Here is a 54,333-nt window from a genome sequence, read left to right as displayed (position 1 = left end):
ATGATCACGCTCAACCGGAAAGACGGTTCGAGCTATCTGCTCGAGCGCCTGCCCAACCATGAGATCCCGGCGCGCGCCAAGGTGGCGCGCACCTTCCAGAACATCCGCCTGTTCTCGGGCATGACGCTGCTCGAGAACCTTCTGGTCGCCCAGCACAACAAGCTGATGAAGGCATCCGGCTACACGTTCCTCGGCCTGTTCGGCTTCTCGAGCTACCGGCAGGCCTCGGCCGAATCGATCGAGCTTGCCAAGCACTGGCTGGAGAAGGCCAACCTGGTCGATCGCGCCGACGATCCGGCGGGCGACCTGCCCTATGGCGCGCAGCGGCGGCTGGAGATCGCGCGCGCCATGTGCACGGGCCCCGAGCTTCTGTGCCTCGACGAGCCGGCCGCCGGCCTCAATCCGAAGGAATCGGCGGCCCTCAACGAGCTGCTGAACGACATCAAGGACAACACCGGCACCTCGATCCTGCTCATCGAGCACGACATGTCGGTGGTGATGCAGATTTCCGACCATGTCGTCGTGCTCGAATACGGCCGCAAGATCTCCGACGGCAGTCCGCAGTCGGTCAGGACCGATCCACGCGTCATTGCCGCCTATCTCGGCGTCGACGACGAGGAGGTCGAGACGGTGCTGACCGAGGTCGGCGACGAGGCCGTGATCGAGCAGCTCGACACCGGCCCCGATTCCGCGCACGGGCCAGGAAGCTCGGCTTCGATGATGGCGGGCCCGGTTTCCGATTCTGTCGAACATGCGGACCAGGGCGAGCGGGTCACGGTGTCGAGGGGCGCCTCGAAGGCAGCTCAGGTCGATGCGCGCGCGCGCGCCGCCGTTGCGAGCAAACCTGTGAAGCCCGTTGCCGCCGCGAAGCCCGCTTCGCCGGCCCCGGCCAAGCCGACCGGAAAATCCCCGACACCCAAGCCGCGTGGAGGGCGCAAGTAATGGCCGGCACAACGCTGCTCGATATCAAGGGCGTCCAGACCTACTACGGCAACATCCGGGCGCTGAATGGCGTCGACGTCACCGTCAACCAGGGCGAGATCGTGGCGCTGATCGGCGCCAACGGCGCCGGCAAGTCGACGCTGATGATGACCATCTTCGGCGCGCCGCGCGCCCGCGCGGGCACCATCACCTTCGCCGGCACCGACATCACACAGTTGCCGACGCACGAAATCGCCCGAATGCGCATCGCCCAGTCGCCGGAAGGTCGCCGCATCTTCCCGCGCATGACGGTGATGGAAAACCTGCAGATGGGCGCCAGCCTCGACAACCTCAAATACTATGACGAGGACGTCGAGAAGGTGTTCACGCTGTTCCCGCGGCTCAAAGAGCGCATCGGCCAGCGCGGCGGCACGCTGTCGGGCGGCGAGCAGCAGATGCTGTCGATCGGACGCGCGCTGATGGCGCGGCCGAAGCTGCTCCTGCTCGACGAGCCGTCGCTGGGCCTGGCGCCGCTGATCGTCAAGCAGATCTTCGACGCCATCCGCGAGCTGAACCGCACGCAAGGGCTGACCGTGTTCCTGGTCGAGCAGAACGCCTTCGGCGCGCTGAAGCTCGCCAATCGCGGCTATGTCATGGTCAACGGCAATGTGACGATGAGCGGTTCCGGCAAGGAACTGCTCGCCAATCCGGAAGTGCGCGCCGCCTATCTCGAAGGCGGCCACCACTGAGATTGGAGCGGAATATGTGCATCCGGTATTCCGCTCCACCTTGTTTGTTTGTCGCATGATCGTTGTCCGAAAAGTCTGCACCTTTTCGGGATCGTGCTAGGGAGACTTCATCATGCAGGGCATTCTCTACGAGGAACCCTCGATCTTCCAGTTCCTGTTCGTCACCTGCCTGCTCGGCGGCTGGGCCGCCTGGATGACAGGCAAGGCCAGCGCGCAGACATGGCGCAGCTTCTTCCAGCTGTTCCTCTACATGCTCGGGCTCGGCATCGGCATCCGGTTCATCCATCATGCGCTGTTCGACGGCACGATGTTCTCGCTGCATTACTATATCGTCGACACCATCGTGCTGATCATACTGGGCTTCCTTGGCTATCAATACACGCGCACCAACCAGATGGTGACACAGTATAATTGGCTCTACGAAAGAGCCTCGCTTTTGAGCTGGAAGCCGAAAGGCTGACGTTCATGATTAACGCCGTCTCGGGGATGAAACGGCGTGACAAGTGCCTGAAAATCGGCAAACTATGCTTTCTGCGATAAGGGTGGGCATCGCATGAAAGTATCATCCACGCCCACTCCGTAAATGGGAGCGTTTATATGAAAAAGTCACTCTTGTCCGCCGTGGCTCTGACCGCGCTTGTCGCGTTCAGCGGCAGCGCGTGGGCTGACATCCTGATCGGCGTCGCCGGTCCGATCACCGGCCCGAACGCCGCCTTTGGCGCGCAGCTGCAGAAGGGCGCCGAGCAGGCCGCCGCCGACATCAATGCTGCAGGCGGCATCAACGGCCAGCAGATCAAGCTCGAGATCGGCGACGACGTGTCGGATCCGAAGCAGGGCATCTCGGTCGCCAACAAGTTCGTCGCCGACGGCGTCAAGTATGTTGTCGGTCACTTCAACTCGGGCGTCACCATCCCGGCCTCGGAAGTCTATGCCGAGAACGGCATCCTGGTGATCACGCCTTCGGCCACCAACCCGCAGCTGACCGAGCGCGGCCTGTGGAACACGTTCCGCACCTGCGGACGCGACGACCAGCAGGGCAAGGTCGCCGGCGACTATCTCGCCAAGAACTTCAAGGACGCCAAGATCGCCGTCATCCACGACAAGACGCCTTACGGCCAGGGCCTCGCAGACGAAACCAAGAAGGCGCTGAACGGCAATGGCGTCACCGAAGCCCTCTATGAAGGCATCAATGTCGGCGACAAGGACTTCTCGGCCCTCATCGCCAAGATGAAGGAAGCCGGCGTCTCCGTCGTGTACTATGGCGGCCTGCACACCGAAGCCGGCCTGATCATGCGCCAGCTGGCCGACCAGGGCCTCAAGGCCCAGTTCATGTCGGGCGATGGCATCGTCTCGAACGAACTGGCCTCGATCGCCGGCGACGCCGTCAACGGCACGCTGATGACGTTCGCTCCGGATCCGCGCAAGAACCCGAACGCCAAGGAACTCGTCGAGAAGTTCCGCGCCGCCGGTTTCGAGCCGGAAGCCTACACGCTCTACTCCTATGCCGCCCTGCAGATCGTCGCCGCTGCCGCCGCCAAGGTCGGTTCCGCTGACGACGCGCAGAAGGTTGCGGACGAGATCAAGAAGAGCGGCCCGTGGAAGACCGCCATCGGCGACATCGGCTATGACGCCAAGGGCGACATCACCCGCCCTGACTACGTGCTGTACACCTGGAAGAAGGGTGACGACGGCAAGTACACCTACTTCGAGCAATAAGCCGGCAAAACGGCCTCAATTGCGAATGCCCGGCGCTACGCGCCGGGCATTTTCTTTTTGTTCGAACAAGGTTGGCGCGAACGAACTATTTAAATCGGTTTAGGTGTCGCGCGAATCCGTTTGCACTGCAGCATTTTCACGCTAATCATTGCTCCAGCCCCCATCCTCCCAGCCTTTGGAGCCCTGTCCTTGGCCATCACGAAGATCCTCGTCGCCAACCGATCCGAAATCGCCATCCGCGTCTTTCGCGCGGCCAACGAGCTCGGCCTCAAAACCGTGGCGATCTGGGCCGAGGAGGACAAGTACTCGCTGCACCGCTTCAAGGCTGATGAAAGCTACCAGGTCGGGCGCGGACCGCATCTTGCCAAGGACATGGGGCCGATCGAAAGCTACCTGTCGATCGACGAGGTGATCCGCGTCGCCAGGCTGTCGGGAGCCGACGCCATCCACCCGGGCTATGGCCTGCTTTCGGAAAGCCCGGAATTCGCGGAGGCTTGCGCCGCCGCCGGCATCACCTTCATCGGCCCGAAGCCGGAGACGATGCGCCGGCTCGGCAACAAGGTCGCGGCGCGCAATCTGGCGATCGAGGTCGGCGTGCCCGTCGTGCCTGCCACCGATCCGCTACCGGACGACATGGAAGCGGTGAAGAAGCTTGCCGAGAAAATCGGCTATCCGGTGATGCTCAAGGCCTCGTGGGGCGGCGGCGGCCGCGGCATGCGCGCCATCCGCGCCGAAGCCGACCTTGCCCGCGAGGTGATGGAAGGCAAGCGCGAGGCCAAGGCCGCCTTCGGCAAGGACGAGGTCTATCTCGAGAAGCTGATCGAACGCGCCCGCCATGTCGAGGTGCAGGTTCTCGGCGACACCCATGGCAATGCCGTGCATCTGTTCGAGCGCGACTGCTCGATCCAGCGCCGCAACCAGAAGGTCGTCGAGCGGGCGCCGGCGCCTTATCTGAGCGAAGCGCTGCGCCAGGAGCTGTGCGGGTACGCGCTGAGGATCGCCAACGAGACCAGCTATATCGGCGCCGGCACGGTCGAGTTCCTGCAGGACGCCGATACCGGCAAATTCTACTTCATCGAAGTCAATCCGCGCATCCAGGTCGAGCACACCGTCACCGAGATGGTGACCGGCATCGATATCGTCAAAGCGCAGATCCACATCCTCGACGGCTTCGCCATCGGCACGCCGGACTCGGGCGTGCCGGCGCAGAAGGACATCAGGCTGAACGGCCACGCGCTGCAGTGCCGCATCACCACCGAGGATCCGGAGCACAATTTCATCCCGGACTATGGCCGCATCACCGCCTATCGCGGCGCCACCGGCTTCGGCATTCGGCTTGACGGCGGCACCGCCTATTCGGGCGCGGTCATCACCCGCTTCTACGATCCGCTGCTGGAGAAGGTGACGGCGTGGGCGCCGACGCCAGCCGAGACGATCGCCCGCATGAACCGCGCCCTGCGCGAGTTCCGCATTCGCGGCGTGGCGACCAACCTCACCTTCCTCGAGGCGATCATCAATCACCCGAGCTTCGCCGACAATTCCTATACGACGAAGTTCATCGACACGACGCCGGAGCTGTTCCAGCAGGTGAAGCGGCAGGACCGCGCCACCAAGCTGCTCAACTACCTTGCCGATGTCAGCGTCAACGGCCATCCGGAAACGCGCGGCCGGCCGATGCCCAAGGCCGATGCGGCGGCACCGGTGGTGCCCTATCTCAACGGCAAGGTGCCGGACGGCAGCAAGCAGCAGCTCGATGCGCTCGGCCCGGACAAATTCGCCGCCTGGATGCGCGCCCAGACCCAGGTGCTGGTCACCGACACGACGATGCGCGACGGCCACCAGTCGCTGCTCGCCACCCGCATGCGCACGCATGACATTGCCGGGATCGCCGGCACCTATGCGCAGGCGCTGCCGCAATTGCTGTCGCTGGAATGCTGGGGCGGCGCCACTTTCGACGTCGCCATGCGCTTCCTCACCGAGGATCCGTGGGAGCGGCTGGGCAAAGTGCGGGAAGCCGCGCCGAACCTGTTGCTGCAGATGCTTTTGCGCGGCGCCAACGGCGTCGGCTACACCAACTATCCGGACAATGTCGTGCAGCATTTCGTCAAGCAGGCAGCTGCCGGCGGCGTCGACCTGTTCCGCGTCTTCGACTGCCTGAACTGGGTCGAGAACATGCGCGTCGCGATGGACGCGGTCGGCGTCGAGGGCAAGCTGATCGAAGCGGCGATGTGCTACACCGGCGACATCCTCGATCCGGCAAGGGCCAAATACGACCTCAAATACTATGTCGGGCTGGCGAAGGAACTCGAGGCCGCCGGGGCCCACATCATCGCCGTCAAGGACATGGCCGGGCTCTTGAAGCCGTCGGCGGCGCGCGTGCTGTTCAAGGCCTTGCGCGAGGCGACCGACCTGCCGATCCATTTCCACACGCACGATACGTCGGGCCTGTCGGCGGCCACCGTGCTGGCGGCGGTCGAGACCGGCGTCGATGCCGTCGATGCGGCGATGGATTCCTTCTCGGGCAACACCTCGCAACCCTGCCTCGGCTCGATCGTCGAGGCGCTGAAGGGCACCGAGCGCGATCCCGGCCTCGATCCGCAATGGATCCGCAAGATCTCGTTCTACTGGGAAGCGGTGCGCAACCAGTACGCGGCCTTCGAAAGCGATCTGAAGGGGCCGGCCTCGGAAGTCTACCTGCACGAAATGCCCGGCGGGCAGTTCACCAACCTCAAGGAACAGGCGCGCTCGCTTGGCCTCGAAACGCGCTGGCACGAGGTGGCGCAGGCCTATCACGACGTCAACCTGATGTTCGGCGACATCGTCAAGGTGACGCCGTCGTCCAAGGTCGTCGGCGACATGGCGCTGATGATGGTGAGCCAGGACCTCACCGTCGCCGATGTCGAAAACCCGGCGCGTGACATCGCCTTCCCGGATTCGGTGGTCTCGATGCTGCGCGGCGATCTCGGCCAGTCGCCCGGCGGCTGGCCGCCGGCGCTGCAAAAGAAGGCGCTGAAGGGCGACAAGCCGATCACGGTGCGGCCAGGCTCGCTGCTTAAAGCGGCCGACCTCAAGGCCAGCCGCAAGGACATCGAGGGAAAGCTTGAGCGCAGGCTCAGCGAGTATGAATTCGCCTCCTGGCTGATGTACCCGAAGGTGTTCACCGACTTCGCCGCCGCGCAAGAAACCTATGGGCCGGTCAGCGTCTTGCCGACGCCGACCTATTTCTACGGCATGAAGTCGGAAGACGAGATCTTCGTCGACATCGAGAAGGGCAAGACGCTGGTGGTGCGCTGCCTTGCCATCGGCGACGTCGACGAGAAGGGCATGGTCACCGTGTTCTTCGAGCTCAACGGCCAGCCGCGGCGCGTCAAGGTGCCGGACCGCGCGCATGGCGCGTCAGCCGCCAAGGCGCGGCGCAAGGCGGAGCCCGGGAACGAGGCGCATGTCGGCGCGCCGATGCCGGGCGTGGTCTCGGCACTTGCCGTTGCCGCCGGCCAGGCGGTCAAGGCCGGCGACGTGCTGCTTTCGATCGAGGCGATGAAGATGGAGACGGCGCTGCATGCCGAGCGCGACGGGGTGGTCGCCGAAGTGCTGGTCAAGGCCGGCGACCAGATCGATGCCAAGGATTTGCTGATCGCATTCAGCTAAGGTGTGTTGCATTCAGGTGAAGCCGGCCTGCGAATGGCGGCTTCCTGCGCTTCCGGTGCTCACGTACTTTAAGTGCGCTCCGCGCCGGTTCTCGGAAGCCACCATTCTCGACTCGGCCTGACCTGAATCTCAACGCACCTTGGGGCGTGCCTAACCGTTCATGCCGCACCGATAATGTCTTGACCCGCCGCGCCTGCTCGGGCATCGAACCCGCTCCAATTTGCCGGCCGGCCTTCGCGAGTCGCCGGTAGCCAAACGACGCGGAGAGAAAAATGGCCGACGATATCACCGAGACCAGCCAGACTGTTGCCGCCGGCCAGCTGCGCGCCTTCATCGAGCGCATCGAGCGGCTCGAGGAAGAGAAGAAGACGATTTCCGACGACATCAAGGACGTGTTCGCCGAGGCCAAGGGCACCGGCTTCGACACCAAGGCGATGCGCAGCATCATCCGGCTGCGCAAGAAGGACCAGGCGGAGCGCCAGGAGGAGGAGTCCATTCTCGACCTCTACAAAGCCGCCCTCGGCATGGTCTGAGAACGCGGTCCGGTCCGCTTTCGCAATTCTTTCGGATTGACGCGGGCGAGGCATCTGGAGCCTCGCCCCGTAGCTTCCTCGCTTTAGCCTGGAGGCATTGCCGCGCGCGATAGCCGGCGGAGCGGCCTCGACTACATTCACCACGACATGATTGACCCGGCCGCCCTTGGCGACCGGGATGTATCAGTTGTGCTCCGGCCGGCTGCTGTGCTGTAAGACAGGCTCTATACCTTTGCATAGACGCAATTCCGGACGGAAACCGTTTCACACTTTTCCTGGAATTGCTCCTTGGGCAGGCTGCTGCGAGCATCAGACCATGAGCGAATTCGACTTTGGCGGCGGCCGCGCCTCGGAGTTCCGCCAGCGCGGCTTCTGGACCCTGTTCGCGGAGCGGCACCCTGACGAAAGGGCCTCGCTGGCGCGCCGCGGGCCCTGGTTCTGGCAGCGCGGGCTGCCGGATTTCGCACTGGTCCTTTCCATGTATGTCGCGCCGGCGCAGAACCACGTCGGCGTCTTCTTCGGCCGCAATGAAAAGTTCGGCGCCACCGAATCGTGGTCGCGGCTGAAGCCGTTTCAGCCGGCGATCGAGGGCAGGCTGAAACTCAGGCCCGAACAGAGTTGCGAGGGCCTCGGCATCAATTCGATGTGGCGGGTGAATTGCTACGCCGAGGACAACTGGCCGGCAATGGCCGACTGGCTGGTGACGGAATGCTCGCGCTTCGAGCAGGCCGTCGTCGTGGTTTTGGGGGAAGCCCGGCCCTAGGCCCGACGGTCGTTTGCTCTCCCAACCTGCCTGCTTCTCAGTTTGGCCCGGCCTCGTCGCGGCCGATTTCGTCCAGATGCTGCTGCAGCGCCAATTTGTCGAGCGAGCCCATCGGCAGGTTGGTGAACACCGCGACGCGGTTGCTCAGCATGCGATAAGCTTCGGCGAAGGCGAGATGCTGTTCGGCCTCCGTGCCGGATGCCTTGGCGGGGTCCGGGACCGCCCAAAGCGCGGTCATCGGATGGCCGGGCCAGATCGGACAGCTTTCATTCGCCGTGTTGTCGCAGACGGTGAAGACGAAGTTCATCTCCGGCGCGTCAGGTCCGGAAAACTCCTCCCAGCTTTTCGACCGGGCGAAAGACGTGTCGTATTTCAGGCTTTCCAGCAGCTGCAGCGCATAGGGGTTGACGGCTCCTTTCGGCTGCGAGCCGGCAGAATAGGCTTTGAAACGACCGGCGCCGACCCGGTTCAGGATGGCCTCCCCCATGATCGACCGGGCCGAGTTCGCATTGCAGAGAAAAAGTACATTGTAGACATGATCGCTCATTTTGAACTCCTCCATGCTGGCGCTGCAAAATGACTGGCTGGCAATGCGGAACACAGGTTTCCGGCCCGCTTGAGCATTGATGCCAGATTTCCGTGTCATATTCGCGTCACGTGTCGCGGGGGCTTGCTTTGACGGCAGGCTCCGGCATTTTCGAAGCGGCATGATCGCAAGCGGGGCCCAACCGATGGACGATTCGCATCCTGCCGGCAGGGTGTCCAGCAAGCTCGTTGGCCTGGCCGGCTTCTTCCGCTCGCGCTGGCGGGGCCGGGTGCCGCTCGACCGGCTGTTCTGGCGCGACATGGCCTTTGTCGGTACGGCCATCAACATCGCATCGTCGGTGCCGGCGCTGATCCTGCTCGGGCTGAAGCTGCCGCTCTGGCTGGTCCTGACCGTGCATTTCGCGCCGGTGCCCTACAATCTCTTCCTGACCTTCGCCGTCTGGCGAACCGCGGAAAAGTCAGGCGGTGGCAAGGCCTCGCTGATGATGCTGGGCTCGGCGCTGTGGCTGATCGCGACAGTCGTGGCTTGAAACGAAAAAGGGCGGCCGGAGCCGCCCTTTGCAGACGATGAGGTTGCGACGGCCGTTAGTGCGGTTCAGCGTTTCATGAGATCGCTGACCCGCCCTAACTATTTGTTTTAACGCAATTCCGGACGGAAAACCGCTGCGCACTTTTCCTGGAATTGCTCTAGGCGGCCGGCTCGAATTTCAGCGCCACGCCGTTGATGCAGTAGCGCAGGCCGGTCGGCGGCGGGCCGTCCTCGAAGACATGGCCGAGATGGCTGCCGCAGCGGGCGCAGTGGCATTCGGTCCGCACCATGCCGTAGCTGCGGTCGACCGTGGTCTCGACCGAGCCCGGCACCGGGTCGTTGAAGCTAGGCCAACCGGTGCCGCTCTCGAATTTCAGCTTGGATTCGAACAGCGGCTGGTCGCAGCCGACGCAGGAAAACGTGCCGGCGCGCTTCTCGTAAAGCAGGGCGCAACTGCCGGGCCGCTCGGTGCCATGATTGCGCATCACGGCATATTGCTCGGGCGTCAGCCGGGCGCGCCATTCGGCATCGGTACGGGTGACGGGATAGGCGTGGGTGTCCATGAAAATCTCCTCGGCCTTGGCGGCTCGTTGTTGGTTGGCGCCTCATATTCGCACCAAGATAGGTGTTTGTTACACCACTGACCAGCGCAGGGACTGACAAGGCAATCGCCGCTGGCTTCGAATTGGCCTCTCCTTATTGTCGTCGGCGCCGCCCCTCACCTGCCTGCCGGCATCCTCTCCCCGTATCGTGACGGGGAGAGGGGCGCTCTCATTGATGGTTTCGCCAATCGCCAACGTCGCAGGAAGAAGTGTTGAGCTTGCGGCCGGCCCCCTTCGCCCCGTCACTATACGGGGAGAAGGTGCCGGCAGGCGGATGAGGGGCGGCGCCGACTTTCGCGAATTACCGTCACACTCAATGCTTCCGTGAAAGCTGCCTGGTCGCGGCTTCCAGGCCGGCAAGCGTCAGCGGAAACATGCGGCCGCCGAAGATGTCGCGGATCATCCCGATAGAATGGGTGTAGCCCCAGTTCTTCTGGCTCTCCGGATTCAGCCATATCGCATTCGGCCATTGCTGCAGCAGGCGGCCGAGCCAGACGTTGCCGGCCTCCGGGTTCCAGTGCTCCACCGAGCCGCCGGGATGCGCCAGCTCGTACGGGCTCATCGAGGCATCGCCGACGACGATCACCTTGTAGTCAGTGCCGTATTTGTGGATGAGGTCGAAGGTCGGGATCGTCTCGGCCAGACGGCGGCGATTGTCCTTCCAGACGCGCTCGTAGGGGCAGTTGTGGAAGTAGAAATATTCGAGCTGTCGGAATTCGGCGCGGGCGGCGGAGAACAGCTCCTCGACGCCTCTGATATGATCGTCCATGGAACCGCCGACATCGAAGAACATCAAAAGCTTGACCGCGTTGCGCCGCTCCGGCCGCGTCTTGACGTCGAGATAGCCGTGCTCGGCGGTGGCGTGAATGGTGCCGGGCAGATCGAACTCCTCCTCGGCGCCTTCGCGTACCCACCGGCGCAGCCGCTTCAGCGCCACCTTGATGTTGCGCGTGCCGAGTTCGACGCCGTCGTCGAAATTCCTGAATTCGCGCTTGTCCCAGACTTTTACCGCGCGGCGGTGGCGGCTTTCGTACTGGCCGATGCGCACCCCTTCGGGATTGTAGCCATAGGCGCCGAAGGGCGAGGTGCCGCCGGTGCCGATCCATTTCGAGCCGCCCTGGTGGCGGCCCTTCTGCTCCTCCAGCCGCTGCTTCAGCGTCTCCATCAGCTTCTCGAAGCCGCCCAGAGCCTCGACCAGCCTTTTCTCCTCCTCGGTCAGGTGCTTCTCGGCGAGCCGGCGCAGCCATTCCTCGGGGATGTTGGCGGCCTCGACGGCGTCCGGCCCGCCAAGCGCCTCGACGCCCTTGAAGACATGCGCGAACACCTGGTCGAAGCGGTCGATATGGCGCTCGTCCTTCACCAGGGCCGCGCGGGCGAGGTAATAAAAACCCTCGACATCATAGTCGACCAGCCCGGCTTCCAGCCCCTCCAGCAGCGACAGATATTCCCTGAGCGAAACGGGAACCCGCGCGGCTTTCAATTCGAGAAAGAAGGGGAGGAACATGCGGCCATCTATAGCAGATCGTATTCGATGAAGCCCGTCCGCCGTGCAACATGGTCGTAGAGCCGGCGCGCGGTGGCGTTGGTCTCATGCGTCATCCAGTAGACATTCTTCACCCCGATCTTGCCGGCCTCGTCCTGCACCGCCTTGATCAACGCAGCGCCCACGCCCTTGCCGCGCACGCCCGGGTCAGCGAACAGGTCCTGCAGGTAGCAGTTGTTGACCAGCGACCAGCAGGAGCGGTGGTAGATATAGTGGGTGAGACCCACCGCCTTGCCGTCCAGCGTGGCGATAAAACCTTTCGGCTCGAACTCGCCTTCCGTGAACAGCCGCTTCCAGGTCAGGGCGTAGACCTCGTCCGGCAGCTCGGTCTCGTAGAAAGTGAGGTAGGCCGTCCACAGGCGCCGCCAGTCGGCATGATCTGACTGCGCGAGCGGGCGAATGGTGATCTCGGTCATTTCGTTTCCTCCGAACTTTTCCGATACGACGCTGCCTCGGAGGCCGGTTGACGGCAAAGGTCCACAGCCGGGGAAAGCGCTGTTGCTGGGCCTAGCCCTGCCGTCTCGCCATGAAGGCCAGGCGCTCGAACAGATGCACGTCCTGTTCGTTCTTCAACAGCGCGCCGTGCAGCTTCGGCAGCATGTTCTTGGGGTCGGCGCGCAGGTCTTCCGGCGCGATGTCGTCGGCGACCAGCAGGCGGATCCAGTCGAGCGCCTCGGAGGTCGACGGCTTCTTCTTCAGGCCCGGCACGTCGCGGATCTCGTAGAACTGCGTGAGTGCCGCCCGCACCAGGTTCTGCTTGATGCCGGGATAGTGGACGTCGACGATGCGGTGCAGCGTCTCGATGTCGGGGAAGCGGATATAGTGGAAGAAGCAGCGGCGCAGGAAGGCGTCCGGCAGTTCCTTCTCGTTGTTGGAGGTGATGATGACGATCGGCCTCAGCGCCGCGTGGATCGTCTCGCCGGTCTCGTAGACGAAGAATTCCATGCGGTCGAGTTCCTGCAGGAGGTCGTTGGGAAACTCGATGTCGGCCTTGTCGATCTCGTCGATCAGAAGCACCACCTTCTTCGGCGCGGCAAAGGCGTCCCATAGCTTGCCGCGCTTGATGTAGTTCCTGATATCGCTAAAGCGGTCGTCGCCGAGCTGGCTGTCGCGTAGCCGCGAAACGGCGTCATACTCGTAGAGACCCTGCTGCGCCTTGGTGGTCGACTTGACATTCCATTCGATGAAATCCAGCCCGAGCGCTGACGCCACCTGGCGGGCAAGCTCGGTCTTGCCGGTGCCGGGCTCGCCCTTGACCAGCAAGGGCCGCTCGAGCGCGATCGCCGCGTTGACAGCAACCATCAGATCCTTGTCGGCAACATAGGCCGCGGTGCCTTCGAAACGCATTTTTTCTCCTGGCCGTTTTGCGGCGACCGTAAGGAGGCGAACTCGGCGGCGCAAGAGCGGGGCAGGGGACGCTTCGTTCGGCGGTCCCCCGAAGCGGCGAATAACGTCGGTGCGGCCAGCCGTTTCTCTGGCGCTCGGGCAGCCATCGGCCTATATTGGTCTCGGCGGTCTGCGCTTCCCGGCAGGTGAAACTTATCCCCGGGGCCTTATCGATCCTTAGGGAGCTGTCCCTGGGAAGACCCGTGGGTTTTCTCACACGGCGCCCACCTACTTTGTAGGCACCCGGGATCGACCTCTCCACCGGTTGTGTGGATCGTCACCTGACGGCAAAGAATCCACTCCCCGTGGATGATGTGTCAGAAAACGTCGCTCCTAAAACTCCCTCCAGATCTGACCTTTTCTAGCGTCCGCGCATGACATCTGCCAAAGACCTGAAAAAACATCTGCGCAAGGAAGCGCTGGCGCGCCGCGATGCGCTCGACGAATTCTGGCGCGTGGAGATCGCGCTCGAGATGGCCGAGACGGCGCGCGACCAGATCGCCGTAGAGCCGGGGCAGATCATCTCCGGCTTCTGGCCGATGCGCTCCGAGGTCGACGTGCGGCCGCTGATGTTTGCGCTTCGCGAAAAGGGCGCCAGGCTCTGCCTGCCTGCCATCCTCGACAAGAGCACGATCGTCTTTCGCGAGTTGGTGCGCGGCGCGCCGATGGTCGAGATGGGCTTCGGCACGGTCGGACCGCATGAGGAGGCGGCGGTGCTCGATCCGTCCGTCATGCTGGTGCCGCTCGCCGCCTTCGACGCGCGCGGCCATCGCATCGGCTACGGCGCCGGCTACTACGACCGTGCCATCGGCAAGCTGGCTGACAAGGGGCTGACGCCGAGGCTGATCGGCATCGCCTTCGACTGCCAGGAGGTGGCACAGGTCCCCGATGAGAACCACGACGTCATCATTCCGGAAATACTGACAGAGAGCGGGTTGCGCCGGTTCACGCCGGAATTGTAGAAAAGCGTTTGAGAACGCATGATCTTTTGCGGAAAGTCATGCAGCTTTTGCTTGGCGGACTTTCGGCACGGGATCATATGAGACTTCTTTTCCTCGGCGACATGGTCGGAAAAACTGGACGCGCGGCGGTGTGGGAGCAACTGCCGGGCCTGATCTCCGACTTCAAGCTCGACTTCGTCATCGTCAATGGCGAGAACGCCGCCGGCGGCTTCGGCATCACCGAGGAGATTTTTCGCGAGACGCTCGCCGCCGGCGCCGACGTCGTCACCACCGGCAACCACGTCTGGGACCAGCGCGACGCGCTGGTCTTCGCGCCGCGCGAGGAGCGCTTCCTGCGTCCGTCCAATTTCCCCAAGGGCACGCCGGGGCGCGGCTCCGGCGTCTACATCGCCCGGAACGGCGCGCGCGTGCTGGTCGCCAACATCATGGGGCGGGTCTTCATGCATCCCGAGCTCGACGATCCGTTCCAGGCCGGCGAGCGCGAACTCGCCGCCTGCCCTCTCGGCGAGCAGGCTGATGCCGTCGTCATCGATTTCCACGCCGAGGCAACGTCGGAAAAGATGTGCTTCGCGCATTTCGTCGACGGCCGCGCCAGCCTGGTCGTCGGCACCCATACCCACCAGCCGACCGCCGACCACCAGATCCTCAACGGCGGCACCGCCTACCTGTCGGATGCCGGCATGTGCGGCGACTACGATTCCTCGCTCGGCATGGACAAGGAGGAGCCGCTCAACCGCTTCCTGTCGAAAGTGCCGAAAGGCCGCTTCGAGGCGGCGAGCGGGCCGGCGACGCTGTGTGGCGTCGGCGTCGACATCTCCGACCGCACCGGGCTGGCCGAGAAGATCGCGCCGTTTCGTCGCGGGCCGCGGCTCGAGGAAACCGCACCGTCCTTCTGGTCGTGACATTGATATGAGCGGCGTCAGTACCTAACTGGCGGCGACACCTGCTTCAGATCGTAGAGGGGACGACCTCCATGCAGCTCATCGAATTCCTGGCGCCGCACTTTGCCTTCGTCTCCGACCCGACCGCCTGGGTGGCGCTCCTGACGCTGGTGGTGCTGGAGGTCGTGCTCGGCATCGACAATCTGATCTTCATCTCGATCCTGACCAACAAATTGCCCGAGGCGCAAAGGGCGCGCGCGCGCCGGCTCGGCATTTCGGCGGCGCTGATCATGCGGCTGGTGCTGCTCGCCACCATCTCGATCATCGTCCAGCTGACGACGCCGGTGTTCACCGCGCTCGGCCACGGCTTCTCCTGGCGCGACCTGATCCTGATCGCCGGCGGCCTGTTCCTGGTCTGGAAGGCGACCAAGGAAATCCACCACACGGTCGATCCCGAGGATCACAAGGACACGATGCTCGGCGAGACGCTGCAGATCTCGCTCGCCGGCGCGATTTTCCAGATCCTTTTGCTCGACCTCGTCTTCTCGATCGATTCGATCATCACCGCCGTCGGCATGACCGACGAGATCGCCATCATGTACATCGCCGTCATCGTGGCGGTGAGCGTGATGATGCTGGCGGCCGGGCCGCTTGCCGACTTCATCGCCAAGAACCCCAGCATCGTCATGCTGGCGCTGGGCTTCCTTTTGATGATCGGCATGACGCTGATAGCCGACGGCATGGGCTACCACGTGCCGAAGGGCTACATCTACGCGGCGATGGGCTTTTCGGCGCTGGTCGAGGGGCTCAACATGCTGGCGCGGCGGCGCAAGAAGGCAAGGTCCGGCGAAGGGCATTGAAGCGAAGCACGTTTCTTCGTCAACTCCGAGGCCTGCGGCAGTGCCTTGCGCATCCGCTGTCACGCGCGGCTGGACGAATTGAGCCGATTTATCTATAAGCCGGCCATTCCGACAGCGAGCGCCATATGCCCCACAGGCGTATCAGGGACGCTCTGAAATTTGTATTCGAGCATTTTGAGAAGAGCGAGGTGTCTTCACCTGGCTTCAGGATGCTCTAGCTGAACACGACAGGGGTGCCATGGCTGGCCATTCACAGTTCAAGAACATCATGCACCGCAAGGGCCGCCAGGACGCGGTGCGGTCGAAAATGTTTTCCAAGCTGGCGCGCGAAATCACCGTCGCCGCCAAGACCGGAACGCCGGATCCGGCTATGAACCCGCGGCTGCGCCTTGCCGTGCAGAACGCCAAGGCCGTGTCGATGCCGAAGGACAACATCCAGCGCGCCATCAACAAGGCTTCCGCCGGCGACGGCGAAAACTACGAGGCCGTGCGCTATGAAGGCTACGGCCCGGGCGGCGTGGCGTTGATCGTCGAGGCGCTGACCGACAACCGCAACCGTTCGGCTTCGAACGTGCGCGCCGCCTTCACCAAGGCCGGCGGGGCGCTGGGCGAAACCGGCTCGGTGTCGTTCATGTGGAACCGGGCCGGCGAGATCTACTATCCGGCATCGGCCGGCGACGCCGACAAGGTCATGGAAGCGGCGATCGAAGCCGGCGCGGACGACGTCGAATCGGACGAGGAAGGCCACACCATCTACTGCGCCTTCGAGAATCTCGGCGACGTGTCGAAGGCGCTGGAAGCCTCGCTCGGCGAGGCGGAATCGGTGAAGCCGATCTGGCAGCCGCAGAACAACGTTCCGGTCGACGAGGAACGCGCGCAGTCGCTGATGAAGCTGGTCGCCACGCTCGAGGACGACGACGACGTGCAGAGCGTCTACGCCAATTTCGAGGTCGACGACGAGACCATGGCCAAGCTCAGCGCGGCCTAAGTCCGAGATATGAGCGAAGCTCAATCCAGATGAGCGACAAGCCGCTGCCCACCGTCCGCATCACCTATTGCACGCAGTGCCAGTGGCTGCTCAGAGCCGGCTGGATGGCGCAGGAGCTGCTCTCGACCTTCGGCACCGATCTCGGCGAAGTGACGCTGGTGCCCGGCACCGGCGGCATCTTCAGCATTTCCTGCAACGACACGCTTGTCTGGGAGCGCAAGCGCGACGGCGGGTTTCCCGACGCCGCGAAGCTCAAGCAGCTGGTCCGCGACGTCATCGATCCGGAGCGGGATCTCGGCCACTCGGATCGCAAGGGCCACAAAACGAAAGACCCGGCTTGAAGCCGGGTCTTTTGCGTTGAGCCAGACGCCTTTCAAATCAGCGCCATGATAAAGCAGGCCATCGACACGATGGCGGTGACGGTGCGGACGTGGTTCCACATCACCCATGCATTCAGATGGTTCGCCCACACGGCGGCGCCGTTGGCACTTGCCGGGTCGACGGCGGCGAGCGCGTCGTTGAGCGGCACGTTGAAGACCATGGTCACGATCGGGTTGCCGATCAGGTAGATCACGGCGCCGGCCACAAGCCAGTACGAGCCCGACTGGCTCCAGCCAAAGAGAACGGCGGCAATGAGCACGAGACAAATGAGGCCGGTGCCGAACAGCGCCGTCATGAAGGTCGGCGTGATCACCGTGACGTTGATCGAATTCATTGCAGCGATGCCGCTTGGGACAGGCAGCTGGGCGAGCGCCGCCATGACGAAATTGGAAAAGGCGAAGAAGACGCCGCCGACGACGCCGGAGCCGATCGCGGCGATGAAGGTGAGGGTGGGAAGAAGTTTCATCATCTCAGTTGCTCCAGACGCCGCTGGCGGCGGTTTCGGTTGCGTAAGCGGAGAAGTCCTTCGGCTGGCGGCCGAGCGCGCGCTGCACGCCGTCGGCCAGCGTCTCGTTGCGGCCGTCGAGCACCTTCGTGAAGAGTTCGTCGAGCAGCCAGGCGAATTCCGGCGGCAGGTTGTGCGCCGCCACCGCCTCGGTGAATTCGGCATGTGAGATCTGCCGGTAGCGGATGTCACGGCCGGCGGCCTTGCCGATCTCGGCGACGGCGTCGGCGAAGCTCAGCAGGCGCGGGCCGGTGAGCTCGTAAAGCTGGCCGATATGACCTGGCTCCGTCAGGACGGTTGCGGCGACGTCGGCGATGTCGTCGACATCGACGAAAGGTTCACCGACATTGCCGACCGGCAAGGCGACCTCGCCCTCGAGGATAGACTCGATCAGGAAGCCCTCGCTGAAATTCTGCGAGAACCAGGCGCAGCGCAGGATGGTCCAGTCGGCGCCGGAGGCCTTCAACATCTCCTCGGCGCGCTGGGCTTCAGGCTCGCCGCGACCGGAGAGCAGCACCAGGCGCCTGACGCCGCGTTCGACGGCAAGCCGGGCAAACGCCTCGACGGTTTCGGCGGCGCCCGGCACGGCGATGTCCGGATAGTAACTGATGTAGACGGCGCCGACGCCTTCGAGCGAAGGGCCCCATGTTTCCTTGTCCAACCAGTCGAAGGGTGGCGTGCCAGCGCGGGAGCCGATGCGCACGGGAATGTTCCTGGCGGTCAGCCGTTCGGCCAGGCGCCGGCCGGTCTTGCCGGTGCCGCCCAGGATCAAAACAGGTTTCGTAGTCATCTCGATCTCCTCGGTTTACAAATATGAGTAATCCTCACATTTGCAAAACGTGATAAACCCTCGTATTTTGTGAGTCAAGCGAGTTGTCGCAGAATCTTTCCGGAGGGCTCCATGGAAGGCAGAGGTGCCGCGCCGCATCAGCAGGATGGATCGGTGGCCTCGCCACGCCGCTCCCCGAGCCAGCAGCGCAGCCGCGAGCGGGTCGAACGCATGCTCGCCGCCGCTTCGGCGCTGATCGCCGCGCAAGGCAGCGACGCGATGCGCATGGGCGAGGTGGCGGAGCGGGCAGGCGTGTCGATCGGCTCGCTCTACCAGTTCTTCCCCGACAAGCGGGCGATCGTCTGGGCGCTGGCCGAGCGCTACACCGCCGAAAGCCAGGCCTGTATCGCCGCGGCGCTCAAGGATGTCGCAGACGCCGAGGGCTTGCGGCGGGCGTTCTCGGAGCTGGTCGATATCTATTACCGGCTGTTCCTGGCCGAGCCGGTGATGCGCGACATCTGGTCGGGCACGCAGGCCGACAAGGCGTTGCGCGAGCTCGAGCTCGCCGACAGCCGCGCCAATGCCGAATTCCTCGTCGCGGTGCTGAAGCGACTGCGGCCCGACGCCGATCCGGTGGCACTGGAAACCACAGCCTTCCTGGTCTGGCAGATGGGCGAGGCCGCCATGCGGCTGGCGATCTCGGTCGACCGCCAGGAGGGCGACAGGCTCGTCGCGGCCTACAAGCGCATGGCGCTGCGGGAACTGGTGGGCGAGTAGGCGACGTTCGCGATTTGCGAAACAGTTGACGATAGCGCCCCTCTCCCCGTCCTATACGGGGAGAAGGGAGCTGTCATGGCAACAAAAAACCCGCCTCGTGGGCGGGTTTTTCAAAATCTGTCAGGCGTATCCGGCTTAGAGGCCGAAGCCTTCGAAGCGCTTCTTGAACTTCGACAGGCGGCCGCCGCGGTCGAGCAAGGTCTGCTGGCCGCCGGTCCAGGCCGGGTGCGTGGTCGGGTCGATATCGAGGTTCATCGTATCGCCTTCCTTGCCCCAGGTCGAACGGGTCGAGTATTCGGTGCCATCGGTCATGACGACCTTGATGGTGTGGTAGTCGGGATGGATGTCGGCCTTCATTGTCGTTTTTCCTGGCTTGTGGCGCTGCCGACGGGCCGTGGCCTGCGTCGATGCGCCCCTTTTTAAAACTCGAAGCCGCAGCTATTGAAAAGCCACGGCTTCTAAAACGGTCGGCGAGCCTATACATCAGCCGGAATTGAATCACAAGGCCGCGGCGGGCGCATATTGCACGCACTGCCCGAAGGCGGCCAGAGGAAACGCTCATGGCGGATATCAGTGGCGATGCAGACGGGCGCCGGCGCTCGCTCGGGCCGCTCAAGCGCCTTTATCCCTACATCTTCCGCTACCGCACGATGGTCGTCGGCGCGCTCATCTCGCTGGCCGTGGCAGCGGGGACGACGCTGGCCTTGCCAATGGCCGTGCGGCGTATGATCGATAACGGGTTCTCGTCCTCCGGCTCGACCTTCATCGCCGAATATTTCGCAGCGCTGGTGGCGATGGCGGCGCTTTTGGCAGCCGCATCGGCGGGGCGCTACTATTTCGTCATCACGCTTGGCGAGCGCGTCGTCGCCGACATCCGCCGCGACGTTTTCGCCCATGTCACGACGCTGTCGCCGGCCTTCTTCGACCAGGCCCATTCGGGCGAGATCGTGTCGCGGCTCGCCGCCGACACCACGCAGGTGAAATCGGCGGTCGGCGCCACCGCCTCGGTGGCGCTGCGCAACGTCATCCTCGGCCTCGGCGCGGTGGCGATGATGGTGTTCACCAGCCCGAAACTGTCCGGCCTCGTTATCGCCGCCATCCCGCTCATCGTGCTGCCGCTGGTCGCCTTCGGCCGTTCGGTCAGGCGCAAGTCGCGGCAGGCGCAGGACACGCTGGCCAACGCCACCGCCTATGCCAGCGAGCAGATCGGTGCGGTGCGCACGCTGCAGGCCTTCACCAACGAGACGCTGGTCACCGGCCGTTTCTCCGCAGCAGTGGAAGCCGCCTTCGAGGCGGCGCGCGGCTCGGTCTTCGCGCGCGCCTTCCTCACCTTCTTCGCCATCTTCATGATCTTCTCCTCGGTGGTGGCGGTGCTGTGGTTCGGCTCGCGCGACGTGCTCTCCGGCACGATGTCGGCGGGCACGCTCGGCCAGTTCCTGCTCTATTCGGTGTTCGCCGCCGGCGCGCTCGGCGCGCTGTCGGAAGTGTGGGGCGAGCTCGCCCAGGCGGCGGGTGCTGCCGAGCGGCTGACCGAGATCCTGGTCGAGAAGCCGGCGATCCAGCCGCCCGCCGATCCGCGGCTGTTGCCGGCGAAGGCGAAAGGCGCGATCAGCTTCGACGACGTCTCGTTCTCCTATCCGGCGCGGCCGGACCGCGCCGCCGTGCATGGCCTGAGCTTCCAGGTGAAGCCGGGCGAGACGGTGGCGATCGTCGGCCCCTCCGGCGCGGGCAAGAGCACGGTGTTTTCGCTGATCCTGCGCTTCTACGATCCCGAGACCGGCCGCATCGTCATCGACGGCGTCGATCTGCGCGAGGCCGATCCCGCCGCGATCAGGCAGCGCATCGCCATCGTGCCGCAGGACGTCACCATCTTCGCCGCCAGCGCGCGCGACAATATCGGCTTCGGCCGGCCGGGCGCCAGCGATGTCGAGATCGAGGCGGCGGCGAAGGCGGCGCTTGCCGACGAGTTCATCGCCAAGCTCGACAAGGGCTATGACAGCCAGGTCGGCGAGCGCGGCGTGACGCTTTCCGGCGGCCAGCGTCAGCGCGTGGCGATCGCCCGCGCCATCCTGCGCGACGCGCCGATCCTGTTGCTCGACGAGGCGACCTCGGCGCTCGACGCCGAAAGCGAGACGCTGGTGCAGACGGCGCTGGAACGGCTGATGCAGGGCCGCACCACCATCGTCATCGCGCATCGGCTGGCGACGGTGCTGAAGGCCGACCGCATCCTGGTCATGGAAGGCGGCCGCATCGTCGAGGAAGGCACCCACCAGAGCCTGGTCGCCAAGGGCGGCATCTATGCACGGCTGGCCAAGCTGCAGTTCGAGACCGGCGCCAGTGCTTTTAGAGGCGCGGCTGAGTAGTCACGCTTCGTGCGGGCTCAGACGCCATAACGCTTGCGCAGATGTTCGGTGAAGTAGGCTGCATTAAGCTTCTCGCCGGTGGCGCGTTCGAGCAGCTCAGGCGTCGACCAGCGCGAGCCCTGCGACCAGATCCTCTCACGGCGCCAGGCGTTGATGGCGCTGAAATCGCCCTTGGCGAGGTCGTCATCGGCGGACGGATGCTCGCGGGTCAGCGCCGCCCATTGCTGCGCCGCCATCATGGCGCCCAGCGTGTAGGAGGGGAAATAGCCGAAGGCGGCGCCCGGCCAGTGAACGTCCTGCATCGGTCCGTCGGCCGGATTGTCGAGCGTCGACAGGCCGAGATAGTCGCGCATCCTGGCGTCCCAGGCCTCGGGCAGGTCGGCGACCTCCAGCCGCCCCGAGACCAGTTCCTGCTCCAGTTCGTAGCGCAGGATGACGTGCAGCGGATAGGTCACCTCGTCGGCATCGACCCGGATCAGGCCGCGCTCGACCCGGTGCACATGCGGCAGGATATCGTCGAGCGACCAGGTCTCGCCGAGATGCCGCTCGACCACCGGCAAGGCCCAGCGCCAGAAGGCCGGGTTGCGGCCAATTTGCTTTTCGACGAACAGGCTCTGGCTTTCGTGCACCGCCATGCCGCGCGCCTTGCCGAGCGGCCAGTGCGCCCAGGCCTTGGGCAGGTTCTGCTCGTAGAGCGCATGGCCGGTCTCGTGCAGCACGCCCATCAGCGCCGACAGGAAATCGGAGGTCTTGTAGCGGGTGGTGATGCGCACGTCGCTTGGCACGCCGCCGCAGAAGGGATGGTGCGACACCGACAGCGAGCCATGGGTGAGGTCGAAACCCACCGCCGCCATCATGGCGAGGCCAAGCTCGCGCTGCCGGTCGATCGCATAGCTGCCCGAAAGCGGCTTCAATGGATGGCGGGCCAGCCGCGCCTCCTGCGCCGCCAGTGCTTCCGGCACGAATTCCCGCAGGAAGCTCTTCAGCTCGGCGAAGACCGGCGTGATGTCGGCGGCGCGGTTGCCGGGGTCGTACTGTTCCATCAGCGCGTCATAAGGGTCGAGGCCGAGCGCATCGGCGCGCAGGGCCGCCTCCTCGCGCACCAGGGCGACGACGCCTTCCAGCGCCGGCAGGAAGCCCGCCCAATCGTTCCTGGCGCGCAGGTCGCGCCAGAGCTGCTCGGAGCGCATGCGCGCCGTCGTCTGGCGCTCGACGAACTCGACCGGCAGGCAGGTGAGGTTGGTGTATTGACGGCGCAACTCCCTCACCGCCGCCTGCTGCTCCTCGTTCAGCGCTTCCTCCTCGGCCGCTGCGATCCAGTCGCCGATCTCCGGCGCCGTCGCCCGGGCGTGAAGCATGCCGGCAAGCGCCGACATCGCCTCGGCGCGCTTCTCGCCGCCGCCGACCGCCATATGCGTCGCCTCGTCGGCGCCGAGGATGGCGAGCGCATGCTCCAGCGCTTCGAGCTTGTGGCCGAGGTCGTCGAGTTTCTGAAAGGACATGGCGGTTCCGGTCTGGTCAGCGATCGAATTGGACGGCGCGAAAAGATACCAATGCGCCAGCCTTGGCAACCCTGCCGCGCAGGGTGCTCAAACCATCTTGCGCGGACAAGCCCGCGCGTGATCAATGCTGGCAGCGAAAGCGGAGGGGGAAAATGATCGGCAACATACTGGTCGCGCTGGTGGCGCTGATCCACTGCTACATCGTCTATCTGGAGATGGTGCTGTGGGATACGCCGCAGGGCCACAAGGCGTTCAGGCTGACGCCGGATTTCGCCAAGGCATCCAAGGTGCTGGCCGCCAATCAGGGGCTCTACAACGGCTTCCTCGCCGCCGGCTTGATCTGGGGGCTCTATCTCGGCGCGGCCGGCTTCCAGGTCAGGATGTTCTTCCTGATCTGCGTCGCCATCGCGGGCCTCTACGGCGCGGCGACCGTCGGCAGGAAGATCCTGTTCATCCAGACCGTGCCGGCCGTGCTTGCCATCATCGCGCTCTGGCTGGGCTGGTAAAAAGGACGCCCTTGGGACGGAGTTCCCTCGGGCGCCAGGTGTCCCTTCCTCGGGTCGAGCGATCAGCCGTTGGGATAGTGCCCGCCGTCGGCGCCGTCGCCCATCAGGAAGCCGGTCCCACTGTCGATGCGCAGCGCCTGGTCGACATTGTCGAGCCGGCGCAGCAAATCATGATACTGCGCAGCCGGTATCCTGCCGCGATCGGCGGCGGCGGTTTTCGCGGCGGCCTGGCTGATATGGGCGGCGCGCATATGCAGCGTCTGCGCCTCGGCCGGCGTGATCGTGTTGTCCTGCCTGGCGTCGGTGATGCCCTGGTCGACACCCTGCACCTGCGCCATAAGGCCCGCCACGCGCGGACCGGTGAAGTCGGTCGGCGAGGATTCATCGAGTGCGCCCTTGTGATGTCCGGCAGCGTAGGCGCCGGCGAGCGGAGCGGAGACGAGAATGGCGGCAAGTGTTGCAGTCTTGAGAGAGATTGAAGAGCGCATGGCGGCGCCTCCTTCTGCTGGGGAAGGGAGCGGCCGCGCCGCTCCGCCTTCCGACCTTCCGGGCCGTCCGGTTCCGTCGCGTCGCGATGGGAGGCATCGCCGGCGGTTCTCGGCCCTGCGCGGAAAACTAGGAGCGCCCAGTCGTGAAGTGTAATTAAAAAAAGATAATCTTTTCAGGCCTTGCCGGCCTCGCGGCTGCGCCCTAGCGTTGAGCCGGCGAACAAATTCGCGTGATACGCGATCACCGTTCGGTGAGCTTCAACTCGATGCGGCGGTTCTTGGTGCGCGCTTCGTCGGTGTCGGCGGGGTCGAGCGGCTGGAACTCGCCGAAGCCGGCCGCGACCAGCCGATTGGCCGGCACGCCGTTCTCGATCAGGAACTTCACCACCGAGGTCGAGCGCGCCGTCGACAGCTCCCAATTGTCGCGATAACGGCCGGTGCCGGACAACGGCTTGTTGTCGGTGTGGCCGTCGACGCGCAACACCCAGCTGATCTCCGGCGGGATTTCCTTCTGCAGTTCGATGATGGCGTCGGCGAGCTTCTTCATCTCGACCTTGCCGGCATCGTTGATTTCCTCGGAGCCAGTCGGGAACAGCACCTCCGACTGGAAGACGAAGCGATCGCCGACGATGCGGATGTTCTCGCGGTCGGCGAGGATCTCGCGCAACCTGCCGAAGAAGTCGGAACGGTAGCGGTTCAGTTCCTGCACGCGCTGCGCCAGCGCGACATTGAGGCGGCGGCCGAGATCGGCGATCTTGGTGTTGGAATCGCGGTCGCGCGCTTCCGACACGTTGAGCGCGTCCTCGAGCGCGCCGATCTGCTTGCGCAGTGCTGCGATCTGCTGGTTGAGGATCTCGACTTGGCTCAGCGCCTGCTGGCTGATCTGGCGCTGGCTGTCGAGTTCGCCGGAGAGGGCGGCGGCCCGCTGGTTGGCGGCGTCGCCGGCGCCGGCGCCTTGCGCCAGCAATTGTTCGAGCCGGCTCTTTTCCGCCTCCGACGCCGACAGCGACGCCTGCAGATTGGCGAGCGAATCCTCCCTGTCCTGCGTCGTCGAGCGCTCCAGCGCCAGCAGTTGGGTCAGTTCGTTGATCTGCGAGTTGAGGCGGTTGAGCACCGTGTCCTTGCCGGAGATCTCGCGGCCGAGCAGGAACTGCGCCAGCACGAAGACGGTGAGCAGGAACATGATGGCGAGCAACAGCGTCGACAGCGCGTCGACGAAGCCCGGCCAGTAGTCGATGCGGCGATCGGCACGCCGCGCCCGCGCCAGTGCCACGTCAGTGCACTCCCTGCTTCTTCAGGGCGTCGGCGATCTTTTCCAGCGTGTTGCGCATCGCCTTCTGCTCGTCGGACTGTGCCTCGACCCAATCGCGCATGATCTGCTGCTCCGAGCGCATGTTCTTGACCAGGCCGGAAATGCCGTCGGCGAGATTGGCCATGGCGGTGGCGACGCGCGGGTTGGAGCCACCGCCATTTTCCTGCAGGCTGCGCAGGCGCTCCGACAACAGGCGGATCTCGTCGGAAGGCTCGCTCCTGGCATTGTCGGATACGACGATGTCGGAGGAAAGGTCGGTGACCGAGGACAGCCAGTTCTCGAGCTCGGTATAGAAGCGGGTCTGGGCCCGGCCGGCCTGCAGGTCGAGGAAGCCGAGCACCAGCGAGCCGGAGAGGCCGAACAGCGAGGACGAGAACGCGGTGCCCATGCCGGCGAGCGGCGCCGACAGGCCCTGCTTCAGTGAATCCAGGACGGCGGCGGCGTCGCCGGTGCCGGGATCGAGCGCTTCGATGGTTTCGCGGATCGAGCCGATGGTGCCGAGCAGGCCCCAGAAGGTGCCGAGCAGGCCGAGGAACACGAGCAGCCCGACCAGGTAGCGCGAGGTGTCGCGGCTCTCGTCCAGGCGGGTGGCGATCGAGTCGAGCATGGTGCGCATCGAGGTCGTCGAGAAGGCGACCGTCGACGAGCGGCCGATCATCGCCTTCATCGGCGCCAGCAGCACCGGTTCGGTGGTCTCCGAGCCGGCGCGGAAGGAGTTGACCCAGCGCACCTCGCGAAACAGGCGCCCGACCTGGGCGAAGGCGAGCAGGATGCCGACCACCAGCACGCCGATGATCAGTCCGTTGAGGCCCGGATTGGTGGCGAAGGCGGTCGAGACCTGGCGGGTCAGGATGGCGGCGATGAAAGCGACGATGATCAGGAAGATCATCATGGTCAGCAGGAAAACCTGCGGGCTCGACAGTTTATGAGGGTCGTAGATCAGAACGTCGGAGCGTCTGCCGATGCCGAAGGATCTGAGAAAAGCCATTCGTGCCCCGTTTCCGATGCGGCTGCCGCCGATCAACCAGTTCGCGACTCTAAACGGAATTGTGACCAAATTGAATGGCGCTTGGCAAGAATGCCGAGCCGGGCTTGCGGCCTGTTCCATCCCGATGGGAGCGGGATGGGGCTCCATCTTCCTGTTGCGGCATGATCTTTTCCGAAAACCGGTTCGGGGTCATGCCCTAGAAGCGGTTTATCACCAGACAGTCGACCATGGCGGCCAGGTGCAGGCCGGCGCCGGTGACGACGAAGCCGTGCCAGACGGCGTTGTGGAAGCGCAGGCCCTTCCAGGCGAAGAAGATGACGCCCAGCGAATAGACGATGCCGCCGGCGACGATCAGCGCGATCGATGTCGCCGGCAGGGTCTGGACCAACGGGCCGACAAGCACGATGCCGCTCCAGCCTATGGCCAGGTAGAAGACGATCGCGAGGCGGTCGAAGCGACCGGGGAACAGCACCTTGATGGCGATGCCGACCACCGCCGCCGTCCACACCAGCACGATCATGGAAACGGCCAGCGGCGAGCCGTCGAGCTGGGCGAGAAAGGGCGTGTAGGTGGCGGCGATGAGGAGGTAGATCGCGGCATGGTCGAAGCGGCGCAGGATCCACTTCGCCGGCGACGACACCGGCCACAGATTATAGGCCAGCGACACCGAGAGCACGGTGAGCAGCGCGACGACATAGAAGGCGGCGGCAATGTATTCGCCGGGTCCGGCATGGAAGGCTGCAAGCGCCAGGAAGGCCGAGCCCGCGGCGATCGCCAGCACGATGCCCACCGCGTGAACGATGCCGTCGGCGATCATTTCGGCGCGCGAATAGTGCCAGCGTCCGACGAACGGGATCTCGATCTGTGGCCCTGAATTGCTCATGAGCGGTCCTGCATCGCCCTCATCTGGGCGCTTGCCGGACAGTATTTCAAGCTTTGGTTGCGGTTTTGCGACTGCGGCGCTTCAGCGCGGCGCGCCCGTCAACCGGATTTGCCGGATGACAGCGGCTTCTTGACGGTCTTCAGCAGCGCGCGCTGGATGATCTCGTTGCCGGCGACGACAGAACCACGTTCCAGCATCTCCTGGCCGCCCTCGAAATCGGAGGCGAAGCCACCAGCCTCGCGGATCAAAAGCAGGCCGGCGGCGATGTCCCAGGCCGACAGGCCGACTTCCCAGAACCCGTCCATGCGGCCTGCGGCGACATAGGCGAGGTCGAGCGAGGCGGAGCCAAGGCGGCGCACGCCCGACACCTCGGCCATAACGTTGCGCAGCTCGATGAGGAAATTGCCGTGCTGGCCGCGGCCGAGATGCGGCACGCCGCAGCCGATCACAGAATCGATGAGCTTGGTGCGGCCGGCAACCCGCAGCCGACGGTCGTTCATGAAGGCGCCGCCGCCGCGCTCGGCGGTGTAGAGCTCGTCCATCGCCGGATTGTAGACGACGCCGGCGACGACCTGGCCCTGGCGCTCCAGCGCGATCGAGATGGCGAACATCGGGATGCCATGCAGGAAGTTGGTGGTGCCGTCGAGCGGATCGACGATCCAGCGGTGCTGGCCGTCCTCGCCCTCGACGGCGCCGCGCTCTTCCATCAGGAAGGAATAGCCGGGCCTCGCCTTCGACAGTTCGGTGAACAGGATGTCCTCGGCCTTGCGGTCTGCCTGGCTGACATAGTCGCCCGGCCCCTTCATCGACACCTGCAGGTTCTGCACTTCGCCGAAGTCGCGCGAAAGCGAGCGGCCGGCTTTCATCGCGGCCTGGACCATGACATTGAGGATCGCGGAACGCGCCATTTTTTCTTTTCCTGCTGCTTGGCGCTTTAGTCTGCGCGGCGCACGTAAGTGATCTCGTTGGTGTCGACGATGATGCGCTCGCCGGCGCCGATGAACGGCGGCACCAGCACGCGGATACCGTTTTCCAGCACCGCCGGCTTGTAGGACGAGGCGGCCGTCTGGCCCTTCACCACCGGGTCGGCCTCGGTGATGGTCAGCGTCACCTGGTCGGGCAGCGAGATGCCGATCGGACGCTCCTCATAGAGCTGGACCGTGACCATCATGCCGTCCTGCAGGAAAGCGGCGCGGTCGCCGACGAAATCCTTGTTCAGTTCGAGCTGCTCATAGCTTTGGGTGTCCATGAACACCAGCGCGTCGTCCTGTTCGTAGAGGAAGGAAAAATCCTTGAGGTCGAGCCGGATCTGCTCGACGGTCTCGGCCGAGCGGAAGCGCTCGTTGAGCTTGGTGCCGTTGATCAGGTTCTTCAGCTCGACCTGGTTGTAGGCGCCGCCCTTGCCGGGCTTGACGGTGTTGGTCTTGACCGCGACCCAGAGGCCGCCATCGTGCTCGATGACATAGCCGGGACGGATTTCGTTGCCATTGATCTTGGCCATGATGATGTGATCCGGAATGAGATTTTCGCCACGAACGGCGATTTGGCGCTTCCAAGACCACAAATCGCCAGGAGAGGCAAGGGAGCGGGGCGACGCAGCCCGATCGGCGGCTGCCGCGTGCCCGCTGCCCGCCGGCGCGTCAGGGCAAGCGGTTCGCCTTCTGCAACGCCTGTTTGGTCTGGTCGTCGTCGAGCCCTTGCAGGAAATCGTCCATCTGAGGGTCGATCAGCCCGGCGCGGCGGGCGACGATATACCAGGCACCGGCAAGGATCAGGTCCGGATCGGTGCCGATGCCTTCCATGTAGAGCTTGGCGAGGCGGTTCTGGGCGGCGACATTGCCGCCCTCTGCCGCCTGTTTCATCCAGCCGAAGCCCGACTTCAGGTCGCGGCTGCCGCCGCGCCCCTCGATCATCCATGTGGCGAGGTCGATCTGCGCGGTGTCGTAATTCTGCCTGGCGGCCTGCGCCAAAAGGGTGCGCGCCTGGGAGTCGTCGCGCGGCTTGCCGCCGACGCCGTTGGCGTAGATCTGCGCCATCGCATATTGCGCGTCGGCCAGTCCCGTCGCGGCGGCGCGCTCGTAATAGGTGGCAGCCTTGGCGATGCCGGCGTCGCCGGGATCCTGCTGGACGAGCAGTTGCGCGAAATTGAACTGCGCCAGGCGATTGCCGGCCTCGGCGGCGGCCTGCATCAGCGCATATGCCGCCTTCTCGTCCTTCTTGACGTAGCGGCCGTCGAGCAGCATCAGCGCGTACTGGAATTGCGATTCCGGCACGCCCTGCTCGGCGGCGAGCGCGTACCATTTGGCGGCCTCCGCGGCGTTGAGCGGCACGCCGAGCCCGCGCGACAGGATCTCCGCCACCAGGGTCTGCGCGGCAGGATCGCCATTCTGGGCACGCGCCAGCGCGAGATTGTAGGCGGTCTTGTAGAGCCCGCGCTGGAAGGCGCCATAGGCGGGATCGGCCGGCTTCGCGCCGAACCGATCGGGGTTGATGCTGTCGGCCGAAGGCAACGGCGCCGTGGTGGCGGGCTGCGGCAAGGGCGTGGCGATAGGCTTGTCGACATGCACGCCGGTGGCCGGTGCGCCCGCGGCTGGCGCGTTTGCAGCCGGTGCGCTTGCATCTGGCACGCCGGCATCCGGCCGGGGCTGCGGCAGCGGAACGGTCTGCGCGGCGGCTGCCGCCTCGGTCATGAGGGCCGCGGCGAGAACCGCGAGGGGAAGCACGGACCGGCGCACCTCAGTCCTCGAAGCGCGGCGCGGTTTCGTCGAGCAGCGCGTTGGCGGCCGCGACCGCCGCCCTGGGATCGGACCCGTCGGCGAAGACGGCGCTGGACAGGGCCACGAATTCGGCGCCGGTGGCGGCCACCGCCTCGACCGACGCAAGGTCGGAGCCGGCCATGACGATGCACGGGATCTCGATCATCTCGGCCCACCATTGACCGAGCGACAGGTTGCGCGGATGCGGCTCCGGCTTGTTGTCGTAGCCGAAGCGGCCGAAGAACATATAGTCCGGCCGCGCCTCGCCGAGCTCCAGCGCGTCGTCGCGGGTCTTGGCGCCGCCGGCGCCGACCATCATCTTTCCCTGGAAATGTCCGATGGTCTCGGCGAGCTCCTGGCTGGAGACCTCGACATGGATGCCGTCGGCCTGAACGCGGCCGGCGATGCGGGTGTCGCCGGCAATGACGACCGCCACGCCCGCCGCTTGCGCCGCGGGCACGATCTTCTCGGCGAAGGCCTGGAAGGAAGCCTCGTCCATGCCGTTTTCCGGCAGGATGAGCGAGGCGACGTCGCCGCCGTCGAAGGCCGCGGCAATGCGCTCGGCCGGCGCGTCTTTCGGCGCGATCAGCACGATACGGCAGCGATTGGGCGGCGTGGCGTCGTTCATTGGTCTTCGATCCCGGTTTTTCGCCTATGCCGGGCGAAGATGGTTGCATTGCGGCATAGAGCAAAGCGCCCGGTTTGAACAGGCGGGCAAGCGGGATCGTTATCGTGAAGGCGAATGCGGGCCTGGGGCGCCGGTCGCGTTCCGTCACTCGGCCGGTTGCGGGCCCGGTGTCTTTCGCTTCCACGGCGTCCAGCCGAGGGTCATGCCGGCGGCGGCGATCAGGATGGCGGCGGCGCCAACGATCTGGGCGGGGTGCAGCCGATGGCCGAAGGCGCCGACATCGACGAGGATCGCCACCACCGGATAGACGAAGGAGAGCGCCCCCTGCAGATGCGTCGGCAGTTTCTGGATAGCGCCGTACATCAAAATGTACATCAGGCCGGTATGGACGACGCCAAGCGTGGCCAGCATCATCCAGCTCCAGGCGTCCGACGGCAGGTGGGAAAGGTTGGCGAAGGGCGCCAGCATGACGACGCCGACGCAAACCTGGATAAGCGCGATCAGATGCGGCGGCGTGCCCTTGAGCGCCTTGGTGACGATGGCCGCCACGGCCCAGAAGAAGGCCGCGCCCAGCGCCATCGCGATGCCGGTCGCATAGTCGGTGCCGACGTCGCCGGCATCGGGGCCGGTTTGGACGATCAGCAGCATGCCGGCGAAGGCGATGGCGAGCCAAGCCAGCTTGGTCAGGGTCAGCCGTTCGCCAAGGAAGAGCGCGCCGAAGCCGACCAGCATGAAGGGCTGGGTGTTGTAGACGGCGGTGGCGATCGAGATCGAGGCGCGCGGAAAGGCGCTGAACAGGAGCAGCCAGTTGATGACGATGGCGGCGCCGCCGAGCGCGGCAAGCGCGACGACGCGCGGCGTCAGCGTGCCGCGCAGCAGGCCAAGCGCCGCGCAGATGACAAGCAGCGTCGCCGCGCCGAAGGCGCAGCGCCAGAACACCACGTCGATGGCGGGCTGGCCCGAAAGCACGACGAACCAGCCGATCGTGCCGAGGATTGCCATTGCCGCGGTCATTTCGACCGTGCCGCGCAGCGTATTGCTCATGAAAGACCCCAATGATTTTCAGGCTTCATGATCACAAGAGGTCGAGGTCATTTCCATGCTGTGAAAAAGATGATATCGCCTATTCGCCTAATTAAAAAAGGCAGAAATGGCTTTCATCGTGGAATGTGAAAATGCTCGACGATCTTGACCGGCGCCTTCTCGACATCCTCGTCCGAGATTCCAGGACGTCGCTGAAGGATCTCGCGCAGCAGGTCGGCATGTCGTCGCCGAGCGTTTCGGAGCGGTTGCGGCGGCTCGAGGAGCGCGGCGTCATCCGCGCCTTCACCATCGATGTCGATCCGGAAGCGCTCGGCTACCCGCTGCAGGCGATCGTGCGCATCCGGCCCCTCCCGGGCAAGCTGCACATCGTGCAGAAGCTGATCGAGGAGACCCCTGAATTCGGCGAATGCGACAAGGTGACGGGCGACGACTGCTTCGTCGCGCGGCTGTTCGTGCGCTCGATCGGCGAGCTCGACCGGCTTCTCGACCGGATCGCCGACAAGGCGGAAACCAGCACCGCGATCATCAAGGCGCAGCCGATCCGGCGGCGCCCGCCGCCGCTCGGCATCTAAGCCACCCAGGAAAAGTGGAAAAACAGTTCCGTTCGGAATTGCGTAAAAACAATTCGATGTTTGCGTGAAAGGGGACTGTTGAGGTCACCCGTCCGGCAGGCCGAAGACGGCACACGGTCTAGCGATTCCGCGCAATAGATGTTCGCCCAGCGGGACCACGGGCGTTGATGTTTCCGCCGCGACAGCGCCCGAAATCAGCACGCTCCGTCCTAGCGGCCGGCACAGGCCCTCGAGCCTGCTGACGAGATTCACGGCCGGGCCGATGGCGGTGAAATCCAGCCGGTCGGCTGTGCCGATATTGCCCCACACCATGTCGCCCAGATGCAGCGCCATGCCGAACTGCAGTTCGGGCATGCCCTGTGTGGCGCGGACCTGATTGAGCTGCGCCATTCCCGCCCGCGCCGCTCCGATCGCGCGCAACGCCGCCTCGCAAGCCTCCGAAGCCGAGCGCTCGCCGACAGGAAAGATCGCCAGCACCCCGTCGCCGATGAATTTCAGCACCTCGCCGCCAAAAGCGTGAACGGCGCCGGCGATGCGGTCGAAGCTGGCGTTGAGCGCCGCCACGACCTGTCCGGCGTCCGTCTCCTCCGACAGGGCGGTAAAGTCGCGCAAATCGCTGTAGAGCAGGACGGCGCGGATCGTCTCGCCAACCTCGCGCCGAGAACGGCCGGCCAACACCTGCGCCGCGCTTCGCTGCCCGAGATAGGCCTGAAGCAGGGCCGACAGCGCCGACCTGGCGGCGAGAGCGGCAAGTGGCGCAGCGGCGAAGCGCGCCACCTCGTCCAGTGTATTCGATTCCTGCTCCGCGAGAGGGCGGACCGCGACCCAATTCAGTTTTGGAGTCTCGGATTGCGCATCCTGACGTCCGGGCCCAACCGTGTAATCGTGCACGACACCGGTACCCAGTCCCGCCAGCCAATCGCGTCCGAGATCGCCCTCCCCGGCTCCAGGCATCATGCCGGCGCCAAAACCCAGCGCCTCCATGACGAGGCCTGTCTCGGCCCGCCACAGCCAGGCGCGGCGCGTTATGATCGGATGCGGTGCGGCGAGCGTCAGGGCTCCGCCGGCGAGCGGCAGCCCATCGTCAACCAGCCGCGCGCCGAGTGTGGCCAGAAAGTCATCCGGTTGGACGGCGACGCCGGCGTGGTCGACCAACCAGGCGAGAGTTGCAGAAAGCCACATCGACACGATCATGCTTCGGCGTTCCGCCGCTGTCACCAGCGCGAAATGCCCAAGGCGTTTTTTGTTGAAAGGAAGGCCGATCTGGCGTCGAATCGAATGCGCTGGTCCGGCGCCGCCTGTCGGGCGAGCCATGTTGGCGCGCGCGCACCCAGGAGATTTCGATGGCTGAACCCTTGATCGTTCGTCGTGAGGTGCAGATCGCGGCGCCGCCGGCGACGGTCTTCGCCTTCCTGGCCGATCCCGACAAGATCGTGCGCTGGATGGGAACGGAGGCCATGGCAGAGCCCCACCCCGGCGGTCTTTACTTGCTGAATTTGGCAGGAAGGGCCACGGCACGCGGCCAATTCACCGAGGTCGTACCTGTCCACCGCCTGGCCTACAGCTTCGGCTGGGAGGGCAACGACCAGACGCCGCCCGGTTCGAGCCTCGTTGAAATCGACCTGGTCGAAGAGTCCGGCGGAACGCGGGTCAAACTCACCCATAGCGGCCTTGCCGACCGAGAGATTTGCGACAGCCACGAGAAGGGCTGGACGCATTATCTGAGCCGGCTCGCAATCGCCGCCGCCGGTGGCGACCCGGGACCGGACAAGATGTAGGGCTGCGGCCGCGATTGCCGACAGCCAACGACACCAACCGCTAGAGATCCAGCTTGTAGCCGATGTGGCTGGCCTTGAAGCCGAGCCGCTCGTAGAAGCGGTGCGCGTCCGCCCGGCTCTTGTTGGTCGTCAGCTGGACGACCCTGCAGCCGCGCTTGCGGCATTCCTCGACCGCCCATTCCAGCAGGCGCTGTCCAAGCCGTTCGCCGCGCCGGTCGGCGGCGACGCGGACAGCCTCGATCTGGCCGCGCCTGGCGCCTTGCAGCGACAGTCCGGCAAGGAAGGAGATCTGCAGCGTGGCGATGACGCGGCCACCGTCCGTCATGACAGCGAGGAACTGGTTGGGATCGGCATCGATGGCGGCGAAAGCGTCGCGATAGGGCTTGGCCAGCGGTTGGCTGGCATCCTCACGGCCGCGGCCCAGCGGATCGTCGGCGAGCATGGCGACGATCGCCGGCAGATCGGCTTCCTGCGCGCGGCGGATCCGGATTTCGCTCATGTCAAACCTCGTGCATGGGCCGTGACCTTATGCATGGGCGGCGCGTTGCCGCAAATCCGGAAAGCCGTGTTACGGACAGTTGATCGCGCAGGCTGCCGCCAGGGCACATTGGCTATCGCGGCGCCAGGCATTCTGGTCTATTGCAGGGCTCCCACCCTCCAGCCGTTCTCATCCCATGACAGGCCTGCTCAGCGATCCGTGGTTCTATGCCGCCGCCATTCCGGCGGTCATTCTCGTCGGCCTGTCGAAAGGCGGCTTCGGCGGCGCCGTCGGCTTCGTCGGCGTGCCGCTGATGGCGCTGGCCATGCCGCCGGTGCAGGCGGCCGCCATCCTGCTGCCGATCTTGTGCCTGATGGACATCGTCTCGGTGTGGACATGGTGGGGCGTCTATGACCGCAAGATGCTGGTCGACATGATGCCGGGCGCGGTGATCGGCATCGGCCTCGGCTGGCTGACGGCGGCGCTGGTCACCGAAGAGATGGTGCGGCTGATCGTCGGCGCGGTCGCGCTGATCTTCGTGCTGCGCTGGCTCTATTTGCAGTTCCGCCACGGCGCCGACCATGCGGCGGCGCCCAACCGGGTGGCCGCCGCCTTCTGGGGCACCGTCGCCGGCTTCACCAGCTTCGTCGCCCATGTCGGCGGCCCGCCGTTCCAGGTCTATGCGCTGCCGATCCGGCTCGATCCGAAGGTGCTGTCGGGCACATCGGCGATCTTCTTCGCCGCCACCAACGCGCTGAAGCTGGTCCCCTATTTCGCGCTCGGCCAATTCGACACCACCAACCTGACGGCGTCGGCGGTGCTGATGCCGTTGGCGCCGCTGGCGACCATCGCCGGCGCCTGGCTGGTGCGGCGCATGCGGCCGGAGGTCTTCTATCCCTTCACCTACGCGACCGTCGCCATCGTCGCGGTCAAGCTGTTGTGGGACGGGATCGCCGGCCTGCTGTAGGAGGCAAGGGGCGGCCACGCGGCCGTCCCTCGCCGTCATGCTTTCAGGCGGCGCTCGGCACCAAGCGGCGGCTGCCGCCGAAGGCCAGCGTGGCGCCCGCCGCAACCACCAACGCCATGCCGGCGAGGATGGCGATGTCGTGCACGGTCGGCTTGAGCACCATGTCGGCGATGATCACCAGCATCACCGAATAGTCGAAGCGGGCGGCGCTCATGATGCGCTGGCCCACGGCTAGGACGGCCGGCGTAACGCCATCCTTGGCGATCATGTCGGCCATGCGGTCGGCGCTCGGCTTGAACACGAGCATGCCGATCGAGAAGGTCGTGGCGTAGCCGGCGAGGCCGATCAGTATCCAAAGGTCGGAAAAACCAACCCAGAAAGCGCACATGATGAGGCCGAACAGCAGCGTCAGCATCGACATCGGCGCGAAGTAGCGGTTGCCCAACTGCCCGGTGGCGCGCATCGCCTGCAGCTTGCCCTCGACGTTGCCGGCGCGCTCGGCAAGCAGGCCAAGCAGGAACAGCGCGAAGCCGCCGCCGACCCACAGAGTGGCCGAGACGACGTGGAGAAATTTGACGATTGAATACCAGTCCATAGTTTTGCCCCCCGAGGTTCTGGCAATTGCGATGGAGCTGATTTGCTCCACCCTGTTCAGAGGAGCGGGCGTTTAGCGCGGCGCGTGTTTCGGAACGATGTCGCGGCGGCGGCCGGCGTGTTTCGTGGTGCCGGGAACGCCGGGTTTTCGCACCGCGCGCAGTTGAGGACGTTTGTGCTGTTACGGCACAGAAGCCGGGCGGCCGGTAAAAAAATCTCGCCGTCGTTAAGGCTTCATTAAGCTTTACGGGCGTTTACTATGCGCATCCAGTGATCTGGATTCTTACCGAGTGGTTGGAGCCACTTTGTTTGACGCCTCCCTGTTAAACTCCTGAGAGCCGCCTTATCCGCGGCTCTTTTTTTGCCCGCAAAGCGGCGCGGTTCGGTCAGGCGTTCGGCGTTAACCGTTTGTTAAACATGTGCTTGCCTTCACCTGCGCCGAAGCGCATTTTCAAGCTCAGTCGTTTAAGGGTGCAGGGCGTTACGGCAAGAGTGCCGATTCGGCTTGCGGCAGTGCAGGGGCGTATCGATGAACGAGCCTTCCAAGGGAAGCGCGAAAACCATCAAATTGGCGGAGCGCCGGGTTTTCTCCCAATCCTTCAAGCCGCTCTACCAGGAGGGCATGGGCCTCGTCGAACAGGCCGCCGAATATCTCGACGGCAAGGGCCGGGCCGAAGCCAAGAAACTGTCACGTACGGCGGCGACGCTCTACGCGGCCGAATCGATGCGGCTGACCACCAGGCTGATGCAAGTCGCTTCCTGGCTGCTTCTGCAGCGCGCGGCGAATTCCGGCGAAATGACCCGCGACCAGGTCGCCTCGGAAAAGTCCAAGGTGCGTCTCGACACCGCTTCCGCGCATGACGAGGCGCTCGGCTGGAGCGAACTGCCGAAGGATTTTCTCGACCTCGTCACCCGCTCGCTGCGCCTGCAGGCGCTGGTGCGGCGCATGGACGAGGAAATCTACGGCAACGCGCTGGTCGACACGCCAGCCGTAGCCCGCCGCGTCAATCCGGTCTCCGACCAGATCAGCCTGCTCAACACCGCCTTTGCCCGCGGCTGATACGGCAGCTTGATAATTCGCTCTGATGACTATCTAGCGGCAGTTTTCTGCGCTTTCCTACAGCGCCGCGCGTCCTTTCGGACGCGCAAAGGACGCTGTAGCATTTCTTGATCTTGCGCATGATCCTTTCCGAAAATCGGCTCGATCTCCGGGGTCAAACGCGTAGCTCACGTACTTGACTACGCTCCGCTCCGGTTCTCGAAAACGACGTTATCATGCCTCTTCAGACCGAATTTTGAAGCTGCCTGGGTCCCCGTATAGGTCGTTTCTGGTTTGTTCACATTTTGCTGGCATCGCCCTGCTTCGGAGGTAGACTTCGCGCATGGGGGAAACGATTCGCATCATCGGCATCGATCCGGGGCTGAGGCGCACCGGCTGGGGCATCGTCGAGAGCCTCGGCAATTCGTTGCGCTTCGTCGGCTCCGGCACGGTGCGCTCCGACGACAAGGCGGCGCTGGCGACCAGGCTCTGCCAGCTGCATGACGGGCTGGCCGAGGTGCTGCATCAGGCCATGCCGCACGAGGCCGCGGTCGAGCAGACCTTCGTCAACAAGGATGCGACGGCGACGCTGAAGCTCGGCCAGGCGCGCGGCATCGCCATGCTGGTGCCGGCGCGCGCCGGGCTTGTGGTCGCCGAATATGCGCCCAACGCCGTCAAGAAGGCGGTGATCGGTGTCGGCCACGGCGACAAGAAGCAGATCCATATGATGGTCAAGGTGCTGATGCCGAAGGCGGTGTTCGAGACCGATGACGCGGCGGATGCGCTGGCGATCGCCATCTGCCATGCGCATCACCGGCAAAGCGCCGCCTATCGGATGGCCGCGCTGGCCGGGTAGTTTGTTCTTGACTTGTTCTCGCAGTTGGAATATTTCTTACCGGTAAGAACCGGAGACTCCAATGCGTGTGACCAGCAAGGGCCAGGTGACCATTCCGCGCGACCTGCGCGAGACTTTCGGCATTGATGCGAATAGCGAAGTCATCTTCGGCATTGAAGGCGGCAAGATCACCATCACACCCCGACATGACAAGGGACGGCAGGCAGATCGTGAAAGACTCGATCGGTTTCTCGCCGCGCTTGACCGGCTGGAGGGTAGCGGCGACCAGACGATGAACGCCGACGACGTCATGGCCTTGACGCGGGATCGCTGATCTTGGCGACGCTTGTCGACACCAATGTTCTTATCGATGTCGCCGTTCGCGATCCTCTCTGGTTGAAATGGTCGCGGCCGAAAATAGAAACTGCACGCAGGCGAGGCAGCCTGGTCATCAATCAGATCATCTACGCTGAGTTTTCGATCCGCTACGACACGATCGATGATGTCGATAATGTGTTGCCCGAGGATGAGTACCGACGTGAGGGATTGCCGTTCGAAGCTGCCTTCGCGGCGTCGAGAGCATTCTCGATCTATCGTCGGCAAGGGGGACCGCGAGAGAAGGTCATGCCCGATTTTTTGATCGGGGCGCATGCCGCCATCCGGGGTTATCCCATTCTTACTCGCGATCCGGCAGGCTTCAGGAAATACTTTCCGGATGTCGAGCTGATCGCTCCTGACACCCACCCCTAAGAAAGTTCCCGGACATGATCGGCAAGCTGAAGGGGACGCTGGACGAGATCGACGAGGATTTCTGCGTCGTCGACGTGCATGGCGTCGGTTACGTCGCCCATTGCTCGGCGCGCACGCTGGCCTCGCTGCCGGCGCCCGGCGAGGCGGTGGTGCTGTTCATCGAGACCTATGTGCGCGAGGACATGATCCGGCTCTACGGCTTCCAGTCGGCGCTGGAGCGGGAATGGTTTCGGCTCTTGATGAACAACGTGCAGGGCGTCGGCGCCAAGGTGGCGCTGGCCATCCTCTCGACGCTGGCGCCGGCCGACCTCGCCAATGCGATCGCGTTGCGCGACATCGCCATGGTGTCGCGCGCGCCGGGCGTCGGCAAGAAGGTGGCCGAGCGCATCGTCACCGAGTTGAAGGCCAAGGCGCCGGCATATGCGGGCGCCGCCTCCGGCACGATCGGGCTGAAGCAGGAACTCGGCGAGGGCGTGGCGCCGGCGCCGATCACCGACGCCGTCTCGGCGCTGGTCAATCTGGGCTATTCGCGCGACATCGCCGCCAACGCGGTGTCGGCGGCGCTGAAGTCGGCCGGCGAGGGCGCCGACGCCTCGAAATTGATCCGCTTCGGGCTGAAGGAACTGGCGCGGTGAGGCGACGCTTGTTCTGGTCCCTGCCGTATGCAAGGAAAGCGGCATGAACCTTTCGCCCCGCCTCATTGCCCCCGACAAGCGCGGCGAGGATGCCGACCAGACCTTGCGGCCGCAAACGCTTGACGAGTTCGTTGGCCAGGCGGCGGTTCGGGCCAATCTCAAGGTCTTCGTCGATGCCGCCAAGGGACGAGGCGAGGCGCTCGACCATGTGCTGTTCGTCGGCCCGCCCGGCCTCGGCAAGACGACGCTGGCGCAGATCATGGCGCGCGAGCTCGGCGTCAATTTCCGCTCGACGTCCGGGCCGGTCATCGCCAAGGCCGGCGATTTGGCCGCGCTGCTCACCAATCTCGAAGACCGCGACGTGCTGTTCATCGACGAGATCCACCGCCTCAATCCGGCGGTGGAGGAAATCCTCTATCCGGCGATGGAGGATTTCCAGCTCGACCTGATCATCGGCGAGGGGCCGGCGGCGCGCTCGGTCAAGATCGATCTCGCCCGCTTCACGCTGGTTGCCGCCACCACGCGGCTTGGGCTGTTGACCAATCCGCTGCGCGACCGTTTCGGCATTCCGGTGCGGCTCAATTTCTACACGGTCGAGGAGCTGGAGCAGATCGTGCGCCGCGGCGCCCGCATCCTGTCGATGCCGCTCGGCGACGACGGCGCGCTGGAGATCGCCAGGCGGGCGCGCGGCACGCCACGCATCGCCGGCCGGCTGCTGCGTCGCGTGCGCGACTTCGCGTCGGTCGCCGGCGATGGCCATGTCGACCGCCGGATCGCCGACGAGGCGCTGACCAGGCTTGAGGTCGACGGGCTCGGCCTCGACGCGCTCGACCGGCGCTATCTGTCGATGATCGCCCGCAATTTCGGCGGCGGGCCGGTCGGCATCGAGACCATCGCGGCGGGGCTGTCGGAGCCGCGCGACGCCATCGAGGACATCATCGAGCCTTATCTGATCCAGCAGGGCTTCATCCAGCGCACGCCGCGCGGCCGTGTGCTGACGGCCAATGCCTGGCGCCATCTCGGCCTCGAGGCGCCAAAGGATCTGGCGCAGCAGCAGATCAGCCTGTTCCAGGAGGAGTAACGGAGATTTGTTCCCTAAGTTGTTTGGGGAACGGCTCGTCTGCGCAAAATCTGCTCGCCGCGGCCAAGCTGAAGGCACAATTGCCGCCTCTAGCTTGATGCAATCGCCATACCAAGGGGCCGGGGCGGAGCAATGATCACCAGACGTGGCTTCCTGCGCCTCATCGGCGGCTCGTTCCTGTCGATGGTGTCGCTCGGCGCCTATGCGGTCGGCATCGAGCCGATGATGTTGACGCATGTGAAGCGCTATTCCCTGACGCCGCCGCACTGGCCGGCGGGCCTCAAGCTACGCGTCGTGGCTCTGGCCGACGTCCATGCCTGCCGCCCGTGGATGACGCCAGAGCGGATCGCCTCGCTTGCCGCCGAGGCAAACGCGTTGCAGCCGGATCTCATCGTGCTGCTCGGCGACTATGTCGCCGGCATGCGTCTGGTGACCGACCAGGTGCCTGCCTCCGAATGGGCCTCCGCCCTGTCCGGCTTGAAAGCGCCGCTCGGCGTCAAGGCGATTCTCGGCAACCACGACTGGTGGCACGATCCCGTCGCGCAAAGGGCCGGGGCCGGACCGACGGTGGCGCGCAAGGCGCTGGAGCGGGTCGGCATCCCGGTGTTGGAGAACGATGTCGTACGCCTGGAAAAAGACGGGCACGGCTTCTGGCTCGCCGGACTTGCGGATCAACTGGCACTGCGCCCCGGCCGGGCCTGGGGGCGGACCGATTTCAAGGGACTGGACGACCTTGACGGCACGCTGGCCAAGGTGAGCGACAACGCTCCCATCATCCTGCTCGCGCATGAACCCGACATCTTCCCGCAAGTGCCGTGGCGGGTTTCGCTGACCCTCTCCGGCCACACCCATGGCGGGCAGGTCAGGCTATTGGGCTATTCGCCGGTCGTGCCTTCGGCCTATGGCAATCGCTTCGCCTATGGCCATGTCGTCGAGAACGACCGCAACCTGATCGTCTCCGGCGGGCTCGGCTTCAGCATCATGCCGGTGCGCTTCGGCATGCGGCCGGAGATCCTGCAGATCGATCTCGGCTAAGGCGCGCTGCTGCTCAACCGGCCCTCGTCATGGCAGCGAGCGGATCGCATCCATCACGGCGGGTTCCGCCTTGTCGCCATTGAAGGCATCGACGATGCCGAAGGCGCCGCCATAGCCCCATACCGACCAGGAGAAGCCGTGCGCCTCGGCGCGCGCGATCATCTGCCTGACATAGGCGGCGCGGTATTCGGCGGGCATCACATAGCCGTTGCCATATTCCTGGCGGATCATGCCGAACTCGCCGAGCGTGATGTTTTCCGGTCTTATCCCGTTGGCCTTCGCCCATGCTTCGACGGTCTTGAACGGCGCGTCCATGATGGCGAGCAGCTTGTCGTCCGTATCCATGCTGGCGACCTGCTCGTCGAGATAGGCAAGCATGCCGCTTCGCCGCGTCCATGGCGCCTCGGCCCTGATGCGGGCGCGGATCGTGTCCAGCGCCACGTCGAGCTGCGCGCGCGGCACGGCCGTCAGCGGAAAGGGCAGGCCGGTGACATAGCGGATGAAGTCGCCGGCCCAGGTCGCGCCCTGATGGGTGAGCAGGAACGGATCGTAGGAATGAAAGGTCCAGATGATGTTGTCGTCGGCGATCAGCTTCGGGTCGATCCTGGCCAGTGACGCGGCGTTGGAATAGCACGCGCCGGTGAGGATCAGCGTCAGCCTGGTGGCCGAGGAGCGCGCCGCCGCGAACAGTTTCTTCTGGCGCTCCGGCCACAGATTTGTGCCGTCGCCGTCGCAGTCGACGATCGGCTCGTTCATCGGCTCGAAAGCGACCTGGCCCGGATCCTCGTTTGACAGCGTGCGCGCCATCTTGCGCACCATATCGACATAGGCGTCGAAGGTCCCGGGGTCGTCCATCACCTGCCCCATGCCGATCTTGCGGTTGCCGCCGGCCGGGATCAGATGCATGTCGACGATCACCTTCAGCCCGGCGCGGTTGATCATGCGCGCCGAGTCCAGCACGCTGGCGTAGAGGTCGTCGCGCAGCGCAAGCGTCTCGTCGGACAGGAAGGGGGAGGGGTCGACCGGCATGCGCAGGAAGTCGAAGCCGGCATCCTTCAGCGCCTTGAGGTCATCCTCCTTGAGGAACTTTCGCCATTCCGGGTAGGGCAGGATGGCGGTCGGGTCGTTCCATTTCTCCTCGCCGGCCCAGGTCGTCCACTGGTCGAGGTTGAGGCCGCGTTTCATCGAGAACATCGCGGCATGGGCCGGCAATGCCAAAGCCCCAAGCACCAGCAGTGCCGCCATCAAGGTCTTGATCATCGCGCCCAACAGTGCCATCCGGTTCCAGCGCCGCAACACCTGCCTGCTCGGGCCAGAAAAGGAAAGCGCGATGGACGATCATGGTGAATCGGCGGCGCTCGGCGCCGGGCTTTCCGGCGCGCTGACGGAATTCGGCCATCGGCTGATGGCGCGGGTCTACTATGCCGATACCGATTTCTCCGGCGTCGTCTATCACGCCCGCTATCTCGAATTCTTCGAGCGCGGCCGCTCCGATTATCTGAGGCTCGCCGGCGTCCACCACACCGAGCTTGCCGACGGCAAGCATGGCGAACGCATCGTCTGGGTGGTCAGGCGCATGGAGATCGACTTCAAAAGCCCCGCCCGCATGGACGACATCCTGACCATCGAGACGCGCACCGAGAATATTTCCGGCGCCCGCATCTACATGGCGCAGCAGCTCAAGCGCGGCGACGAAGTGCTGGTCGAGGCCAAGGTCGAAGCGGCGATCATCGGCGAGAATGGCCGCCCAAGGCGTTTTCCGCGCGAATGGATCGCGGCTTTCATGCCAAGAGCAAACGGCTGATATCTCTGGTCAGGGCGATCTGGCGGTCACCATCCGCGCCATGAGGGGGCGCGGCAATGCGCCGCGCTTCATATCATAACCCATCCTTAACCATAACGGTTCATGAAGAGATTGGTGAAGATTGGCGGAATCCGAACGCCTTCCTTTCACCAATATTTGCCCCGAAAAGGCCGCGAAACGGTGCATTCGGGGTGATCCCGCAAGCTTCAAGCTCGCGCGAACGGACCACAAGGGATGCCCATGGGCCCAGCCGCCAGCGACGCCCGGAAAATCTAAGGACGTAACCATGGAAAACATCGCACTCGCCGAACCGGGCGCGCATTTATCGATTTGGGCGCTGTTCATGCAGGCCAGCTGGGTCGTCAAGCTGGTCATGATCGGACTGCTCTGCGCCTCGATCTGGACCTGGGCGATCATCGTCGACAAGCTCGTCGCCTATGGCCGCATGCGGCTTGCCCTCAACCGCTTCGAGCAGGTGTTCTGGTCGGGACAGTCGCTGGAAGAGCTCTATCGCACGCTCGCCGACCGCAAGACCACCGGCATGGGCGCGATCTTCGTCGCCGCCATGCGCGAATGGAAGAAGAGCTTCGAGAAGGGCGCCAAGTCGCCGCTTGGCCTGCAGACCCGCATCGACAAGGCGATGGACCTGGCGCTGACGCGCGAGATGGAGCGGCTGGAGGGACGGCTCGGCTTCCTCGCCACCACCGGTTCGGCCGCGCCCTTCATCGGCCTGTTCGGCACCGTCATCGGTATCATGACCTCGTTCCAGGCCATCGCCGCTTCGAAGAATACCAGCCTGTCGGTGGTCGCACCCGGCATCGCCGAGGCGCTGCTCGCCACCGCCATCGGCCTGCTCGCGGCCATCCCGGCCGTCATCGCCTACAACAAGCTGTCATCCGACGCGAACAAGATCGCCGTGCGCATGGAAGGGTTCTCCGACGAGTTCTCCGCCATACTCTCGCGGCAAATCGATGAAAAAGTCGCGCAGAAGGCCTGAGGTACGATCATGGGTATGTCCGTAGGCATGGCGGGACGCGGCGGGCGCGGCCACAGGCGGCGCGGCCGCCATCACGGTCTGATGTCGGAAATCAACGTCACGCCGATGGTCGACGTGATGCTGGTGCTGCTGATCATCTTCATGGTCGCGGCGCCGCTCTTGACGGTCGGCGTGCCGATCGACCTGCCGGATACGCAGGCCAAGGCGATGAACGTCGACACCCAGCCGATCACCGTCTCGATCAACGCTTCCGGCCAGATCTATCTGCAGGAAACCGAGATCCCGATCGAGGAGCTGGTGGCCAAGCTGCAGGCGATCTCCAAGACCGGTTATGACGAGCGCATCTTCATCCGTGGCGACAAGCTGACGGACTACGGCACCGCCATGAAGGTGATGGCCCGCATTTCGGCGGCCGGATACAAGAACATCGGTCTGGTTTCGCTGCAGGAACAGGATCAGTAGAAGCAAGATGAGGACGGGACTCACCACATCGGTGATCTTGCACACGGTAGCGTTGGCCTTCGGGCTGTTCACGCTGTCGTCGCCGCCTGCCATGCCCGCGTCCGATGTCGAGTCGGTAGCGGTCGACATCGTGCCGATGGAGGCCATCGCGCAGACGCTGCAAGGCGACAAGAAGGCGGTGATGCATGACAAGCCGGCACCGACGCCGACCAAGCGCCCGGACATTGTTCCCGATGCGCAGAAGGTCGGTGAAAACAGCGTCGACACCGACAAGCCGATCACGGACGAGGCCAAGCCGAAGCCGGTCGACCTGACGTCGGCGCCACCGCCGGCGCCAACGCCGACCGAGAAGCCGAAGCCCGAAGACGCACCGAAGCCGAAGGAAGCGCCGAAGCCGACGCCGGCGACGGAAGTGGCGCCGGTGCCGCAGCCAAAGGAAGAGGTCAAGCCCGAGCCGGTCAAGCAGGTGGAACCGAAGCCGACGCCGGCCAAGGAGCCGACACCAGCGCCGCAGCCGGACAAGACCGCGGCCATCCAGCCGAAGGAAGAGGTCAAGCCGGACGCCGTCGCCGAGGCGATTGCCCAGGAACCGCCGACCGAGGAGGCCAAGCTCCCGGACTCAGCGCCCGCGCCCGAGGCACGGCCGAAGCCCCAGCCGGCCCAGGCCGAGAGCGCCAAGGCGCCGGACCGCAAGGACGCCGACAAGCCGGTCAAGGAAGCGTCGTCGAAGCCGAAGTCGGAAGACAAGCAGTTCAACGCCGACGAGATAACGGCGCTGCTCGACAAGCAGAAGCCTTCCGGTGGCGGCGCCAAGCGCTCGACACAGCAGGCCTCGCTGGGCGGCGAAAAGGATCAGGGCCAGAAACTCTCCAGGTCGGAACAAGGCGCGTTGGAAGATCAGCTCGGCCATTGCTGGACCCTTCCGGTCGGCCTCGAAGGTTCCGAGGATTTCACCGTGGTCGTTCGCTTCAACCTGAACGCCTCCGGTAAGTTGGAAGGCCGCCCGACTATCGAAAAGTCCAGCGGCAACCCCCAGTTCGACGCCAGTGCGGTTCGCGCCGTGCAGAAATGTGATGTCGCCGGGCTGCAGGTGCCCGCCGGTAAGCAGGACATATGGTCCGATGTCCGCGTCAACTTTGATCCGAGAGCGATGCTTGGCCTGTAGCCTGAGCACCCAAAAAATCAGCAAGAGAAGCGAGAAGACATGAAAGCCATCCTCAAGCCGCTCCTGATGGTCGCCGCAATGGCGATGGGCATGATTTCTGTCGCCACCTTGCCTGCTCGAGCAACTCTCGAGCTCAACGTCAACAGAGGCAATGTCGAGCCGATGCCGATCGCCATCCCCGACTTTCAGGGAGAGCTTGGCGCGCAGATTTCGGAGATCGTAACCGCCGATCTGAAACGGTCAGGACTGTTCGCGCCGATCGACAAGGCCGCTTTTGTCGAAAAGATCACCAACCCGGATGCGGCGCCGCGCTACGAGGACTGGAAGGTCATCAACGCGCAGGCGCTGGTGACCGGCAGCGTGAGCAAGGAGGCGGACGGCCGCATCCGCGCCCAGTACCGGCTGTGGGATATTTTTGGCAACACGCAGTTGGCCGGCGAGCAGTTTTTCGCCAACGACGCCAATCAGCGCCGTGTCGCTCATATCATCGCCGATGCGATCTATGAGAAGATTACCGGCGAAAAGGGCTATTTCGACACGCGCGTCGTCTTCATCGACGAATCCGGCGCCAAGAACGCGCGCAAGAAGCGGCTCGCCATCATGGACCAGGACGGCGCCAACGTGCGCTATCTCTCCGACGGCCGCTCGATCGTGCTGACGCCGCGCTTCTCGCCGAACCGGCAGGAAATCACCTACATGTCCTATGAGAGCGGCCAGCCGAAGGTCTATCTCCTGCAGATCGAGACCGGGCAGCGCGAACTGGTCGGCAACTTCCCCGGCATGACGTTTGCGCCGCGCTTCTCGCCCGACGGCCAGAAGGTGATCATGAGCCTGCTGCGCGACGACGGCAATTCCAACATCTTCGCCATGGACCTGAGGAGCCGCTCGACCACAAGGCTGACCAATTCCACCGCCATCGATACCTCGCCGTCCTATTCGCCCGACGGCAGCCAGGTGGTGTTCACTTCCGACCGTGGCGGCCGCGCGCAGATCTATGTGATGGGCGCCGACGGCTCCGGCCAGACCCGCATCTCCTTCGGCGATGGCGTCTATTCGACGCCGGTGTGGTCGCCGCGCGGCGACCTCATCGCCTTCACCAAGCAGACCGGCGGCGAGTTCCAGATCGGCGTCATGAAGACCGACGGCTCGGGCGAGCGCATTCTGTCGTCCGGCTTCCAGCAGGAGGGGCCGACCTGGGCGCCCAACGGCCGCGTGCTGATGTTCTTCCGCGACTCGGCCGGCGGCCCGAAGCTGGTTTCGGTCGACCTCACCGGCCGCAACGAGCAGTCGATCCCGACCTCGAACTTCGCTTCCGACCCGGCCTGGTCGCCGCTGCTGGAGTGAGGGGGAGGGAATGGGGAATTGGAGAATTGGGCAATTGAAGAACTGAAGAAATGGAGAAGCGGGGAAGCTACGTTGGACGTGCAAGGGACTTGGAGGTCTATAAGCGGGCGTACGCAGTTTCTCTTGAAATTCACAAAGCCACGTTGGCGTTTCCGAAGATCGAGCAATACGCGCTAGCCGATCAGTCGCGTCGCTCGAGCAAGGCCATCTGCGCCAACTTGGCTGAGGGCTTTGCCAAGCAACCTCATTCCAAAGCGGAATTCGCTCGCTTCATTTCAATGGCTATGGGGTCGTGCAGCGAAGTCGAGACATGGATCTCCTACGCGTTCGACCTTGAGTACATCTCTAAGACACAGCTCGACGAGTGGCTACGGTCCTACAATCAGATCTACGGAATGCTGGTGAATCTCAGAGGGTCGCTGAAGTGCCCTCTTTTCTCCAGTTCTTCAATTCTCCAGTTCCCCATTTCCCTCTTTTTTCATGTTTTGGCCGCATTTCCGCCTACGGTCCGCGCGCATTGTCGCCCTTGGTAATGCGTGGGCGTTACGGCCGCGGACGGCGGCCTAAAACCAAATATTAACCGTGTTTCTTGAATGCCGGTTAACCCAAACGTGGTTACTGGGTGATCAACGAAATCACTCGAATGCGAAGGAGAGGCGGCATGGGCCGTATCGCAGCACTTACCAGAAACCCGGCCATGATCGCGCTGGTGGCGGCACTCGCCATCACCGGTTGCGCCTCGAAGAAGACCCCGAACAGCGCGGCCGATCTCGGCCTCAACGGCGCCGGCGCCGCCACGCCGGGTTCCGCGCAGGACTTCACCGTCAATATCGGCGACCGCATTTTCTTCGATACCGACTCCTCGTCGATCCGCGCCGACGCGCAGACGACTCTTGGCCGCCAGGCGCAGTGGCTGAACCAGTACAAGCAGTATGCCATCGTCATCGAAGGCCATGCCGACGAGCGCGGCACGCGTGAGTACAATCTGGCGCTCGGCGCTCGCCGCGCCGCCGCCACCCGCGACTTCCTGGTCTCCAAGGGCGTTTCGGCCCAGCGCCTGAAGACGATCTCCTACGGCAAGGAGCGCCCGGTCGCCGTCTGCGACGACATCTCCTGCTGGTCGCAGAACCGCCGCGCCGTCACCACGCTCTCCGGCGCCGGCTCCTGACGCATGACCCCGAAAATCGGATTCGATTTTCGGAAAGGATCATGCGTCAATCCAAAAGTGCCACAGCGTCCTTTGCGCGTCTGACGACGCGCGGCGCTGTGGGCGGCAAAAATACAACAGCAATATGCGAAAGGCGGCCATTTGGCCGCCTTTTTCATATCCAGCGCCCTGAAACAAAATTTGGCCGAAGTCTCGCGCCCTGCTATGAGCCGAGGGCGCTTGGTCCCACTCGGAATCGGAAGGGCGCAACGGGCTATCAATTTCACGGCGAGAGACATAATGCACTTCAGAACGGTCCTCAGCGGCACGCTTGCGCTGCTGCTCCTATCCAGCATCGCCGCCCCGGCAGCCGGCACCGGGCAGCCTGCCGATAGTGGGTTTTCCTTCCACCTGCCGACGCTTGGCATCTTTGGCGAGAAGAAGAAGCCGGAGCAGCAGCAGGTCGCGCAGCAGGATGGCGCCAGCGCCACCGGCCTGGAAGACCAGCTCAGGCAGATGAACGGCAAGATCGAGGAACTCAATTTCCAGATCCTGCAGATGCAGGAGCAGATCCGCAAGCAGCAGGAAGACAACGAATTCCGCTTCCAGCAGCTCGAGGGCGGCACGCAAGGCGGGCAGCAGCCGGCCAGCCAGAAGAAGTCGGACGCCACACCGGCTCCCAACAGCGATGGCAATTCCGAAAGCGGCACCGACAACAGCGTCGCCGAGGCTCCGGCGACGCAAGCGCCGGCCGATGCCGGCAATCAATCCGACGGCGGCCAGAGCGTCGGCGAGGTCATCGTCGAGTCGCAGACCGGCGACCCCGGCAAGGTGATCACCGGCGCGCCGCCGAAGACGTTCGGCACCATCACCGTCGACAAGAACGGCAATGTGGTCAACGCCGATGGAAACACCCAGGCCAGCGCCCCTGCCGAGACCGCACCGGCGGCCCCCGCGCCGGCAACCGACGCCAAGGCTGGCAAGTCCGGCGGCACGGTGGTCGCGGCACTGCCTTCCACCAACGATCCGGACGAGCTTTACCGCAACTCCTACCAGTTCATCCTGTCGGGCGACTATGGCACGGCCGAGCAAGGTTTCCGCGATCACATCAGCCGCTTCCCGAAGGATACAAAGGCGGCGGACGCTCATTACTGGCTGGGTGAGTCGCTGCTCGGGCAGCAGAAATATCGCGACGCGGCCGAGGTCTTCCTCGCCGCCAGCAAGGACTACCCGAAGGCCAAGAAGGCGCCCGACATGCTCCTGAAGCTCGGTGTGTCGCTGGTCGGGCTGAAGCAGAACGACGTGGCGTGCGCCACTTTCGGCGAGATCGGCAAGCGCTACCCCGATATCTCCAGCGCGCTCAAGGAGCGGGTCAAGCAGGAACGGGCGCTCGCGGCGTGCTAGCTCCTTTGCATGTCGTCGTCCCAAAGCCGGGACCTGTTTCGGACGACATGCGGTGATGCTCGACGCCGAGCCTGACCTTTCGGAACGGCTTTTTTCTGATATCGATTTTTCTGACGGCGCCGTTGTAGCCGTGTCCGGCGGCAGCGACTCTACCGCCCTTCTCATCCTCCTCAAGACCCATCTCGACCGCGTCGCGCCTGCGACCAGGCTGCTGGCGGTGACAATCGACCACGATCTGCGGCAAGGCTCGGCGGCGGAAGCGCGCGAAGTGGCCAGGCTTTGCGCCGAGCGCGGCATCGCGCACCGCACCCTCGTCTGGTCGGGCAAGAAGCCGTCGTCCGGCCTGCCCGCCGCTGCGCGCGAGGCGCGCTACCGGCTGCTGGCCGAGGCGGCGCAAGCGGAAGGCATTGGCCTCATCCTCACCGGCCACACCGCCGACGACCAGGCCGAAACGGTGCTCATGCGGCAAGCGCGTGAACAAGGGGGCCGTGAAGAGGCGCGACGTGAAAAGGAGATCGACGACGAGGGCGGGCGCGGCGTTGCCGGAATGGCGCCGGCTACGCTCCACGACTGGCAACGCTGGATCGTCAGGCCGCTGCTTGGCACGCGGCGCGCGGCGCTGCGCGAAGTGCTGCGCCGCCGCAACATCGCCTGGGCCGAGGACCCGACCAATCTCGATCGGCATTTCGAGCGGCCGCGCGTCAGGGCCACACTTGCCGGCGACGACGGCGCGCGGCGGTTCGCGGAGGCGATGGCGTCGGCCGGGCAGGCCGCCGCCAGCCGTGAAGAGCTTGGCCGGCGCGCCGCCCTGCTGATCCGCGATCTTGCCAGCATGGCGGCCCAGGGCCTCGTTCGCCTCGATCCGGCCTTCGCCGCGCTCGGCGACGTTGCGAGTGCTGTCTATGCCTTGCGCATTCTGCTCGCGACGATCGGCGGCGTTTCCTTCCTGCCGGACGCGGCCCGCAGCCAGGCGCTGTTCGATCGACTTCGGGCCGGATCGCTTTGCGCCACATTGTCGCGGACGGTGCTCGATGCACGGCGTTCCGGCATCTTCCTGCGCCGGGAGTCGCGCGGTTTGCCAGAGCTGGCGCCGGCCGCCAGCGAGGGCCTCTGGGATGGTCGGCGGCGGATCACATTGGCCGACAGGGAAAGCCGATTGTTGATCGCGCCGCTGGGCACGGCGGCCGCGGCAAAGCGGACCGTCGCCGAGGACGGCACGCCGCCGAGCCTTGCACGTGCAGCCCTTGCCGCCGAGCCCGCGCTGTGGCTCGGGGCGGAATGCCTCGGCTTTCCAGGCGAGGCTGGGGTGCCGCCGCAGGTCGGGATCGCTCCCGTCGTGGCGCCGTTCGCGCGCTTCCTGCCGTCCTTCGATCTTGCGCCCGCCGCCGCCGTGGCCCGGCTGATCGGCGCGCCGCCGCTCCCGGCCTTGCCTTTCCACGGCCACAGTGCCGGCTGATGGTTGGGCGAAAGCTTAACCCACACGTGCTGTTATGCTTGGCAAGGGGAGGCGCTCTCCCTATGTTAGGCCCAAGCTTCCTCTGATCATGCGTGTCCGTCCGCGGACGCCCAACGGGACAATAGATGAATCCGAATTATCGCAACCTCGCGCTCTGGGCGATCATAGCGGTCCTGCTCATCGCCCTGTTCAACCTGTTCCAGACGCCGCAGACGCGCGGCGCCTCGAGCGAGGTCGCCTATTCGCAGTTCCTGCAGGATGTCGCGGCTGGACGGGTCAAGACGGTGACCATCGCCGGTGCCCGCATTTCCGGCACCTACACCGACAGTTCGACCGGCTTCCAGACCTATTCGCCTGGCGATCCGTCGCTGGTGTCGCGGTTGCAGGACAAGAACGTCACCATCAACGCCCGGCCTGAATCCGACGGTTCCAACTCGCTGTTCGGCTACCTGATCTCGTGGCTGCCGATGATCCTGATCCTCGGCGTCTGGATATTCTTCATGCGCCAGATGCAGTCCGGCTCCGGACGCGCCATGGGCTTCGGCAAGTCGAAGGCCAAGCTTCTGACCGAGGCGCATGGCCGCGTCACCTTCCAGGACGTCGCCGGCGTCGACGAGGCCAAGGAAGACCTGGAAGAGATCGTCGAGTTCCTGCGCGACCCGCAGAAGTTCCAGCGCCTCGGCGGCAAGATCCCGCGCGGCGTTCTGCTCGTCGGCCCTCCCGGCACTGGCAAGACGCTGCTTGCCCGCTCGGTCGCCGGCGAGGCCAACGTGCCGTTCTTCACCATCTCCGGCTCGGACTTCGTCGAAATGTTCGTCGGCGTCGGCGCATCCCGCGTCCGCGACATGTTCGACCAGGCCAAGAAGAACGCGCCCTGCATCATCTTCATCGACGAAATCGACGCTGTCGGCCGGCATCGCGGCGCAGGGCTGGGCGGCGGCAATGACGAGCGCGAGCAGACGCTGAACCAGTTGCTGGTCGAGATGGACGGCTTCGAGTCCAACGAAAGCATCATCCTGATCGCCGCCACCAACCGGCCCGACGTGCTCGACCCGGCGCTGCTGAGGCCCGGCCGCTTCGACCGCCAGGTGGTAGTGCCGAACCCCGACATCGTCGGCCGCGAGAAGATCCTCAAGGTGCATGTGCGCAACGTGCCGCTGGCGCCCAATGTCGACCTCAAGGTCATCGCGCGCGGCACGCCCGGCTTCTCCGGCGCCGACCTGATGAACCTCGTCAACGAATCCGCGCTGATGGCGGCGCGGCGCAACAAGCGCCTCGTCACCATGGCCGAGTTCGAGGACGCCAAGGACAAGATCATGATGGGCGCGGAGCGCCGCTCGTCGGCGATGACCCAGGCCGAGAAGGAGCTGACCGCCTATCACGAGGCCGGCCATGCCATCCTGGCGCTCAACGTGCCGACAGCCGACCCGCTGCACAAGGCGACGATCATCCCGCGCGGCCGCGCGCTGGGCATGGTCATGCAGCTGCCGGAAGGCGATCGCTATTCGATGAGCTACAAGTACATGGTCTCGCGCCTCGCCATCATGATGGGCGGCCGTGTCGCCGAGGAGTTCAAGTTCGGCAAGGAGAACATCACCTCCGGCGCCTCCTCCGACATCGAGCAGGCGACCAAACTGGCGCGCGCCATGGTCACGCGCTGGGGCTTCTCCGACAAGCTCGGCCATGTCGCCTATGGCGACAACCAGGAAGAGGTCTTCCTCGGCCATTCAGTGGCGCGCACGCAGAACATCTCGGAAGAGACGGCGCAGATCATCGACGCCGAGGTGCGCCGGCTGATCGACGACGCCTATTCGACGGCCAAGGCCATCCTGACCAAGAAGAAGAAGGAATGGATCGCACTGGCGCAAGGGCTGCTCGAATACGAGACGCTGACCGGCGAAGAGATCAAGCAGTTGATCGCCGGTCACAAGCCGGCCCGCGACCTCGGAGACGACACGCCGCCCAGCCGCGGCTCGGCCGTGCCGAAGGCCGGCACCGGCGGCCGCCGCAAGAAGGGCCCGGAACCCGAAGGCGGCATGGAGCCCCAGCCGCAGGGCTAGTCGAGATCAGAGCGCTTCACCGTTTCAGGGAACGCAGAAGCGCTCTATTCTTTGGTTTGAGCTACCCGACGGCTTCCCGCGACGCGTTGTAGATCAGGAGACGCGCCGAATGTACGTTGTAGCGTCATCCTCGGGACAGGCCCGAGGATGACGGCTTGGCGGCTGTGGGAATCGCTTTATCCGCCGTATCCGATTTTTATGATTCAGCTTTCAGCCGCGCATTGCATAGGCTGTAATAGCCGCCGCCCTTCTGGATCCAACGAAGGCCGTTCAACGTACCTGCCTCCTTGTTGCCGTGGTACCCCTGCAGGCAGGTCTTCATCCGCGCCTTCGCGGGCTTTTCGGTCTTGAACTCGGCGGACAGCGTGGTCGGGAATGTCACGCCCGCCGGCGCTACGGTGGGCGCGACCGCCGCGCTGGTTTCCTTTTTCGGCTGCGGCTCGGTTATGACCGTATCCGTGCTGACACTCTCCGCAACGGGCATCGCACATTTCTCCTTGCGGAAAGCGGCCCAGTCCATGCCGTTCAGAGTGCCGCCTTCCTTGGCTGCGCGATAGGTCTCTCCGCATTCCTTCATCGTCAGTGCGCTTGCAGGGGCGACGCCCCCCGCAACCAATGCCGTCACAGCCAATACGGCCAATTTCAAACTAGACATAAGACCCTCCGGGTTGCTAACGAGATCGATGTCTTTTTGTATACTGTTTGTTCTGCATATGTTCAATCAGAATTTTTGCGAGCTACTACAAAGCCTGGCGGTGGAAGCGTGGGCGAGTTGACGATGCCGATCGCTCCCGCAGATGCGAGCAAGGCCGGCACCGGCGGCCGCCGCAAGAAGGGCCGGAGCCGGAAGGCGGCATGAAGCCCAAGCTGCAGGGGTGAAGATGAGCGAATACCTACCGAAAGCGCCGCGGCTGGTCGGTGGCGTTTTTGCTTTTGACCCGCTCTCTTTTCATAAGTCGGCGCTGCCCCTCATCGCCCTGCCGGGCATTTCTCCCCGTATAGTGACGGGGAGAAAGGGCTGACCGCAGCCTCGGCGCCTTTCTAGCAACATTCGAAATTGGCGAAATCATCGAAGAGAGCGCCCCTCTCCCCGTCACTATACGGGGAGAGCGACTGTCTTGGCTGTCAAGCTGTTTGCCATGGTTTTTGGTCGCGGATGATGGCGTTGAGAATGGTCAGCAGCTTTCGCATGACGGCCACG

59 protein-coding genes, 1 other RNA gene and 1 pseudogene (1 of these 61 only partly in view) are annotated in these 54,333 nt (G+C 64.6%); 38 read left to right on the top strand and 23 right to left on the bottom strand.

The window, feature by feature from the left end:
• The 7 genes and pseudogenes from PU724_RS17025 to PU724_RS16995 all read left to right on the top strand — a co-directional run.
• Nucleotides 1–930 (top strand): annotated as a pseudogene (locus tag PU724_RS17025) (ABC transporter ATP-binding protein); its annotated part reaches 198 nt to the left of the window's first position; the annotation flags it as partial.
• An 11-nt stretch (nt 931–941) separates the two neighbouring features.
• The gene (locus PU724_RS17020) at nt 942–1,670 is read left to right on the top strand and encodes an ABC transporter ATP-binding protein (protein ID WP_128272213.1); all 729 of its coding nucleotides are present in this window, start codon (nt 942–944) and stop codon (nt 1,668–1,670) included.
• A 112-nt stretch (nt 1,671–1,782) separates the two neighbouring features.
• Entirely contained in the window at nt 1,783–2,130 is a 348-nt protein-coding gene (locus PU724_RS17015; protein ID WP_127282963.1) for a DUF6867 family protein, read from the top strand.
• Nucleotides 2,131–2,267: 137 nt separating this feature from the next.
• The gene (locus PU724_RS17010; protein WP_127282964.1) at nt 2,268–3,386 is read left to right on the top strand and encodes a branched-chain amino acid ABC transporter substrate-binding protein; all 1,119 of its coding nucleotides are present in this window, start codon (nt 2,268–2,270) and stop codon (nt 3,384–3,386) included.
• Between the two features lie 189 nt (nt 3,387–3,575).
• The gene (gene pyc, locus PU724_RS17005) at nt 3,576–7,034 is read left to right on the top strand and encodes a pyruvate carboxylase (protein ID WP_354423037.1); all 3,459 of its coding nucleotides are present in this window, start codon (nt 3,576–3,578) and stop codon (nt 7,032–7,034) included.
• Between the two features lie 272 nt (nt 7,035–7,306).
• Nucleotides 7,307–7,567 carry a DUF2312 domain-containing protein gene (locus PU724_RS17000; protein WP_127282966.1) on the top strand — a complete coding sequence of 87 codons (261 nt, stop codon included), beginning with the start codon at nt 7,307–7,309 and terminating at the stop codon, nt 7,565–7,567.
• Nucleotides 7,568–7,883: 316 nt separating this feature from the next.
• Nucleotides 7,884–8,330 carry a hypothetical protein gene (locus PU724_RS16995; protein ID WP_354423035.1) on the top strand — a complete coding sequence of 149 codons (447 nt, stop codon included), beginning with the start codon at nt 7,884–7,886 and terminating at the stop codon, nt 8,328–8,330.
• A gap of 37 nt (nt 8,331–8,367) precedes the next feature.
• Here PU724_RS16995 and PU724_RS16990 read toward each other — a convergent pair whose 3' ends face one another.
• Nucleotides 8,368–8,877, bottom strand: a complete 510-nt coding sequence (locus PU724_RS16990; RefSeq protein WP_127282968.1) for an arsenate reductase ArsC — start codon at nt 8,875–8,877, stop codon at nt 8,368–8,370.
• 184 nt (nt 8,878–9,061) lie between these two features.
• Here PU724_RS16990 and PU724_RS16985 point away from each other — a divergent pair, with 184 nt between their 5' ends.
• Entirely contained in the window at nt 9,062–9,406 is a 345-nt protein-coding gene (locus PU724_RS16985; RefSeq protein WP_354423033.1) for a hypothetical protein, read from the top strand.
• A gap of 157 nt (nt 9,407–9,563) precedes the next feature.
• On the opposite strand, the gene msrB is transcribed toward PU724_RS16985, so the two are convergent.
• From msrB to PU724_RS16965, 4 genes are all read right to left on the bottom strand, one after another.
• A complete protein-coding gene (msrB, locus tag PU724_RS16980) occupies nt 9,564–9,968 on the bottom strand; it encodes a peptide-methionine (R)-S-oxide reductase MsrB (RefSeq protein WP_127391014.1) in 405 nt (134 codons plus the stop codon).
• Between the two features lie 352 nt (nt 9,969–10,320).
• Nucleotides 10,321–11,511, bottom strand: coding sequence for a vWA domain-containing protein (locus tag PU724_RS16975; protein ID WP_354423031.1), 1,191 nt, complete (start codon nt 11,509–11,511; stop codon nt 10,321–10,323).
• Nucleotides 11,512–11,519: 8 nt separating this feature from the next.
• Nucleotides 11,520–11,966, bottom strand: a complete 447-nt coding sequence (locus tag PU724_RS16970) for a GNAT family N-acetyltransferase (RefSeq protein ID WP_354423029.1) — start codon at nt 11,964–11,966, stop codon at nt 11,520–11,522.
• Between the two features lie 91 nt (nt 11,967–12,057).
• The gene (locus PU724_RS16965; RefSeq protein ID WP_128272225.1) at nt 12,058–12,897 is read right to left on the bottom strand and encodes an AAA family ATPase; all 840 of its coding nucleotides are present in this window, start codon (nt 12,895–12,897) and stop codon (nt 12,058–12,060) included.
• 163 nt (nt 12,898–13,060) lie between these two features.
• Here PU724_RS16965 and ssrS point away from each other — a divergent pair.
• The 6 genes from ssrS (at nt 13,061) to PU724_RS16935 (ending at nt 16,968) form a co-directional block, all read left to right on the top strand.
• A non-coding RNA gene (ssrS, locus tag PU724_RS16960) (6S RNA) lies at nt 13,061–13,216 on the top strand.
• A gap of 94 nt (nt 13,217–13,310) precedes the next feature.
• Nucleotides 13,311–13,898: a 5-formyltetrahydrofolate cyclo-ligase gene (locus tag PU724_RS16955; RefSeq protein ID WP_354423027.1), complete on the top strand. Its 588-nt coding sequence runs from the start codon at nt 13,311–13,313 to the stop codon at nt 13,896–13,898.
• A 77-nt stretch (nt 13,899–13,975) separates the two neighbouring features.
• The gene (locus PU724_RS16950; protein WP_292105686.1) at nt 13,976–14,800 is read left to right on the top strand and encodes a TIGR00282 family metallophosphoesterase; all 825 of its coding nucleotides are present in this window, start codon (nt 13,976–13,978) and stop codon (nt 14,798–14,800) included.
• 71 nt (nt 14,801–14,871) lie between these two features.
• Nucleotides 14,872–15,639 (top strand): TerC family protein, encoded by a 768-nt coding sequence (locus PU724_RS16945; RefSeq protein WP_127282975.1) that lies wholly within the window; start codon nt 14,872–14,874, stop codon nt 15,637–15,639.
• 238 nt (nt 15,640–15,877) lie between these two features.
• Complete coding sequence (locus tag PU724_RS16940; RefSeq protein ID WP_127282976.1) at nt 15,878–16,627, top strand: YebC/PmpR family DNA-binding transcriptional regulator; 750 nt, start codon at nt 15,878–15,880, stop codon at nt 16,625–16,627.
• 29 nt (nt 16,628–16,656) lie between these two features.
• The gene (locus tag PU724_RS16935) at nt 16,657–16,968 is read left to right on the top strand and encodes an Rdx family protein (protein ID WP_281015742.1); all 312 of its coding nucleotides are present in this window, start codon (nt 16,657–16,659) and stop codon (nt 16,966–16,968) included.
• A gap of 32 nt (nt 16,969–17,000) precedes the next feature.
• On the opposite strand, the gene PU724_RS16930 is transcribed toward PU724_RS16935, so the two are convergent.
• Together PU724_RS16930 and PU724_RS16925 are read right to left on the bottom strand one after the other, a co-directional pair.
• Nucleotides 17,001–17,477, bottom strand: coding sequence for an anthrone oxygenase family protein (locus PU724_RS16930; RefSeq protein ID WP_354423024.1), 477 nt, complete (start codon nt 17,475–17,477; stop codon nt 17,001–17,003).
• Between the two features lies 1 nt (nt 17,478).
• Nucleotides 17,479–18,303, bottom strand: a complete 825-nt coding sequence (locus tag PU724_RS16925) for an NAD(P)H-binding protein (protein ID WP_354423022.1) — start codon at nt 18,301–18,303, stop codon at nt 17,479–17,481.
• A gap of 111 nt (nt 18,304–18,414) precedes the next feature.
• Between PU724_RS16925 and PU724_RS16920 the strand changes: the two genes are divergently transcribed.
• Nucleotides 18,415–19,059 (top strand): TetR/AcrR family transcriptional regulator, encoded by a 645-nt coding sequence (locus tag PU724_RS16920; protein WP_292105695.1) that lies wholly within the window; start codon nt 18,415–18,417, stop codon nt 19,057–19,059.
• 135 nt (nt 19,060–19,194) lie between these two features.
• Here the strand turns inward: PU724_RS16920 and rpmE are convergent, their stop codons facing one another.
• Complete coding sequence (gene rpmE, locus PU724_RS16915; protein WP_023668748.1) at nt 19,195–19,416, bottom strand: 50S ribosomal protein L31; 222 nt, start codon at nt 19,414–19,416, stop codon at nt 19,195–19,197.
• 203 nt (nt 19,417–19,619) lie between these two features.
• On the opposite strand from rpmE, the gene PU724_RS16910 reads away from it, so the two are divergent.
• Nucleotides 19,620–21,422, top strand: a complete 1,803-nt coding sequence (locus PU724_RS16910; RefSeq protein ID WP_354423018.1) for an ABC transporter transmembrane domain-containing protein — start codon at nt 19,620–19,622, stop codon at nt 21,420–21,422.
• 17 nt (nt 21,423–21,439) lie between these two features.
• On the opposite strand, the gene PU724_RS16905 is transcribed toward PU724_RS16910, so the two are convergent.
• Complete coding sequence (locus PU724_RS16905) at nt 21,440–22,924, bottom strand: carboxypeptidase M32 (RefSeq protein WP_354423017.1); 1,485 nt, start codon at nt 22,922–22,924, stop codon at nt 21,440–21,442.
• A 152-nt stretch (nt 22,925–23,076) separates the two neighbouring features.
• Between PU724_RS16905 and PU724_RS16900 the strand changes: the two genes are divergently transcribed.
• Nucleotides 23,077–23,430, top strand: coding sequence for a DUF1304 domain-containing protein (locus PU724_RS16900; protein WP_354423015.1), 354 nt, complete (start codon nt 23,077–23,079; stop codon nt 23,428–23,430).
• Nucleotides 23,431–23,492: 62 nt separating this feature from the next.
• Here the strand turns inward: PU724_RS16900 and PU724_RS16895 are convergent, their stop codons facing one another.
• The 9 genes from PU724_RS16895 to PU724_RS16855 form a co-directional block, all read right to left on the bottom strand.
• Nucleotides 23,493–23,918 (bottom strand): hypothetical protein, encoded by a 426-nt coding sequence (locus tag PU724_RS16895; RefSeq protein ID WP_127287144.1) that lies wholly within the window; start codon nt 23,916–23,918, stop codon nt 23,493–23,495.
• Nucleotides 23,919–24,159: 241 nt separating this feature from the next.
• Nucleotides 24,160–25,191 (bottom strand): peptidoglycan -binding protein, encoded by a 1,032-nt coding sequence (locus PU724_RS16890; RefSeq protein WP_127286862.1) that lies wholly within the window; start codon nt 25,189–25,191, stop codon nt 24,160–24,162.
• A gap of 1 nt (nt 25,192) precedes the next feature.
• A complete protein-coding gene (locus PU724_RS16885) occupies nt 25,193–26,218 on the bottom strand; it encodes a flagellar motor protein MotA (RefSeq protein WP_354423013.1) in 1,026 nt (341 codons plus the stop codon).
• Nucleotides 26,219–26,414: 196 nt separating this feature from the next.
• Nucleotides 26,415–27,101, bottom strand: a complete 687-nt coding sequence (trhA, locus tag PU724_RS16880) for a PAQR family membrane homeostasis protein TrhA (protein WP_127286860.1) — start codon at nt 27,099–27,101, stop codon at nt 26,415–26,417.
• 98 nt (nt 27,102–27,199) lie between these two features.
• Nucleotides 27,200–28,009, bottom strand: a complete 810-nt coding sequence (locus PU724_RS16875; protein ID WP_127286859.1) for an inositol monophosphatase family protein — start codon at nt 28,007–28,009, stop codon at nt 27,200–27,202.
• Nucleotides 28,010–28,035: 26 nt separating this feature from the next.
• The gene (efp, locus tag PU724_RS16870) at nt 28,036–28,602 is read right to left on the bottom strand and encodes an elongation factor P (protein ID WP_127286858.1); all 567 of its coding nucleotides are present in this window, start codon (nt 28,600–28,602) and stop codon (nt 28,036–28,038) included.
• Nucleotides 28,603–28,741: 139 nt separating this feature from the next.
• Complete coding sequence (locus PU724_RS16865) at nt 28,742–29,791, bottom strand: tetratricopeptide repeat protein (protein WP_320255293.1); 1,050 nt, start codon at nt 29,789–29,791, stop codon at nt 28,742–28,744.
• A 46-nt stretch (nt 29,792–29,837) separates the two neighbouring features.
• Nucleotides 29,838–30,485: a thiamine phosphate synthase gene (locus PU724_RS16860; RefSeq protein WP_128274233.1), complete on the bottom strand. Its 648-nt coding sequence runs from the start codon at nt 30,483–30,485 to the stop codon at nt 29,838–29,840.
• Nucleotides 30,486–30,629: 144 nt separating this feature from the next.
• A complete protein-coding gene (locus tag PU724_RS16855) occupies nt 30,630–31,529 on the bottom strand; it encodes a DMT family transporter (protein WP_127310883.1) in 900 nt (299 codons plus the stop codon).
• 131 nt (nt 31,530–31,660) lie between these two features.
• On the opposite strand from PU724_RS16855, the gene PU724_RS16850 reads away from it, so the two are divergent.
• A complete protein-coding gene (locus PU724_RS16850) occupies nt 31,661–32,101 on the top strand; it encodes an Lrp/AsnC family transcriptional regulator (RefSeq protein ID WP_127283750.1) in 441 nt (146 codons plus the stop codon).
• Between the two features lie 84 nt (nt 32,102–32,185).
• Here PU724_RS16850 and PU724_RS16845 read toward each other — a convergent pair whose 3' ends face one another.
• Nucleotides 32,186–33,283, bottom strand: coding sequence for an adenylate/guanylate cyclase domain-containing protein (locus tag PU724_RS16845; protein ID WP_354423327.1), 1,098 nt, complete (start codon nt 33,281–33,283; stop codon nt 32,186–32,188).
• A gap of 161 nt (nt 33,284–33,444) precedes the next feature.
• Here PU724_RS16845 and PU724_RS16840 point away from each other — a divergent pair, with 161 nt between their 5' ends.
• Nucleotides 33,445–33,879 carry an SRPBCC family protein gene (locus PU724_RS16840; protein ID WP_127283751.1) on the top strand — a complete coding sequence of 145 codons (435 nt, stop codon included), beginning with the start codon at nt 33,445–33,447 and terminating at the stop codon, nt 33,877–33,879.
• 40 nt (nt 33,880–33,919) lie between these two features.
• Here PU724_RS16840 and PU724_RS16835 read toward each other — a convergent pair whose 3' ends face one another.
• Nucleotides 33,920–34,378: a GNAT family N-acetyltransferase gene (locus PU724_RS16835; protein WP_127394031.1), complete on the bottom strand. Its 459-nt coding sequence runs from the start codon at nt 34,376–34,378 to the stop codon at nt 33,920–33,922.
• Nucleotides 34,379–34,553: 175 nt separating this feature from the next.
• On the opposite strand from PU724_RS16835, the gene PU724_RS16830 reads away from it, so the two are divergent.
• Nucleotides 34,554–35,324 (top strand): sulfite exporter TauE/SafE family protein, encoded by a 771-nt coding sequence (locus tag PU724_RS16830; protein WP_127310886.1) that lies wholly within the window; start codon nt 34,554–34,556, stop codon nt 35,322–35,324.
• 43 nt (nt 35,325–35,367) lie between these two features.
• On the opposite strand, the gene PU724_RS16825 is transcribed toward PU724_RS16830, so the two are convergent.
• Nucleotides 35,368–35,919 (bottom strand): DUF2269 family protein, encoded by a 552-nt coding sequence (locus tag PU724_RS16825; RefSeq protein ID WP_292171277.1) that lies wholly within the window; start codon nt 35,917–35,919, stop codon nt 35,368–35,370.
• Nucleotides 35,920–36,447: 528 nt separating this feature from the next.
• Here PU724_RS16825 and rcdA point away from each other — a divergent pair.
• The 7 genes from rcdA (at nt 36,448) to PU724_RS16790 (ending at nt 41,293) form a co-directional block, all read left to right on the top strand.
• Nucleotides 36,448–36,978 carry a protease adaptor protein RcdA gene (rcdA, locus tag PU724_RS16820; protein ID WP_127393339.1) on the top strand — a complete coding sequence of 177 codons (531 nt, stop codon included), beginning with the start codon at nt 36,448–36,450 and terminating at the stop codon, nt 36,976–36,978.
• 322 nt (nt 36,979–37,300) lie between these two features.
• Nucleotides 37,301–37,813 (top strand): crossover junction endodeoxyribonuclease RuvC, encoded by a 513-nt coding sequence (ruvC, locus tag PU724_RS16815; RefSeq protein ID WP_127283756.1) that lies wholly within the window; start codon nt 37,301–37,303, stop codon nt 37,811–37,813.
• A gap of 61 nt (nt 37,814–37,874) precedes the next feature.
• On the top strand, nt 37,875–38,126 hold the full coding sequence (locus PU724_RS16810) for an AbrB/MazE/SpoVT family DNA-binding domain-containing protein (protein WP_126097441.1): 252 nt from the start codon (nt 37,875–37,877) through the stop codon (nt 38,124–38,126).
• Between the two features lie 2 nt (nt 38,127–38,128).
• Nucleotides 38,129–38,542, top strand: coding sequence for a type II toxin-antitoxin system VapC family toxin (locus PU724_RS16805; RefSeq protein ID WP_127283758.1), 414 nt, complete (start codon nt 38,129–38,131; stop codon nt 38,540–38,542).
• 14 nt (nt 38,543–38,556) lie between these two features.
• Nucleotides 38,557–39,177, top strand: a complete 621-nt coding sequence (gene ruvA, locus PU724_RS16800; RefSeq protein ID WP_354423008.1) for a Holliday junction branch migration protein RuvA — start codon at nt 38,557–38,559, stop codon at nt 39,175–39,177.
• Between the two features lie 43 nt (nt 39,178–39,220).
• Complete coding sequence (ruvB, locus tag PU724_RS16795; RefSeq protein WP_354423006.1) at nt 39,221–40,258, top strand: Holliday junction branch migration DNA helicase RuvB; 1,038 nt, start codon at nt 39,221–39,223, stop codon at nt 40,256–40,258.
• 132 nt (nt 40,259–40,390) lie between these two features.
• The gene (locus tag PU724_RS16790) at nt 40,391–41,293 is read left to right on the top strand and encodes a metallophosphoesterase (protein WP_354423004.1); all 903 of its coding nucleotides are present in this window, start codon (nt 40,391–40,393) and stop codon (nt 41,291–41,293) included.
• Nucleotides 41,294–41,320: 27 nt separating this feature from the next.
• Here the strand turns inward: PU724_RS16790 and PU724_RS16785 are convergent, their stop codons facing one another.
• A complete protein-coding gene (locus PU724_RS16785) occupies nt 41,321–42,571 on the bottom strand; it encodes a glycoside hydrolase family 5 protein (RefSeq protein ID WP_127283762.1) in 1,251 nt (416 codons plus the stop codon).
• A gap of 52 nt (nt 42,572–42,623) precedes the next feature.
• Here PU724_RS16785 and ybgC point away from each other — a divergent pair, with 52 nt between their 5' ends.
• The 10 genes from ybgC (at nt 42,624) to ftsH (ending at nt 53,132) form a co-directional block, all read left to right on the top strand.
• Nucleotides 42,624–43,097, top strand: coding sequence for a tol-pal system-associated acyl-CoA thioesterase (gene ybgC / locus PU724_RS16780; RefSeq protein ID WP_127283763.1), 474 nt, complete (start codon nt 42,624–42,626; stop codon nt 43,095–43,097).
• A gap of 286 nt (nt 43,098–43,383) precedes the next feature.
• Nucleotides 43,384–44,094 (top strand): protein TolQ, encoded by a 711-nt coding sequence (gene tolQ / locus PU724_RS16775; protein WP_126057874.1) that lies wholly within the window; start codon nt 43,384–43,386, stop codon nt 44,092–44,094.
• Between the two features lie 9 nt (nt 44,095–44,103).
• The gene (tolR, locus tag PU724_RS16770) at nt 44,104–44,556 is read left to right on the top strand and encodes a protein TolR (protein WP_126057875.1); all 453 of its coding nucleotides are present in this window, start codon (nt 44,104–44,106) and stop codon (nt 44,554–44,556) included.
• A gap of 7 nt (nt 44,557–44,563) precedes the next feature.
• Nucleotides 44,564–45,721, top strand: coding sequence for a TonB family protein (locus tag PU724_RS16765; protein WP_320255289.1), 1,158 nt, complete (start codon nt 44,564–44,566; stop codon nt 45,719–45,721).
• A 39-nt stretch (nt 45,722–45,760) separates the two neighbouring features.
• On the top strand, nt 45,761–47,065 hold the full coding sequence (gene tolB, locus PU724_RS16760; protein ID WP_127283765.1) for a Tol-Pal system beta propeller repeat protein TolB: 1,305 nt from the start codon (nt 45,761–45,763) through the stop codon (nt 47,063–47,065).
• A gap of 89 nt (nt 47,066–47,154) precedes the next feature.
• Nucleotides 47,155–47,598 (top strand): four helix bundle protein, encoded by a 444-nt coding sequence (locus PU724_RS16755; RefSeq protein ID WP_354423000.1) that lies wholly within the window; start codon nt 47,155–47,157, stop codon nt 47,596–47,598.
• A gap of 128 nt (nt 47,599–47,726) precedes the next feature.
• Complete coding sequence (gene pal / locus PU724_RS16750; protein WP_127283767.1) at nt 47,727–48,233, top strand: peptidoglycan-associated lipoprotein Pal; 507 nt, start codon at nt 47,727–47,729, stop codon at nt 48,231–48,233.
• Nucleotides 48,234–48,512: 279 nt separating this feature from the next.
• Nucleotides 48,513–49,616 carry a tol-pal system protein YbgF gene (gene ybgF, locus PU724_RS16745; RefSeq protein WP_354422998.1) on the top strand — a complete coding sequence of 368 codons (1,104 nt, stop codon included), beginning with the start codon at nt 48,513–48,515 and terminating at the stop codon, nt 49,614–49,616.
• Nucleotides 49,617–49,671: 55 nt separating this feature from the next.
• Complete coding sequence (gene tilS, locus PU724_RS16740; RefSeq protein WP_127393191.1) at nt 49,672–51,072, top strand: tRNA lysidine(34) synthetase TilS; 1,401 nt, start codon at nt 49,672–49,674, stop codon at nt 51,070–51,072.
• A gap of 125 nt (nt 51,073–51,197) precedes the next feature.
• A complete protein-coding gene (gene ftsH / locus PU724_RS16735; RefSeq protein WP_127311644.1) occupies nt 51,198–53,132 on the top strand; it encodes an ATP-dependent zinc metalloprotease FtsH in 1,935 nt (644 codons plus the stop codon).
• Between the two features lie 196 nt (nt 53,133–53,328).
• Here the strand turns inward: ftsH and PU724_RS16730 are convergent, their stop codons facing one another.
• Complete coding sequence (locus PU724_RS16730) at nt 53,329–53,787, bottom strand: hypothetical protein (RefSeq protein ID WP_354422995.1); 459 nt, start codon at nt 53,785–53,787, stop codon at nt 53,329–53,331.
• 226 nt (nt 53,788–54,013) lie between these two features.
• On the opposite strand from PU724_RS16730, the gene PU724_RS16725 reads away from it, so the two are divergent.
• On the top strand, nt 54,014–54,154 hold the full coding sequence (locus PU724_RS16725; RefSeq protein ID WP_354422993.1) for a hypothetical protein: 141 nt from the start codon (nt 54,014–54,016) through the stop codon (nt 54,152–54,154).
• Nucleotides 54,155–54,333: the final 179 nt, after the last annotated feature.

Origin of the sequence: Mesorhizobium abyssinicae (genome assembly GCF_049887195.1) — a bacterium.
Classification (GTDB): Bacteria; Pseudomonadota; Alphaproteobacteria; order Rhizobiales; family Rhizobiaceae; genus Mesorhizobium; species Mesorhizobium abyssinicae.
The sequence above is the reverse complement of the archived record's forward strand: the minus strand, read 5'-3'. Positions and strand labels throughout refer to the sequence as shown.

Excerpts from the sequence above, each read along its gene's own strand:
- PU724_RS16875 (WP_127286859.1), bottom strand. The coding sequence starts at position 28,009 with ATGGCGCGTTCCGCGATCCTCAATGTCATGGTCCAGGCCGCGATGAAA.
- PU724_RS17020 (WP_128272213.1), top strand. The coding sequence starts at position 942 with ATGGCCGGCACAACGCTGCTCGATATCAAGGGCGTCCAGACCTACTAC.
- PU724_RS17000 (WP_127282966.1), top strand. The coding sequence starts at position 7,307 with ATGGCCGACGATATCACCGAGACCAGCCAGACTGTTGCCGCCGGCCAG.
- PU724_RS17010 (WP_127282964.1), top strand. The coding sequence starts at position 2,268 with ATGAAAAAGTCACTCTTGTCCGCCGTGGCTCTGACCGCGCTTGTCGCG.
- msrB (WP_127391014.1), bottom strand. The coding sequence starts at position 9,968 with ATGGACACCCACGCCTATCCCGTCACCCGTACCGATGCCGAATGGCGC.
- PU724_RS16945 (WP_127282975.1), top strand. The coding sequence starts at position 14,872 with ATGCAGCTCATCGAATTCCTGGCGCCGCACTTTGCCTTCGTCTCCGAC.
- rpmE (WP_023668748.1), bottom strand. The coding sequence starts at position 19,416 with ATGAAGGCCGACATCCATCCCGACTACCACACCATCAAGGTCGTCATG.
- tilS (WP_127393191.1), top strand. The coding sequence starts at position 49,672 with ATGCTCGACGCCGAGCCTGACCTTTCGGAACGGCTTTTTTCTGATATC.
- PU724_RS16830 (WP_127310886.1), top strand. The coding sequence starts at position 34,554 with ATGACAGGCCTGCTCAGCGATCCGTGGTTCTATGCCGCCGCCATTCCG.
- PU724_RS16885 (WP_354423013.1), bottom strand. The coding sequence starts at position 26,218 with ATGGCTTTTCTCAGATCCTTCGGCATCGGCAGACGCTCCGACGTTCTG.
- PU724_RS16930 (WP_354423024.1), bottom strand. The coding sequence starts at position 17,477 with ATGATGAAACTTCTTCCCACCCTCACCTTCATCGCCGCGATCGGCTCC.
- rcdA (WP_127393339.1), top strand. The coding sequence starts at position 36,448 with ATGAACGAGCCTTCCAAGGGAAGCGCGAAAACCATCAAATTGGCGGAG.
- PU724_RS16835 (WP_127394031.1), bottom strand. The coding sequence starts at position 34,378 with ATGAGCGAAATCCGGATCCGCCGCGCGCAGGAAGCCGATCTGCCGGCG.
- tolQ (WP_126057874.1), top strand. The coding sequence starts at position 43,384 with ATGGAAAACATCGCACTCGCCGAACCGGGCGCGCATTTATCGATTTGG.
- PU724_RS16845 (WP_354423327.1), bottom strand. The coding sequence starts at position 33,283 with ATGTGGCTTTCTGCAACTCTCGCCTGGTTGGTCGACCACGCCGGCGTC.
- PU724_RS16950 (WP_292105686.1), top strand. The coding sequence starts at position 13,976 with ATGAGACTTCTTTTCCTCGGCGACATGGTCGGAAAAACTGGACGCGCG.
- ruvA (WP_354423008.1), top strand. The coding sequence starts at position 38,557 with ATGATCGGCAAGCTGAAGGGGACGCTGGACGAGATCGACGAGGATTTC.
- PU724_RS16905 (WP_354423017.1), bottom strand. The coding sequence starts at position 22,924 with ATGTCCTTTCAGAAACTCGACGACCTCGGCCACAAGCTCGAAGCGCTG.
- PU724_RS16985 (WP_354423033.1), top strand. The coding sequence starts at position 9,062 with ATGGACGATTCGCATCCTGCCGGCAGGGTGTCCAGCAAGCTCGTTGGC.
- PU724_RS16955 (WP_354423027.1), top strand. The coding sequence starts at position 13,311 with ATGACATCTGCCAAAGACCTGAAAAAACATCTGCGCAAGGAAGCGCTG.
- PU724_RS16935 (WP_281015742.1), top strand. The coding sequence starts at position 16,657 with ATGAGCGACAAGCCGCTGCCCACCGTCCGCATCACCTATTGCACGCAG.
- PU724_RS16730 (WP_354422995.1), bottom strand. The coding sequence starts at position 53,787 with ATGTCTAGTTTGAAATTGGCCGTATTGGCTGTGACGGCATTGGTTGCG.
- PU724_RS16725 (WP_354422993.1), top strand. The coding sequence starts at position 54,014 with ATGAGCGAATACCTACCGAAAGCGCCGCGGCTGGTCGGTGGCGTTTTT.
- PU724_RS16910 (WP_354423018.1), top strand. The coding sequence starts at position 19,620 with ATGGCGGATATCAGTGGCGATGCAGACGGGCGCCGGCGCTCGCTCGGG.
- ybgF (WP_354422998.1), top strand. The coding sequence starts at position 48,513 with ATGCACTTCAGAACGGTCCTCAGCGGCACGCTTGCGCTGCTGCTCCTA.
- PU724_RS16840 (WP_127283751.1), top strand. The coding sequence starts at position 33,445 with ATGGCTGAACCCTTGATCGTTCGTCGTGAGGTGCAGATCGCGGCGCCG.
- ybgC (WP_127283763.1), top strand. The coding sequence starts at position 42,624 with ATGGACGATCATGGTGAATCGGCGGCGCTCGGCGCCGGGCTTTCCGGC.
- trhA (WP_127286860.1), bottom strand. The coding sequence starts at position 27,101 with ATGAGCAATTCAGGGCCACAGATCGAGATCCCGTTCGTCGGACGCTGG.
- pal (WP_127283767.1), top strand. The coding sequence starts at position 47,727 with ATGGGCCGTATCGCAGCACTTACCAGAAACCCGGCCATGATCGCGCTG.
- PU724_RS16940 (WP_127282976.1), top strand. The coding sequence starts at position 15,878 with ATGGCTGGCCATTCACAGTTCAAGAACATCATGCACCGCAAGGGCCGC.
- PU724_RS16965 (WP_128272225.1), bottom strand. The coding sequence starts at position 12,897 with ATGCGTTTCGAAGGCACCGCGGCCTATGTTGCCGACAAGGATCTGATG.
- PU724_RS16825 (WP_292171277.1), bottom strand. The coding sequence starts at position 35,919 with ATGGACTGGTATTCAATCGTCAAATTTCTCCACGTCGTCTCGGCCACT.
- PU724_RS17015 (WP_127282963.1), top strand. The coding sequence starts at position 1,783 with ATGCAGGGCATTCTCTACGAGGAACCCTCGATCTTCCAGTTCCTGTTC.
- PU724_RS16865 (WP_320255293.1), bottom strand. The coding sequence starts at position 29,791 with ATGACCGAGGCGGCAGCCGCCGCGCAGACCGTTCCGCTGCCGCAGCCC.
- PU724_RS16995 (WP_354423035.1), top strand. The coding sequence starts at position 7,884 with ATGAGCGAATTCGACTTTGGCGGCGGCCGCGCCTCGGAGTTCCGCCAG.
- PU724_RS16925 (WP_354423022.1), bottom strand. The coding sequence starts at position 18,303 with ATGACTACGAAACCTGTTTTGATCCTGGGCGGCACCGGCAAGACCGGC.
- PU724_RS16990 (WP_127282968.1), bottom strand. The coding sequence starts at position 8,877 with ATGAGCGATCATGTCTACAATGTACTTTTTCTCTGCAATGCGAACTCG.
- PU724_RS16765 (WP_320255289.1), top strand. The coding sequence starts at position 44,564 with ATGAGGACGGGACTCACCACATCGGTGATCTTGCACACGGTAGCGTTG.
- ftsH (WP_127311644.1), top strand. The coding sequence starts at position 51,198 with ATGAATCCGAATTATCGCAACCTCGCGCTCTGGGCGATCATAGCGGTC.
- PU724_RS16860 (WP_128274233.1), bottom strand. The coding sequence starts at position 30,485 with ATGAACGACGCCACGCCGCCCAATCGCTGCCGTATCGTGCTGATCGCG.
- PU724_RS16810 (WP_126097441.1), top strand. The coding sequence starts at position 37,875 with ATGCGTGTGACCAGCAAGGGCCAGGTGACCATTCCGCGCGACCTGCGC.
- tolB (WP_127283765.1), top strand. The coding sequence starts at position 45,761 with ATGAAAGCCATCCTCAAGCCGCTCCTGATGGTCGCCGCAATGGCGATG.
- ruvC (WP_127283756.1), top strand. The coding sequence starts at position 37,301 with ATGGGGGAAACGATTCGCATCATCGGCATCGATCCGGGGCTGAGGCGC.
- PU724_RS16855 (WP_127310883.1), bottom strand. The coding sequence starts at position 31,529 with ATGAGCAATACGCTGCGCGGCACGGTCGAAATGACCGCGGCAATGGCA.
- tolR (WP_126057875.1), top strand. The coding sequence starts at position 44,104 with ATGGGTATGTCCGTAGGCATGGCGGGACGCGGCGGGCGCGGCCACAGG.
- PU724_RS16850 (WP_127283750.1), top strand. The coding sequence starts at position 31,661 with ATGCTCGACGATCTTGACCGGCGCCTTCTCGACATCCTCGTCCGAGAT.
- efp (WP_127286858.1), bottom strand. The coding sequence starts at position 28,602 with ATGGCCAAGATCAATGGCAACGAAATCCGTCCCGGCTATGTCATCGAG.
- PU724_RS16975 (WP_354423031.1), bottom strand. The coding sequence starts at position 11,511 with ATGTTCCTCCCCTTCTTTCTCGAATTGAAAGCCGCGCGGGTTCCCGTT.
- PU724_RS16970 (WP_354423029.1), bottom strand. The coding sequence starts at position 11,966 with ATGACCGAGATCACCATTCGCCCGCTCGCGCAGTCAGATCATGCCGAC.
- PU724_RS16895 (WP_127287144.1), bottom strand. The coding sequence starts at position 23,918 with ATGCGCTCTTCAATCTCTCTCAAGACTGCAACACTTGCCGCCATTCTC.
- ruvB (WP_354423006.1), top strand. The coding sequence starts at position 39,221 with ATGAACCTTTCGCCCCGCCTCATTGCCCCCGACAAGCGCGGCGAGGAT.
- PU724_RS16785 (WP_127283762.1), bottom strand. The coding sequence starts at position 42,571 with ATGGCACTGTTGGGCGCGATGATCAAGACCTTGATGGCGGCACTGCTG.
- PU724_RS16790 (WP_354423004.1), top strand. The coding sequence starts at position 40,391 with ATGATCACCAGACGTGGCTTCCTGCGCCTCATCGGCGGCTCGTTCCTG.
- PU724_RS16920 (WP_292105695.1), top strand. The coding sequence starts at position 18,415 with ATGGAAGGCAGAGGTGCCGCGCCGCATCAGCAGGATGGATCGGTGGCC.
- PU724_RS16900 (WP_354423015.1), top strand. The coding sequence starts at position 23,077 with ATGATCGGCAACATACTGGTCGCGCTGGTGGCGCTGATCCACTGCTAC.